The organism is Oceanobacillus arenosus, assembly GCF_003369575.1.
GTDB lineage: Bacteria > Bacillota > Bacilli > Bacillales > Amphibacillaceae > Oceanobacillus > Oceanobacillus arenosus.
This window is the reverse complement of record NZ_PIOC01000027.1, coordinates 57,672-115,342: the sequence shown is the minus strand read 5'-3', so window position 1 is coordinate 115,342 and position 57,671 is coordinate 57,672. Positions and strand designations below refer to the sequence as shown.

Here is a 57,671-nt window from a genome sequence, read left to right as displayed (position 1 = left end):
GGGCTTGCGGATCATTTGGCTACGAATCAAGTTACATTATATTGTGGTTTTGACCCAACAGCTGATAGTTTGCATATTGGTCATTTAGTTCCGTTAACCATGCTAAAACGCTTCCAAAAAGCAGGACATAAACCAATTGCACTTGTTGGTGGTGGAACAGGAATGATTGGTGATCCTAGTGGCCGCTCATCGGAAAGATCATTAAATACGGCAGATACGGTCCAAGGTTTTGTGGATAAAATCCAACAGCAAATTGGCAAATTAGTTGCAAAAGGTCAAGGGGAGAACCCGGTTGTTTCTAGAAATAATTTTGAGTGGTTGGGAAATACGACCGTAATCGATTTTCTTCGTGATACAGGGAAGCATTTTAGCATCAATTACATGCTTGCAAAGGACTCTGTTGCCTCTCGTATTGAGAACGGGATTTCCTTTACCGAATTTAGCTATATGCTCTTGCAATCACTCGATTTCTTGAATTTAAATGAATCAGAAAATTGTACCTTGCAAATTGGTGGTAGTGACCAGTGGGGCAATATTACAGCAGGGATGGAATTAATTCGCCGTTCACGTGAAAATCAAGATGAGGAAATAAAAGTATTCGGACTTACGGTGCCATTGATCACGAAGGCAGATGGCACGAAATTCGGAAAATCTGCTGGTGGGGCGATTTGGCTTGATGCTGACAAAACAACACCATATGAATTTTACCAATTCTGGATTAATACCGATGACCGTGATGTGATTAAGTTTATCAACTACTTTACGTTCTTAGATGATGAAGAAATTCATGCGTTACAAGAGGAAGTTGACAACCATCCGGAAAATCGCGTTGCACAAAAACGATTGGCTGAAGAAATGGTTAAGGTGGTTCATAGTGAAGAAGCACTTATTCAAGCACAAAAAATTTCCGACGCGTTATTTAGTGGTGACTTGAAAAAGCTTTCGGGAAGCGATATTGCGCAAGGGTTTAAAGATGTACCAACATTTGAGGCGAAGAAAGAAGATATTGGCTTAGTTGATCTGCTAGTAAATGCAAAAATTTCACCATCGAAAAGACAGGCGAGAGAAGATATTCAAAATGGTGCCATCTACATTAATGGGGAAAGACTGCAGGAAGTAAGCTATGTTGTAACAGCAGATGATCGTATCGAGGATACATTTACGATCGTTCGTCGTGGGAAGAAGAAATATTCATTGGTTAACTTTCAGTAAGAAAAGGGCATGGATGAGTTGATGAGACTTGTCCGTGCTTTTTTATTGAACGGTTAAACCTGCTGCTATAAGAAAGTTGTTGAAAGTAAAAAAACCTTAGAAACATAAAGTCTCTAAGGTTTTTAAAATGAATAGCTTTAAAATTAACGAGAGTAAAACTCAACGATAAATTGTTCGTTAATTTCTGCTGGAAGTTCAGAACGTTCAGGTAAACGAGTGAAAGTTCCTTCTAATTTCTCAGCATCAAATGTTGTATATTCAGGAACAAAGTTGTTTACTTCGATTGCTTCCTTAATGATGTCAAGATTTCTAGATTTCTCGCGAACACTAATTACTTGACCAGGGCTTACTAGGTATGATGGAATATCAACACGTGATCCATCAACTAAAATATGACCGTGGTTTACTAATTGACGTGCTTGTGGGCGAGTACGAGCAAGACCTAGACGGTAAACAAGGTTATCTAAACGTGATTCAAGTAAGATCATGAAGTTCTCACCATGAATCCCTTTTTGTTTACCAGCTTTGTCAAACAAGTTACGGAATTGACGTTCGTTAAGTCCGTAAATGAAGCGAAGTTTTTGCTTCTCTTGTAATTGCATACCGTATTCTGATTGTTTCTTTCTTTGGTTCGGTCCATGTTGACCAGGAGCGTAAGGGCGTTTATCTAATTCCTTACCAGTTCCAGTTAATGAAATGCCAAGACGACGTGATTTTTTCCAGATTGATCCAGTATAACGTGACATAGGACATTTCCTCCTTTATATTTTATTTTGTATAAAAATAAAATGACCGTATTCTTTACGTTGTCCATTATGTTTTCATGTACCATCGCTCCAGCAGCAAAGAGTTACACGATACACCTCTAGAAGAGGAACAAAATGGGTTCAAGCGTCGAACACACTAGGCTACCTTATTAATTTACACAACGACTAGTATATAATTTATTCGGGTTAATGTCAAGAAATAATCTTGCATATTTTTTTATGATTATTTGTTAAAACGTTGGTGCAATTATTAGGTAGGGAAAAGTTTATATAAAGTGCGAACTAGTTTAATGTTATAAGGGTTCTTGGGCCAGTCGCTCCAGAAATACACTTCGCTTTCCGCGGGGAGCTGGTGAGCCTCTTTGTGCTAACGCACTTCAGAGTCTCACCTAGGCTCTTCTTCCCGCAGGAGTCTTCGTGTATTTCTTGCGCTGGGATTGTAAAATAAACATATAAAAGAGTAAATTGCCACTGACAATCGACGTTAATTGAAGTGAAAAAATGAAAGTCACGTGTGAACAGCAACTGCTGCCTAGAACTGAAATCAAAATTGTCACTTGTCCAAAGTTTATTTGAAAACACCTTTATATAAATGCCGACAAACAATTTGGGGAATTCCTGATTAATTCAATTTCTTTGACAAATTAGTCCAGGCCCTGTGCTAGATTAAAAGCTATTGTTAGACATCCTTTGCTTCCAATGTGTAAAAAATTTACAATTCATTTTCTGGTAAAATATAGGAAAATATGACTAGTTAATGTATAATTGGTTACATAAGTGAATTTAAGTAACGTGCGGGTGGTTATCTTATGAAGACAAAAGAAGCGTATTCCATAAAATTCCAACAATTATATTTTGATTTATTAGTTGAATTTGCGAATTCTGTTATGGATGTCGAACAGATTTTTCAAACGGCAATTGGGCAACTGAAGCATCTAATTGATAGTTCTTATTGTGCAGTTTATGTGTATCATCCGGGGGTCCAACAGTTCCGTTTAGCGCATTATCAAGCTGATAAGGCACTATTCCAACCGTTAGAAATCGTGGGAAGAAATAACCATTATGATGAACATATGGTATTGCAGTATGTCCCACTGGGTATGGAAGTGAAAATTATTCCACTAAAACCGATTGGAGATGTGGAGATCTTATTCGTCTTTTCCGTAGATCAGGAACATCAGCCATTTACGGAAACAGAGGTTATTTCTTGTATGAAGGAAACGGAAAAGTTTTTATCAATCATTATTCCATTGATAAATAATAAACAAAACAACGATAATCATGAATTTCTATATGAACTAAGTACACGGCTATTCGCAAAAAATATCCAAACAGAAATATTAACAGAAGTTGTTGATGCATTGAAAGTCCGTTATCCAGACTATGAGTTTTATTTACTATTATCCCAAGACAGTGATGCTGGTGGATTGCCGATTAAAATGATAGAGTACACGGATGATCAAGCAGATAATAAGAGCACACGAGCATTCCTTACCGGTGAATTGCAGATTGAGATCCAGGAAGAAGAAGGGATCGCAAGTATTTACGCACCACTTGTTGGAAATCAAGCAATCTATGGTGTGCTGCAAATAATGACTTCCATTTCCACATACTTTTCTAGGAAAAGCCTCTTGTTTCTGACAGAATTTGCTAATTTAACTGGAATTGCAATTGAAAGGACAACCTTATATCAAAATTCAAAGGAACAGGTTTCATCCTTATCATTTGTGAATGAATTTTCGAGGAGATTAAATTCGAAACTGGAAATCGATGAAATAACAAGGCTTGTAAAGCAGGAAATTATCAATCTTTGCAGTGCAAGTGAGGTTGGTTTTATCTATTTTGATGCAGAGAATCAATTGGGTAGTAATGTGCTGGCAGAAAGTACGGCATATTTCAGTACCGAAGCGGGAAAACAGTTTGTCAAACCATTAATGGACAAGGCAGCATCTGAGCGAGAGGCGATCTTTAGTGGGAATTTTGCCAGTAGCATTGCATCACAGTATCATTCCGTTATGGCAATTCCGATTGATCATACAGAATATTCAAATGGACTTGTAGTAATCTTGCATGAGGACAGATACCATTTTACATTTGAAAGCTTCAAATTAATGCAGGCATTAATCCAGCATACCTCACTAGCAATCACGAATTCGCTATTAAGAGAGCGGTTAGAGCGAACGGTTATTACCGATTATCTAACGGGGCTATATTCAAGAAATTATTTAGAAGAAAGTATTGAAACGTCATTTAAAGCGGATAAAAGAGGGGTATTGCTGCTCTTTGATATTGATAATTTTAAACAGATTAATGATACGTACGGACACCATGCAGGAGATCAGGTGATTATTCAGGTCTCGGATACGATGAGACAATATGTAGACATTGCATATGGTCATGTTCCAGCAAGATGGGGTGGTGAAGAATTGTCTATCTATTTGCCGAATGCTATGATAGAGGAAGGAATCGAAATTGCAACGCATATTCGTGAAAAGGTGGAGGCAACTTCAAAACCGGATGTGACGGTTTCGTGTGGCGTTTCATCCTGGAAGCAGGGTGATCAAGATACAACGATTAATTTATTTCTGCGAACAGACAGGGCGCTATATCAAGCAAAGCGTTTAGGAAAGAATCGGGTAGAAAAAAACTAGCAGCTTTATTGTCGGCTGCTAGTTTTCGTTAACTCAAAGATATTTTTCTAGTGTCCTTACGAATTTCTCGAGGTATACTTCATCAACCTCATCGAAGCGGTTGATATTTGGGCTATCAATGTCAAGCACACCATATATTTCGTCATTAACGAATACGGGAACCACTATTTCCGAGTTGCTGGCACTGTCACAGGCTATGTGTCCTGGGAATTGATGCACATCGGCAATTCGCTGGGTTTTACTTGTCTTTACCGCTGTACCACATACTCCTTTTCCATAAGGGATTCGGATACATGCTGGTAGACCTTGGAATGGTCCGAGCACTAATTCGTCCTCTTTCCACAGATAGAAGCCAACCCAGTTAACCTCGGTTAAAAATTGATTTAATAATGCAGATGCATTTGAGAGGATTGCAATCTTATCTGTCTCACCTTCTGTAAGAGCAGCTAATTGCTTGATCAGTAATTCATAGTCTTTTTCTCTATTGCCGGCCTTTGCCGTTGTTTCAATCATAAATATTCCCCTTTCCATTATCATTATTTGATCATATTCGACATCTAAAATAATATTTGTCGAGAACAATTTGCAGGATAATTATATCCTTTGTCGTATTTTTAAAAATAAGGAGTTGATTAACATGCAAAAGAATCCAGCAAAACAAAAAGTAATTGATGCAGCTTCTTCCCTCTTTTTTCAAAAAGGCTTCCAAGCTACAACGGTTCGTGATATAGCTGAAAAAGCTGCCGTTAACGTATCATCGATTAGTTATTATTTTAATAGTAAGCAAGGTCTTCTCGAATATGCAGTGACAAATTATTATGAAGAATACTTGAAAACGATTGAGGAACAACTGGAATTACTCGATACATTCACACCACTTGAAATTTTACATGAATTGACTTTAACCATTATACAATACAAACAAATGAATCATCAATTAACCTGTTTTATCCAGCGGGAGTTATCGTTTGACTCCGTGTTTGTTCGGGAAATGGCGGTTACCTATTTAGCGAAAGAGAACCATTATATTCAAAAGGCATTCAATGGAGCGCTAGAAAGTCATGTGAAGCATGATATGAAGGAATATTTATTCTTACAGTATAAAGGGATGCTAATTACCCCATATATTTTACATAATGATTGGAAGGATCAAATCATTGGCGAATATTCCCATCAAATATTTGTAAAGAAGTATGTCTTAACGATCCAGAAATGGATTGATTTTATCGTTGAAAATGAAGGGGAAACGATAGGAAAACAGGGAAATCGATATCAAAGTGCAAAAATCTAGCGAATCATGAATTAATTTGTTAAAACATTAACCAAAATAATACATTCCATGGTATCATAGTTAATATATTTAAGGAAATAGGATTGAATTTTAAAATAAAAAAAGAAATATCCTCTTGTTTGGAATTCGGTTGGGAGGCACTGTATGGTTGTTTACTTCATTGGGGCTATTTTAGTCATCATCGTATTATTAATCATTGGACTAATCTTAAGAAAACGGATTTATGATGGAATTGACAGGCTAGAAGAATGGAAGCTCGATATTTTGGGGCGTAATATCGCTGCACAAATTAGTCAAATCAAGAACTTAAATCTATCTGGCGAAACCCAGGACCGGTTTGAAACGTGGAGAGATCGCTGGGAGTTTATTGTTACAAAGGAATTGCCAGATATTGAGGAACTACTACTGGATACTGAGGAAGCCGCGGATCGATTCCGTGTTTCAAAAGCGAATAAGACAATGGCAACAATTGAAACAACATTGGAATCAATTGAGAAAGATATTGAGCAGATGTTGAAAGAGTTGGATGAGCTTCTGGAATCAGAGGAAACGAGTAGGCTGGAAGTGGAGGAGCTTGAGCCAAGTATCAAGTCGTTACGTAAAGTTTTTTCTCGTAATCGACTACAGTATGGTAGAGCAGAGATTCACTTCGAAAAATTGATGGACGAACTGGACGAGTCCTTTGCGAAATACCATGAGCTCGTTGATGCTGGAAACTACCTTGAGGCAAGAAGGCTTGTTGAGCAAATACAGCATGATAAAGAAACATTAGAAACACAGCTAGAAGAATTCCCTGCAATCTACAAAAAATGCAGACATGAATTACCATCGCAATTAGATAATTTATTAGCTGGTGTCAAAGAAATGAAGCAAGATGGCTACCATATCGAACATCTAGCATTTGAAAAAGAGATCCGTACATATCATGAAAGACTTAACGATTTACTGCAATTACTTAATAATGGTGACACAGACGATGCTGTTGGGATGATTGAAGAAATCGATGAGCGAATGAAAGAAATGTATCAGCTTCTTGAAAAGGAAGCAATCGCGAAAAATTACTTAGGAACCAAGCTACCAAGCTTCGAACATACCCTTGAGGACATTACCGAGAAGTATGATACGACAAAAGAAGAAGTTGAGAAGCTGCGGAAAGCTTATTATTTTGAAGATGGTGATATGGAAAAATATTTAACAATAGGTAAGAATATTACTTCCTTGCATGAGCGATTATTGGTGATAAAAGAGGAAATGGATGATGTAAATGTAGGACATTCTGACCTCAGGGAACAAATCGAGAACGGCTTCGATAAACTGGAGGAACTTGCAGTAAGACATGAAGCATTTAAAGAGAGCATTGCGAATTTGCGCAAAGATGAGCTTGAAGCAAGAGAAAATCTGGAAACGATGCGTAATCAATTACAGACATTAAATCGTAAGCTGAAAAAGAGCAATATTCCAGGGGTACCGAATTTTATTTGGAATAGTATGGAGAATACGGCAAATAAAAATCAACAGGTAATTGTCAGCTTGGAGAGGCAGCCACTCGATATGGGGGTTGTTCAGCATGCATTACTTGACGCACAAACATCTCTTGAGCAAACAATCGAACAAACGGATATGATGCTTGAACAAGCGTATTTAACGGAGCAGGTGATTCAATATGCGAATCGATACCGCAGTAGGAATCCAATATTGGCTGCAAAATTAATCGAGTCGGAGCGTTTGTTTAAAGTGTATGAATATGAGCTTGCACTGGAAACGGCAGCAAAGGCAATTGAAGAAGTTGAACCGGGTGCATTAAAACGCATCGAAGACAATCAAACAATGGTGATTCATTAATTTTTTTAAAATAAAGGGCTGTCGCTAAGAATGGGATTTGTTTCCAATCGTAGTGATCAGCCCTAGCTTTTGGTAGTTGAGAAAAAAGGGAGGAATGACGATGATTTACTTAGATAATAGTGCAACAACAAAGCCAGATGAAGCGGTATTGGCAAGTTTTGACCAAGTTTCCAAGCAGTTTTATGCGAATCCTTCCTCGATACACCAGTTTGGCGGGACAGCGGAGAAGCTATTACATACAGCAAAGAAACAAGCTGCGGAACTTTTGCATGTTAGTAGAAATGAAGTTGTCTTTACCTCTGGCGGAACAGAAGGAAATAATATCGCAATTAAAGGAATCGCCCTCGAACATCAAGGGCGGGGAAAGCATATTATTACATCGGAAATTGAACATCCATCAGTCGATGAAGCATGTCGAGCATTAGACAGATTAGGATTTACGGTTACCTATTTACCAGTGGATGAAAATGGTGTAATATCATTAGATGATTTAAAAAATGCAATCCGTGAAGATACGATTTTAATTAGTATCATGCATGTAAATAATGAAACAGGTGCCATTCAGCCAGTTGAAGAGATCGGAAGAATCGCGAAGCAGCATCCGAAGCTGTTTTTCCATGTCGACGATGTGCAAGGGTTTGGCAAGGTGCCACTTGATTTACCGGATAGTGGGATTGATTTATGTACGATTTCTGGCCATAAAATCCATGGACTTAAAGGTACAGGGGTTTTATATGTGAACAAGCATACAAAGCTATTTCCGTTATTCCATGGGGGAGAGCAGGAGCAGGCAATTCGTTCCGGTACAGAAAATTTAGCGGGAATTGTTTCGTTAGTAAAAGCAATGCGCCTAATAAAAGACCGCGAGAAAACAGAAGTAAATAATTTGTACGACATGAAACAGTATCTTTTCGAAGCACTCGAAGCAATTGACGGTGTTCATGTAAATTCGCCAAAGAATGGCGCACCACATATTATCAATATTTCCGTCCCTGGAATTAAACCAGAAGTAATCATTCATATGCTCGGGGAGAAGGGGATTTATATTTCGACTAAATCTGCATGTTCTTCCAAACAAAAGGACGAAAGCAGGATTCTTGTTGCATGTGGATTTGATAACGGGAGAGCAACATCTGCGCTCCGAATTAGCTTGGCATATGATAATACAAAGGAAGAGTTGGCGACGTTCGTTGAAGCACTAACGCTTGCTATTACACAATTTAGAAAAGTTATGGAGTAGATATTTATGCAATATGATCATATATTAATTCGCTACGGCGAAATGGCATTAAAAGGAAAAAACATCAAGCAATTTATCATTAAGTTGCAAGAAAATCTGCAACAAAAAATCAAAGAATTCCCGAATGTAAAGGTAACACGTACGCAAGGGAGAATGTTCGTATTGCTAAATGGGCATGACCCAGAGCCAGTCATGGAGAAATGTAAAAAGGTTTTCGGAATTCAAAGTTTAAGTTTAGCAATTAAAGTCGATAATGATATAGAGCAAATCAAAGAGGCGGCACTATTCGCGTTACAGAATGCAAAAGATGTAAAAACATTTAAGGTGGCTGTAAAGCGAGTCAATAAAGATTTTCCAATTCATACGTATGAATTGAATCAGATATTAGGTGGACATTTATTAACCAATACGGACGGGATTACGGTAGATGTGCACCATCCTGATGTAGAAGTTAAAGTCGAAATCAGATTCGAAGCAACGTATATTACATCCAAAGCTGTTCCAGGATTAGGTGGTCTTCCAGTAGGGACATCAGGGAAATCATTATTACTGCTTTCTGGTGGGATTGACAGCCCTGTTGCTGGGTTCCTAGCAATGAAGCGTGGGGTGCATTTAGAAGCAATCCATTTCCATTCACCGCCATATACGAGTGAACGTGCGAAGCAAAAGGTAATCGACTTATCGAAGCAATTGACGAAATATGGCAAATCAATCAAGATTCATATTGTGCCATTTACAAAGCTACAACAGGAAATTTTCAGAGAAATGCCGGAAAGCTATGCGATGACGATTATGCGTCGGATGATGTTCCGAATCGCGGAGCAGGTTTGCCGTAATGAGTCGATTTTATCGTTAACGACTGGAGAAAATCTTGGACAAGTAGCGAGCCAGACGATGGAAAGCATGCATGCGATTAATGATGTGACAAATTATCCAATTATCCGTCCATTAATCACGATGGATAAACAAGAGGTTATCGATATTTCAAAGCAAATTGGTACGTATGAAACATCAATCCTACCTTATGAAGATTGCTGTACGATTTTTGTTCCAAAAGCGCCGAAGACGAAGCCAAAACTTGATAAGGTTTCCTATTATGAATCAACACATGATTTTACCAAGTCAATTGAAGAAGCAATTGATGGGATTGAAACGATTGTTGCGCATGATCGTAAAGATGTGGAAGAAGGATTTAGCGGGCTATTCTAAGGTGTAGCTAGCAGCTGGAAAAAATATGGTAAAATAACAGGAACTACCAATAAATTGGATGCATGTTTACCCTCCAAGTAACACATTCTATAAGTACCAAGGAGGTGAACTAACATGGCAAATAACAATCAATTGGTAGTTCCTGGTGTGCAACAAGCACTAGATCAAATGAAATATGAAATTGCACAAGAGTTTGGTGTTCAACTTGGTCCTGATTCAACTTCTCGTGCTAACGGATCTGTTGGTGGAGAAATCACAAAACGTCTTGTTCAAATGGCTGAACAGCAATTTGGCGGACATCAATAACAATTAATCAATATTATAATATGGCTAGGGCTATTCCTCTATGGAGGGATAGCCCTTTAAAAGGTTATAAGAAAGAGCGTTTGACGCGGTCCCAGAAGGAATTGTGTTTCAATTTCACAGTCTTGATTACTTGGTCATCCATTGTTACGACGATGTTATCAATTCGTTGGATGGAATGTGCTTCGTTGTCCAGGCTGATTATCGGGTGGACATTTCCTTCTTGTTTTAGCTTTAATGTTAACTTGCGGTCTTTATTTAGGATGAAGGAGGACCCTAATGTACGATAATTATTATTGTTCATCGATGCAACCTCAGATACTTGAATACTTGGGATAAGTGGATCAACGACTGCACCATTGGCAGATTTATTATAACCTGTACTTCCAGTTGGTGTAGAAACGACCAAACCATCGCCGCGGAATGTCTCAAATAGCTCGTCATCAATATATACGTCCATCACAATGGTTTTTACAATCGTTGACTGCACAGCTACCTCGTTTAAAGAATGGAATTTCGTTCCATCATTAATTTGTACGGTAATAATTGGGAAACGACGTACCTCTAATTCGGTTTTTAATACTGAATCAAGCAGATCATCAAAGCTACCTAAATTAAAATCGCAATAGAATGATGATTCGTCCTCTCTAGCCAAACCAGCATATATAGCATCTTGACGGAATCCAGTTTTTCTTACCGCTTGAAGGAACATCCCGTCGCCACCGATACTTACGATAATATTTGCCTTTTTTGCATTGTCTACTACCTCAAATCCATGCTCCTCGGCAAGGGAAAATAGCGGTTTCAAATTTTCTATTGTTTCATTATCATTGTGAAAATAAAAGTACATTTTATTTCTAGTTGTCATTTTTCATCCCTCCAATTTGTAACAATACCATTATCGTATCATTAAATGACGAATTGCTCTAATAATTTGTAGAATTTACAGGTTTAAATATACAAGTGAAGAGCAAAAATAGGGAGTGTGTAGAAGCTAGAATGGAGGAATTGACTTGTATATCAGCCTAATCATTATACTCAGTGTTCTAATTCTCTTGATACTGCTTCTATTGTTTTCAAGGGTCTATATTCGCTTGCAATATACATTGAACAATAAGCACCAGCAATTATTGCTGCGCATGACGATATTAAAGATACGTTTTTATAAGAAGAATATCGACATTTCTGGGATGCCCGTGGATGTAGAAACAGTCGATTTTAAGACATTTCCAGATGAAATGAAACACTTCATCAAGAATGTGAAAGATAGCAAGGAAAAGATAGACCATATATTAAAGCAGGTAACCATTCATCGTTTCTATTGGTCAACAACAGGTGGTACGGGTGATGCCTTCCTAAACGGCATCGCGAGTGGTGCAATCTGGGCGCTAAAAGGGATGATGACCGGCTATATTGCAGAGAATGGGAACCTTGCATGTCGACCACGTATTGAGGTACTACCAACCTTCCAGACTGCAGAATTTATGACAAGTATCGACTGCATTATTTCTTTACGGCTTGGACAAGCTATACATACACTTCTTCGTTTTCTAAAAAGTGATCTGCAATAATATAAGGAGGAATTGCGAACGATGGAAGAGCATCCAATTCAAGGATTAATGACAACAGCAATGGAAAATTTGAAAAATATGATTGAAGTAAATACGATAATTGGTGATGCTGTCGAGTCACCAGATGGAACTTTGATTATCCCTGTTTCTAAGCTCGGTTTTGGGTTTGCTGCTGGGGGTAGTGAGTTCAATGGAAGTAATTCACAGGGAGATTCTGAAGCTACATTGCCATTTGGTGGTGGAAGTGGTGGTGGTGTTTCGATTACACCAGTTGCCTTTCTAATTGTAGGGCAGCATGGGGTTAAGATGATTCATTTGGATCAAAGTACCCACTTATATGAAAAAATGATTGATTTTGCTCCACAAGTAATGGAGAAGGTACAGCAAATGATGCAGGACACAAATGATTCCAAACAGAAGGAAAGTAGGGAGAGTAAAAAGCAAAAGCCTTCGCTAGATTTTGATATTTGATTCCATCCCTTTTATTGGACATCCATCTATAAACGATTCATAATGTAGTGGAAGGACAATATGAAGTGGAGGAGTTTATAAATGGCTAATATTACATTTGGCGGTGAATCCGTTACATTACCAGCAGTAGAAATTAAAGTAGGGGATCAAGCACCAGATTTTCGCGTTTTATCAAATGGTCTTGAAGAGGTTTCATTAGCTAATTATGATGGCAAGGTGAAATTAATTTCTTCCGTACCATCACTTGACACTGGCGTTTGTTCTCAAGAAACAAAACGCTTCAATGAGGAAGCAGATAAACTAGACAATGTACAAGTTCTTACAATTAGTATGGATTTGCCATTTGCACAAGGACGCTGGTGTGCTGCAGAAGGCGTGAAAAACTTAGATACATTATCCGATCATCGTGATGCATCTTTCGGTGAGGCTTATGGTGTGTTAATGGCTGAATATCGACTACTTGCAAGAGCAATCTTCGTCGTTGATTCTAGCAATAAGGTTACATATGTGGAATATGTCCCTGAAGTAAAAACCCATCCGAATTACGAAGCAGCACTTGCGGCAGCAAAAGAAGCGAAGTAAGAAACAAATAATAAAACCCAATTGGAAATCTCTCTCTGTTATATGAGAGAGATTTTTATTGGTGAAATAGTTTTATTTTATTAGGATAAACCTTTTACTATCCGTTGCTCATTTGGTACAATAGTAAAGTTGAAGGAAGGGCGAATGGAGGTTATGGTAATGGATAAATCAAATGTTGAACCACTTTTTGAATGGTTGGATCATACCACTGAACTAATTCAGCAGCATAATGATGAGCCATATTTAGATAGTTTGGCTGTTACAATGGAAACCTTGTTTTTTAATGATACAGCAGTAGAAATGGATGAAATACTATCCAGAAAGTTAAAAACGGAATTAGCAAAAATCGATCTATCCTCATATGCAACAATCGATATTCGTAAAGCTATCCAATTAGCAATCCTCAAAGGTATGAAGGATTCGACCCAGCAACAGCATTTAATGACACCAGAAACGGTGGCGTTAATCATCGGCTACCTTGCTGATCAGCTTATGAAAGGGAAAGATAGCGTTCGTTTATTCGACCCAGCAAGTGGTACGGGAAACTTAATTACCACCGTACTTGAGCAGCTTAAGCATGATGTTGTAGCATTTGCTAGTGAAGTTGATTCGACTTTAATTCAATTATCTTTACTGAATGCCAATTTGCAGAAGAAACAAATTGAATTCTTCCATCAGGATAGTTTACGACCATTCTTACTAGATCCGGTTGATTTGGTTGTTGCCGATTTACCGGTTGGTTATTATCCAGACGATGTTCGGGCAAATGATTTTGAATTAAAGGCGGACACGGCTCATTCTTATGCCCATCATTTATTTATTGAGCAAGGTCTGAATTATACGAAGGAAGCAGGCTATTTGATTCTCGTCATACCAGACTTCTTGTTCGACAGTGATCAATCGGACAAGCTTCACCGTTATCTTCAAGCACATGCTCATATTGTCGGGGTTATTCGTTTACCTGAGAGTGCATTTAAGTCAAAAGCGAATGTGAAAAGCATTCTAATTTTGCAGAAGAAGGGCGAGCATACGGAGACACCAAAACAGCCGTTGCTTGTGCAAATGCCAGCCTTTAAGAATGCAAATGGAATGGCAGATATTCTTGGACAGATGAATGCATGGTTTCAAACATATCAAAAATAATATATCATTTTTTTAGGAGTTGTCATCAATGCGTAATGTGTTAGCAATTAATGCTGGTAGTTCTTCGTTAAAATTCCAATTGATTGAAATGCCAGAGGAAACAGTAAAAGCAATCGGTTTAGTAGAAAGAATCGGATTAACTGATTCTGTTTTCAAGATTGAAGCGGGTGGGAAGAAAGAGAAAGTAGTTGGCGATATTCCAGATCATGCGGTTGCAGTTAAGAAATTATTAGATGCCCTCATCTCAACTGGGGTTGTAGCATCATTTGATGAAATCGATGCAGTTGGCCACCGTGTAGTTCATGGTGGAGAATACTTCGATGATTCCGTATTAATTACAGATGATGTCATTGAAAAAATTGTAGAAACATCGGAATTAGCACCATTGCATAACCCAGCAAACTTGACTGGTATTTATGCATTCCAAGAAATCCTACCAAACGTGCCAATGGTGGCTGTTTTTGATACAGCATTCCATCAAACAATGCCAAAAACATCTTACTTATATAGCTTGCCTAAGGAGTATTATGATAAATTTGGCATTCGTAAATATGGTTTCCATGGTACATCACATAAATATGTATCCGAACGTGCTGCAGATTTAATGGGAGTTCCACTTGAAAAATTACGATTAATTTCTTGCCATATCGGTAATGGGGCAAGTATCACTGCAATTGAAGGTGGAAAATCACTCGATACATCAATGGGCTTCACACCACTTGCAGGGGTAACAATGGGAACACGATCAGGCGATCTTGACCCGGCATTAATCCCATATATTATGGAAAAAACTGGGAAGACAGCAGAAGAAGTAATCGGTGTGTTTAATAAGGAAAGTGGAATGCTTGCACTTTCAGGCTTCTCTAGTGATCTACGTGATATTCAAGAACAAGTCGATACGAATCCACGTGCAGAGTTGGCATTAGATGTATTTGCAGAAAGAATCCATAAATACATCGGATCTTATGCAGCGAAAATGTCTGGTGTGGATGCTATTATCTTTACAGCAGGTGTTGGCGAAAACAGTTCTATTGTAAGGGAAAAGATCTTAACTGGTCTAGAATTTATGGGTGTATACTGGGATCCGAAATTAAATGAAACTCGTGGCGACGAACGTTTCATCAACTATCCGCATTCACCTGTGAAAGTTTTAATCATTCCAACCAATGAAGAAATTGTCATTGCTAGAGATACGGTACGTTTAGCTAAATAAAGCAGTTAGAGCGCTTCATGTATATGGAGCGCTTTAAGTTTAAAAAAATAGTGGAGGTATTACCATGGCAACGCCAATCAAAATTACGCATACATTCCATGCACCTCGTGACCTTGTGTTTCAGGCATTTACCGAATCAGAACATTTACAGAACTGGTGGGGACCAAAAGGATGGAAGTTTAATGTTTCTAAATCTGATATCCATTCGGGCGGAACGTTTCATTACAGCCAGAAACCTGCTGATGGCGATATAATGTGGGTTAAATTTGAATACAGTGAAATTATTGCACCGGAAAAAATCGTTTACACCAATATCTTTTCTGATGAGGAAGGGAACGCTTTGCGAGCACCTTTTGATGCAAATTGGCCTTTGGAAACCTTGAATACCATTTCATTCAATGAGGACGGTGGAAAAACAATCCTTACAATGTTTGTGAATCCAGTAACTACGACTGTTGAAGAGACTCAGACCATAGAGGCTTCACAAGCAATCATTCAAGAAGGATTTACCGGAACCTTTGAACAATTAGACGAATACTTATTAACAATATAAACTGGTTGATATCAACGCTTGATTGGACTTTAATAAAACCGATAAGCTGCCAGCTTAGTTCTTAGAAAACTTCATTTAATAAACAGCATTAATGATTACGTCTATCGTACAACCAACACGTCGCATTCTGCGTATCTTGTGATGCTTTCGGAAACACTTCCGATTAAAAAACGTTCGACAGCATTCATACCTGTTGCACCGCAGATGATAAGGTCGGCTTTAAAATTTTTGGCAATGGTTTTTGCGATTTTTACTTTCGGGGATCCATATTCAATGCAACGGACTAAATCGGTAACACCTGCATCCTTTGCATTCTCCGCATACGATTCAAGTAATTCTTTCGCATAGGTTTCTGCACGCTCCGCAAGTGAGCGATCATAGGCTTCAGCAGTTGCAAACGTACGGGAATCAACGACATGTGCAAGTACTAATCGCGCATTATTTCGTTTTGCGATGTCTAATGATTTTTTGAATGCTATTTCTGCGGCTTCTGATCCATCTACGGCTACTACGATATTATGATATTCCATGATTATTCCTCCCCTTTCACTTCTATTATATACCCTTTATGGAAGCGCTTCAAACAAAAATGGAAGAAATAGTAACCCATTTTTTTCGGATATGAGGACAAACTACATGTACGGAGGTGGGTCACTTGTCAAAAAAAGAAGGAAAACAAGCAAGTAATTATGAATTAGATCCTGAAGGTGTGGCAGCTGTTCAAAACCAATTATTTGAAAGCTATCAAAGTGGTGTTGTAGAAGACCAGCTAACAAATAATCGTGGGATCCATAAATTCAATAATATGAAAAAATAAAAGTGAATGAAATAATAAAATCGGCGTGTCGGTTAGTTCGACACGCCAATTTTATTATTTTTTTAAATGTCTTGTCTGGATCATGTTCCACTTCAGACTTTATTTAATGATTTGTAATTCTTTTGGATATGCGGTAAGTACTTCAGGTCCTTTTTCTGTTGTGAAAATCATATCCTCGATGCGAACGCCACCAGTATTTGGAATATAAATTCCTGGTTCAATTGTAAAGCACATGCCCTCAACTAATCCGATTTCATTATTACTGTGCATTGATGGATACTCATGTGTTTCAATACCAAGACCATGACCAATTCGGTGTGTGAAGTATTCGCCAAAGCCCGCCTGCTCAATTGTCGTTCTTGCAGCTTTATCGATGTTGCCAACTGCTGTACCCAATTGGGAAATGTTAATTGCATTTTGTTCTGCTGCAAGGACGGTTTCGTAAATCTTCTTCTGTTCATCTGTAATGGACTTAAAAGCAACCGTTCTTGTAATATCGGAGCAGTAGCCTTCAAATATAACGCCTAAATCGAATAATACTAGATCCCCAGCAGTGACCTTCTTATTCGAAGGATTACCATGTGGGGATGCTGTTTTGGTGCCAGAAAGTGCCATCGTTGTGAAGGACATTTCCCGTACGCCTTGTTTTTTCAGCTCGTATTCGATTTTCGCAACCAATTCTAATTCGGTGATACCTTCTGCAATTGCCTTTACCCCTGTTTCGACACCGAAATCAGCTAGACTTGCTGCCTGCTTCAATAATGCATATTCTTTCTTCGTCTTGATGACACGCAGGTTTGCCATGATTTCCTTCGCATCAAATATTTCCGCAATCGGTAAGATTCGCTTGATTGCATTGTATCTTTCTAATGTTATATGATCTTGTTCGATTGCAATGGAGGCAGGGGCGCCACCGTTTTTCTCTAAATGGTTGCGCAGTAATTCCCATGGATCCTCGTGATCATAGTAACCGATCACTTCGTTTGTCCAGCCAGCATTCTTTGCATCTTCTACTTCCATTTTTGGAAGGATAAGAACGGGATCTAATTTATTGCTAATGTATACGCCGATTACACGCTCATGTGGATCCGTATAATAATTACTTAAGTAATAAAAGTTTGCCTTCGACGTGACGAGCACACTTTCCATTTCTTGTTTGTTAATTTCTGTTAATAAGCTATCCATTCGAGTAGTCAACGATTTCACCTCTATGTTAGAATATAACTAGTATAACAAATGTAAGGTGTATTAATCAAAAACGTTTATTTTTAAGGTTGTTTTCTAAAAGGTTTAGACTGCGATTATTCATCCTAAATTGCGAACTAAGCAGGCGTAAAGTTGATTTTTACTACGAATAGTCTTATAACATAGAATGATGGCTTTAATTAGTACGTTTGGAGCTCAAATATCATGGGGTTTTGCACAAACCCAGCGGAGAAAATACACGGAGACTCCCGCGGAAAGCGCAGTGTATTTTCGGAGCGAATGGCTAAGAGCACTTATCACTTTAGCCTTGTTCGCAGTTTCTCTAAACAACAATTTCTATGAAATGAGTAATTTTTTATATTTTTTTTGAAACCTATTGAATTTTTAATCGTATAACTAATATAACGTCGAAATGAACTAGAGGTGTATCGATGGGTTTTTTCTCAAAGCTTTTTTCAAACAAGGATCAAAATCAGCCTGCAGCTGAAAAGAGAACCGTGCTTAATATGAAAGTAGGCGATATCATCACCTATGAATTTCAGGATTTCGAGGTTGTGGGTAAGATTACACTCCGGGATGGTAGCTATGAATGGTATGATTATCAGCTGCTTGGGGAAGAGAAGACGCTCTGGCTGTCTGTGGAAATGGATGATGAGCTTGAACTGGCAATGTATCATAAGGTAAAATTCCAAGTGTCTGAGCCATATCCGAAGAAATTGACGTATGACAATAAGACGTATTACTTGGAGGAAGAGGGCGTTGCCAGGGTAATCGGGGAGGGTCGAAGTACAAATGTACATGGAATGGAAACCCATTATGCCGATTATGAGGATGATTCAGAGGAGAACTTCCTCGGATTAGAATCATGGGACACCGAGATTGAAGTAAGTACGGGATATGCGATTGAGTCCTATGAGCTCAAGATTATCGCAGGATCCAACTAAAGATGGATATTATATAAAGGAGGAATATACATGTTTAAATTTTTTAAACGAGTAAAAACAGTTGTGGGTTCTGAATTGAATGCAATGCTTGACAAGGCGGAGGATCCGGTGAAAATGCTGGACCAGTACATGCGTGACATGGGAGAAGACATTCGTGAGGTAGAAGCAGCCGTTGCGAAACAAATTGCGAATGAGAAGATGCTGAAGCGTAAAGCAAATGATGCGCTTGCATTAGTGCAGAAAAGACAAGAACAGGCAGAAAAAGCAGTTGAAGCCGGAAATGATGACTTAGCTCGCCGTGCACTGCAAGATAAGAAGGATCATGATGCAACAGCAATCGCCTTAAATGAATCATGGGAAAGAGCGAAAGCAGACGCAGATTTACTTCGTGACCGATTAGATGAAATGAAGAAAGAATACCAAGAAATGAACTTAAAACGCGACACACTTAAAGCACGTGCAGAATCTGCACAAGTTCGTACGAAAATCAATCGGACGATGTCATCGATTGGTGATGATGCTGCAAAACGTGGATTCGAGCGTATGGAAGAGAAAGTAATGCGTTTTGAAGCGGAAGCAGAAACAAGTGAAGACCTGTCTCAAGCGAGCCGCTCATTAGATGATGAATTTGAAGATTTAATTAAAAATGATGTGGACGATGAATTAGCTGCATTGAAACAAAAAATGGGTAAAGAATAAGCAGGGAGAAGTCCAAGCATAGGGGAGCAGTACATTACTGCTCCCCTATGTTCTTATGAGGGGGGATTAAGTTGTTCAAGAGAGGCTGTATGCTTAGTGGATTTATTTTATTTAGCTTATTTTTAACTGCCTGCACATCCCCTATAGACGGTACGGATCGTGGAATCCAACAAGAGATTACGATAACTGCTGCGGATATCCCCGTTGAATCAGATAAACAAGTAATTGAGGATTCAATTGCTGCAAGCCCGAGTAACCAAATCGATGCGATTATCGAATCAAACTTTCCACTTGTTGATGTAGTAACAGATGAGTCGACATCAGCGCAAATCTATGCGACAAAGGAATTTAGATTAGAGGAGCTTGCAACCGTTATAACATCAAAGGTGGAACCGGACGAGGCGAGTGAGGTTATTGATCAGCAGCAGATCTTTATTTATCCAGATTATTTTGTAACGCTGAAGCCTAGTGTAGACGATGAGACCGTATTGCTGATTGAAGTTGCTACGGAGCAATATGCGGAACGAAATTATTCGCCGAGCTTTTTACAAACGTATTTCGGAATTCGTTTGCTCGAAAGTCTTTTTGGAAATAATTGGGGATCATTTCGAAATGAACCAAGATCCGGAACGAATTCAAGCTATGGTACACCAAATCGCGGGAATACGACATTTAGGGGCGGCGGTCCGAACGCAGGAAAGTAAAAGGAGGGATTATCGATGGAACCATATATCGCAACGGTTGCATATTTTTTCATTTCGATTGTGATTATTTTAATTGGGGTTGTTATTTTTGAACTTTTAACGAGAAAGTATAAGGATATGGAAGAAGTGCATAACGGAAACGCAGCGGTTGCCTTATCAATTGCAGGGAAAATTATCGGCATTAGTATTATTCTTGCCTTTGCAATCTATCACAGCAATTACATTTATGAAACGGTAATATGGGGCGTGTTTGGGGTTATATTACAAATGATTGCCTATATGCTCGTTAACTTAGTGATAAGAAGATTTACCGTTGAAGAAGAACTGAAGAAGAATAATATTGCAGTTGGGATTATTTCGTTTAGTGTATCCATTGGGATTGCATTTGTCATTGGAGCGTCGATTACATAATATTACGTTATGGCGGTTGAGCACAGCTCAGCCGTTATTTTATCCCGAATTAACTGGCTGTAAGACCCCCACTTCAAAAAAATTGAGGAAAATCAAGAATTGTAAGTGGGGGATCAACAGAAAGTCAAAATCCCGATTCTGTTCAACTAACATTCAGTGGGGGATGAAGAAAACCCCCACTGAATAAAGTTTCACTTTATTTCGAGTGGTTGGTGAGGTGTGAAAGGTGAATCTGGAAGCAGCAAGAAAGAGTTCGATTATTTATTGGTCATCTGGCATTGTCTCAATTTGCGGGATTATCTTTGAGGTTTTGTTTGGTGCTTTAGGATCGTACATATTAGGCGATGGGGTCAAACAGTATACATTGACGATTTCGCTATTTTTAACGGGAATGGGAATTGGTGCAAGTCTTAGTGAAAAGGTGATGAAGAATTTAATCCTCTCCTTTATTTGGGTTGAGTTTGGGGTTGGGTTAATTGGCGGATTTTCCAGCTTTACCATGTTTGGAATTACCGCATTTGCGCCAGCGGGTACGGATGCATTTTATTTATATTTCATTACGATTTTAGTTGGTGCATTAACTGGTTTTGAACTGCCAATTCTGATTCGGAAGGCAAATGAAGTTGGCGTGAAATTGAATAAAAGTACGGCTAGGGTCCTGTTTTCCGATTATGCCGGTGGTTTAATTGGTGGATTGTTATTCGTATTCTTACTTCGTCCACAGTTCGGCATGGTGAAATCGGCGTTTCTTGTCGGCTGTATCAATGTTCTCGTGGCACTCGTCGTTCTATGGCTGTTCCGAAATGAAATTTGTAATTTCTGGGTACATGCTGTTTGTGGCATGCTTATTCTGATTGCCCTACTCGTAGGTCTGCTATTCGGAGAGGCTGCAGCGTTTAACTTTGAACAAAAGCTATACCAGGATCCGATTTTACATATGGAGGAAACGAATTACCAAAAAATCATTCTCACGCAGGGGGCAGACGATGATCTCCGGCTCTATTTAAATGGCTCCCTGCAATTTAGCTCGCAAGATGAATATCGCTACCATGAGGTGCTCGTCCATCCGACAATTGCATACGCAGAGAATCCGGAGAATGTGCTGATTCTTGGTGGCGGTGATGGGATTGCAGCGAAGGAAGTGCTGAAATATGAGGAAGTACAGAAGATTACATTGGTTGACCTTGATCCAGCAATGACGGAGCTTGCGAATACGAATGAAAGATTACTCAAATTGAATGAAGGTTCATTAAGCAATGATAAGGTGATCATTCACAATTTGGATGCCTTTCAGTTTTTAGAGGAGAACGAGGAATGGTATGATGTGATCCTAATTGATTTGCCCGACCCGAACGATGAGAGTTTAAACAAGCTATACACGAAGGAATTTTATTCACTCGTTCGCAATCATTTAGTGCCTGGTGGTGCGGCAATGATACAGGCGACGAGTCCGTTATTTGCTACAGAAGTGTATTGGACAATTTCGGAATCCGTCGCATCAACTGGATTATACACTGAAAACCTTCATGTCGACGTGCCGAGCTTTGGAAACTGGGGATTCGTTATGGCAAGTCGTGAGAAAATTGATCTTCAAACGGTCGATATCACGGTGCCTAGCCGATTTTTAACAACGGAAATGCTTCCGAGCTTAGCAACGTTTGGGAGGGATGAGGATGCAAGGATCGTGGATGATAAAGGAAATGCTGTAACACTAAAACCGAACACATTAATTGATCCGCATCTAATTCAATTGTATGAAAATGCATGGAAAAACTACTAAAAGGGTAAAGGTATTGGTAGATTCTTTGTCGAATCATTATATAGAATAGCATATAGAATGGGAGAGGTTATTTGTGAAAGTATCTTATCATGGACATTCGGTTGTAAAGGTGGAAACTGGGACACATACGATATTAATTGATCCGTTTATTTCAGGAAATCCAGCATGTGACTTAGATGCAAGTACGATTAAGGCGGATGTGATTTTATTGACACATGGGCATAATGATCATGTAGGGGATACCTTTGACATTGCGAAGCGGAATGATGCACTTGTTGTTGCACCTAATGAGCTTGCGAATTACTTAGGATCAAAAGGATTAAACGTCCATCCGATGCATATCGGTGGTTTCCATCATTTTGATTTCGGTCGGGTGAAATTTACCCAGGCCTTCCATGGCTCTTCCTATGTCGAAGAAGACGGGACTGTCATCTATGGCGGTATGCCTGGTGGAATCCTGCTTACCATTGACGGAAAGACGATTTATCATGTAGGTGATACAGCCCTATTTACAGATTTGAAAATGTATGGTGAGATGAACGAGATCGATATAGCATTTATCCCAATCGGCGATAATTTTACAATGGGAGCCGACGATGCGCTTGTTGCTGCAGATTGGCTTAATGCGAAGATTGTTGTGCCGATTCATTATAATACATTCCCAGTTATTGAGCAGGATCCGGATACCTTTGCAAGTCAAGTAAGAACGGGTGAAGGACTGGCAATGAAGATTGGCGATAGCCTGGAGCTGTAAGGAGAGATGACGCGAGCGATATGGCTCGCGTTTTTTCATCGCTTAGGAAATACTGATAAATTTGGAAATGTGCGGATATATTCTAAAAGTACGCTGATATTCGACAAACAAGCGGCAAGAGAAAGTCGAATCTAGTAAAATACAACTAACAAATAATAATGTTTCCTTTTTTTTCATTCGTTGCTATAATTTTAATTGCGCTACTTTTTACCTATATTCGTCATACATATGAAGGGAAGCGATGAAAATCGAAGTCTTGTTTATTCTATTATTTTTCTTATTTGGCATCACTTTTGGCTCATTTTACAATGTTGTCGGCTTACGTTCCCCAAAAAATGAAACCTTTGTCAACGACCGTTCGTACTGTCCCTCATGTAAACATCAGCTCTCATGGTATGAGCTTATTCCTGTCTTTTCCTTCTTTATTCAAGGTGGAAAATGCGGCCATTGTAAATCGAAAATATCCAATATTTATCCAACAATCGAATTACTTACTGGTTTTCTATTTGCATTTAGCTTTTGGAAAATTGGCTTCGAATGGGAAGTGATCACAGCGCTGTTACTTATTTCAATGCTGATGATTATTCTCGTTTCAGATATAAAATACATGGTCATCCAGAATAAGGTATTGGTCTTCTTCCTGCCATTATTGATAATAATGCGGGTGGTTCAACCGCTCGAACCATGGTGGTCGCCAATAGTTGGCGCTATTGTAATTGCTGTCATTCTTGCAATCATTATCCTTGTTAGTCGTGGTGGAATGGGTGCTGGTGATATGAAATTATTTGCTGTGCTCGGAATTGTCCTCGGTGTGGAAAAAGTGCTGCTGGCTTTCTTCCTTTCCTGTTTACTTGGTGCGGTAATTGGGATGCTGCTAATGTTATTTAATATCATTAAACGCAGACAGCCTGTACCGTTCGGACCTTATATTGTGTTTGCAGCATTGATCGCATATTTTTATGGTGACTCGATGATTGATTGGTATTTGGGTTTTATTATTTAAAGGTTATTTCTAGTATTTTCGTATTATGAAAGATGGGCAAGGGCTGAGAAAGGTATTCATACAGAAATTACGACAATTGCAGCTATAGCGTATAAACGGAAGTTTACATAAAATCAATATTTGAGTAATAAGCCGTTAGTATTCATTTTGAAAACGGTTCAAAAATAAAGGGATATTTAGACTCGAAAACTAGTTGACACATTTTTTTTCAGTTGTTACTATTTAACTAGTTAAATGAACAGTGAAGTGTTGAAGTACGATTACATGTGGGCACCTATATCGTATGAAGCTAGTGGTGCAACCGACCTTTCATAGAATGCTATATATGCAGATATGTAAGGTTTTTTCATTGTAATCAAATAATTAAAAGTTCGCACATTAACTCGAATGATGACAGCTGAAAAGGAAGTTATCTACTATGAAATTATTGAAAAACCCTATAATGACAATTGTGCTTTTCATTCTGATATTTGGGCTATTGCCAAATTCAGTTGTCGAAGCGATGGGAAAAGTTTCCAAAGGATCCTCGATTGCTGGTGTAAACTTGGAAGGCGCTACACTTGAGGAAGCAAAACAGCTGCTCGAGTCGAGAATAGAGGACTGGCAAGGTGGTGAGCCAATTCTTGCAGTGAGTGAGTATGAGACGATTTCGATACCAAGGACAATGTTCCAATTTGATATTGATGCCTCATTAACAAAGCTAAATGAACGAATGAAACGGCATTGGTCAACTTTTTTTATGAAACAAAAGAACGTAAAGCTTCCACTGGAGGTTACGACTCAAAGTAATGTGATTGACTGGCCGGAATATGTGGACGTGGAGGAAACCGTCGCAAATGCAAACTTGATCGCAGGAAACTTAGAAGAAACGAATGTAACGATTAAATACATAGATGGAGCCACTATTGAGCAGGCTGAAATTGCGGATATTTCCTATCGAATACCAGATGTGTCTGATGCTGCAGTTAAATACTTAGTGGAGGAACTGGATGGATTAACGGTGAAAGCTGAAAGTTCGTTCTCCTTCTTAGATACAATTTCTTTGCCGAATGGAATGGACAATGGCGAGGTTGAAATGAGCTTTGTTGCCTCCGGATTATATGCGCTCGCATTGCAGACGAATATTGAAATCATCGAACGTCATCAGCAGGAAAAAGTAACGAGCTATGCTAAAGCAGGAATGGATGTTGCGGTTGACAGGAAAGCGGAGAAAAATTTATTGCTATACAACCCGAATGCCTATGAATATACCGTCAATGCAAGCATTGAGGGTGAGCAGATGAAAATGTCGATCCATTCCTTCCTGGATAATGTTACATATTCTAATACGCTTGAAAATAATGTCGAAGTCGAGCCAAGGACATTATATCGTTATAACCCTGATTTAGCATTCGGAGAAGAGGAAGTTGTGCAGCAAGGCGTGGCAGGTGTACAAATCGAGGTGTACCGGGTGCAAAATGCAGAGGATGGAAATGTCCTTGAACGCGAATTAGTGAGTCGGGATTTTTATTTTCCAACACCGGAAATTATCGAAGTTTCGACACAAGAAGCGATTCCAGAAGAAGAGCTGGCGCCAGTTACAGAAGACCCTGTCGAAGAAACGACACCAGCATTGCCGGAATTAAATCTTGGTTCACTAGTGGACATACTTCCAAGTACAAGCACGGGTCCGGAATGTGAAGCAGATCCGTCCCAATGTGATAGACTAGATGAGGATCCAAGCGAGTTTCTGCTAGCATGTATGTTGAAGCATGAAACAGGAGCTGCAACCGCAGAAACAGAAGAGGCTGTAGCTGAGGATGAGACGAACAACCCATACTGTGATTTGATGTATCTGTATTTGTTCCTAAGTTTATTCGGAAATGAATCCATACAAGCGCAAACAGAGGATACGGACATTCCTTTAGATAATGAAGAAATTTCAGCAGGATCAGCAAACGATGAAGAGGTGAGGTAGACCATGGCGCGTAAACGATTAGGGGATTTACTTGTTGAGTCGGGATTGATCACAGGGGAACAATTGGCAGAAACGCTAGCAGATAAAAGTGCCGATGAGAAATTAGGGGATACACTCCTAAGAGAAGGGTATATCACGGAGCAGCAGCTAATCGAAGTACTGGAATTCCAGCTAGGTATTCCTCATATTAATGTCGCACAATATCCGGTCGAACAAGAAACGATCCAGCTCGTACCAAAAGAGTTAGCAAAACGCCATTTGCTCCTGCCGATTCGTGTGGATGGCAATAAATTATTTGTCGCGATGGCAGACCCGATGGATTACTTTGCGATGGAAGAACTAAGGATGGCAACGGGCTATCAAATTATGCCAGGGATTGCGACGAAGGATGCACTCTACCGCATGGTGACGAAATATTATGACCTCCAAGAATCAATCGATGAGGTAATGGATGATTATTCACCAGAGGAGAGCATCGATGAAACGGGAATTACCGATGAAGATTCACCGATTGTAAAGCTTGTTAACCAAATCATTACCAATGCAGTGGCACAACGGGCGAGTGATATTCACCTGGACCCACAAGAAGTGGAGCTTACCGTTCGATATCGTGTGGATGGTGTTCTAAAAACTGAACGAGCATTGCCGAAATACATGCAGAATGTGTTAATCGCACGAATTAAGATTATGGGGAATTTGAATATCACGGAAAATCGGATTCCCCAGGATGGCCGAATTAAAATAGATATCAATAATCGACCAATCGACATACGAATTTCATCCCTTCCATCTGTATACGGTGAAAAAATCGTTATGCGGATTCTTGATTTAGGAAGTTCTCTGGATCAATTGGATAAATTAGGATTAACACCAGATAACTTGGCGAAATTCACAAAAATGATTGAAAAGCCGAATGGGATTGTGCTCATTACGGGACCAACTGGATCAGGAAAATCATCTACCCTTTATGCTGCACTGAACCGTTTAAACTCAGAGGAAGTCAATATTATTACAATTGAGGACCCTGTTGAATACCGTCTGCGCGGCATTAATCAGGTACAAGTGAAAGAAGAAGTGGGCATGACATTTGCAAGTGGGCTCCGGTCGATTTTACGGCAAGACCCGGACATCATTATGATTGGAGAAATTCGTGATTTTGAGACGGCGCAAATTGCGATTCGTGCATCACTTACGGGGCATTTAGTGTTAAGTACACTCCATACGAATAGTGCAATCGCAGCACTAACGCGATTAATTGATATGGGAATCGAGCCATTTCTTATTTCCTCCTCCCTTGCTGGTGTCATTGGACAGCGCCTCGTTCGCCGGGTTTGTCGGGATTGCGGGGAAGATGTTTTGCCAACGGAACGGGAACGGCAGCTTTTCCAGCAAGCCGGAATTGAAGTAGGGACAATCAAACGTGGCAGTGGCTGTCCAAGCTGTAATGGGACGGGCTACCTGGGGAGGCTTGCAATCCATGAAATCCTGCCGATTGATGACGAAATCAATCGATTTGTCATGAATGCAGCGAGCATGGCAGATATTCGCGATCATGTGAAACAAACGGGTATGCCGTTTCTCATTGATGATGGATTATGGAAGGTTGCACAAGGATTAACCACGACAGAAGAAGTTCTCCGTGTGACCCAAGTAGAGTAGGAGGTGTAAATGATGCCCGAGACAATCGAAGAATTATTGGAACAAGCATATGCAAAAGGTGCATCCGATTTACATATTACGGTTGGGTCGAAGCCGATTTTTCGGATAAATGGCGAGCTCATCCCACAGGGGGAAACCATTCTCACTAATGAGGATACAGAGAATATGGCCAAGGCAATTATTAAAGATGCTGATTGGGATAGATTCATCGACATCGGCGAACTCGATTTTTCTTATATGATTGAAAATGTATCACGATTTCGTGTCAACACATATCATCAGCGCCAAAAGATTGGCATCGTTGCCCGGGTGATTCCGAGTCAAATTCCAAGCATCGAGCAATTAGGCATGCCGTTAATTTTAAAGGATTTAGCGAAAAAGCCACAAGGACTGATTCTTGTTACTGGTCCAACAGGTTCAGGTAAATCAACAACCTTAGCAGCAATGATAGATTACATTAACCAATCCAGTGCGAAACATGTGATTACGCTGGAGGATCCGATTGAATATGAGCATCAACATCTGAAATCAATCGTCAATCAACGCGAGGTTGGCATCGATACCGGAAGCTTTGCCAATGGATTGCGTGCGGCATTGCGGCAGGATCCAGATATTATTTTAGTTGGGGAAATGCGTGATTATGAAACAATTTCCACTGCAATAACAGCTGCTGAAACGGGGCATCTCGTGTTTGCAACATTGCATACGAGCAGTGCGGCACAAACGATTGACCGGATTATCGATGTGTTCCCGCCATTCCAGCAGCCGCAAATTCGTATCCAGCTTGCTTCTGTCCTTGAAGGGATCATCTCCCAGCGATTACTGCGGAGAGCGGATGGAAGTGGCAGAATTGCTGCAACAGAGATTTTAATTAATCTGCCATCTGTTGCCAATTTAATACGCAATGAGAAGGTTGACCAGATAACAAACATATTGCAAACGAGTCGTGCAGCAGGGATGCACACATTAGAAATGTCTGTGAAGGAACTGCTTGACAGCGGAATTTTAACATTTGGCGATGCAAGTGTTTATCTTTCAAATGCAGGTGAATATTAATGCCAGTCTATAAATATGTTGGAAGAACGAAGAAGGGAACGATGAAGCGCGGCACGATTGAAAGTGTTTCAAGAAGCCAGGCAATCGCAGCGCTTCGTGAGAAAAGCATTAGCCCTCGTGAAGTAACGGAAACGAAGGCTACGATCTTCAATCGTGATATTTCGATCGGCGGGAGCTCGGTGAAGTCCGAGGATTTTGTAATCTATTGCCGCCAATTCGCTACCTTAATTCGAGCAGGGATTTCGATTGTTCAGGCAACAAATATATTAGCTGCTCAAACCGAAAGTAAAGGATTAAAAAAGGCACTCTTTCAGGTTGAAGTCGAGATTAAAGAAGGGCACTCCTTCTCCGAATCGGTTGGTAAGTTTCCGAAAGTTTTCCCAGCACTGTTTGTCAACATGGTAAGAGCAGGGGAAATGACAGGGAATATCGATGATACATTGGACAGGCTGGCAAGTTATTATGAAAAACAAAATTCGTTGAAAAAGAAGATTGAATCAACAATGGCATATCCAGTCATTCTATCTGTTGTTGTCGTTGCCGTCGTTATCTTTCTAATGCTAACGATTGTCCCGCAATTTACAGCGATGTTTGAGGATATGGGAAGTGAATTACCGGCGATTACACAATTAGTTGTAAACATGAGTAATTTCATTAAATATTCCTGGTGGCTAGGGTTGCTAGTTGTTGTAGTGGGGATTTCTATCTTTCTATTTTTCTATCGAAATAATAAAATATTCCACTACTCAGTTCATATTGCTCTATTTAAAATGCCAGTGTTCGGTAAACTGTTACAAAAGTCGGCGATCGCCCGGATGACAAGGACATTATCATCGCTATTCGCAAGCTCGGTGCCGATTTTACAGGCGCTGACGATTGTGGATAAGGTCGTTGGCAATCCAGTTATAGGTAAAGTTGTCCTTGCATCACGAGATAGCTTAGAGCAGGGGCGACCACTTTCTGAGCCAATTGAAAAGAGCTGGGTTTTCCCGCCACTCGTCGCACAAATGATTGCGATTGGCGAACAAACAGGACAACTTGACTTCATGCTCGCAAAGGTCGCTGATTTCTATGAGGAAGATGTTGACCGGACAGTCGATACTTTAAAGTCGTTGATTGAACCGTTAATGATTATTATTCTTGCGGGTGTTGTAGGATTTATTGTCATAGCGATTATGGTACCGATGTTCTCAATCTATGGTGAGATGTAAGGAATGAAAAGTAAACGGAAAATTTCAGGGAGGTGATGGGGGACAAGGGGAGTACGGACTTTATCTTTTGTTACTAGTGTTTATTATTAATTAAAAAATAGGAGGGTTTAACGATGAAGAAATTTTTACGATTATTGAAAAAAGATGAGCGAGGATTGACATTGGTTGAGTTACTTGCAGTAGTTGTTATTTTGGCGATTGTTGGTGCGATTGCGTTTGTGGCGATTGGGAATGTAATTGATAATTCTAAGAAGGATGCGCATGTGGCAAATGCACAACAGTTGATTTCTGCTGCTAAGTTGTATGAGGCTAGTGTAGGGGAAATTCCCACAAGTGGGCTAGATACTACAACAAAAGTTACAGGGACTGAGGAATTAGTATTTAATACGATTGAAAAATTAACTGATCCATGGAATTCAACGAATACCGATTATAAAGGTACTGTTACTAAAGAAAATAATGTATATAAAGTAACTATTTCTGGGGTGGGCACAAATGACGCCGGAAAATGTGAAATAACCACTGAGTCAGAGGCTAAAATTAATCTAGGAAGAGATACAGTATGTGCTGCTGGTTCACAGGGTTAAAGTATAAAGTATCATTTTTGTTGGCTATAAATGCCAACAAAAATGATACTAAGTTAAATCAATTCCTTCCACGACCCCATCATACCCATGGTGGGCTGGTGAAAAGAATTGCCTATCAATCTTTTAATCTACTTATAAAACCCAAGTCACAGAAAGGTGATTTTACATCATGTTTTCACTTAAAAAGTCTAAAAAGGTAATCAATATCGTCATAGAAGATTATGTCCTTAGGATCGTTGAAACCACTGGACAAGATATTTCTGCCGTAAAATATTTTGCTGAAAAACCACTCCCAGCAGGCATCATTGCTCATGGGAAAATTGCTGATGAAATTCAGTTCTATAATTTTATGAAAGAATTAGTGAAGGAACTTGGCTTGAAAAATCGCCTAGTTCGTTTTTATGTTCCTGATTCTTTAGTTATTATGCGGCAGGTGGAGTTTCCTGCACATTTGAAAAATAAAAAGGAAATAAAAGAATACTTTGAATTAGAAATAGGAAAAACGATTCACCTCCCATTTAAACAACCTGTTTTTGATATCCATTATAGCCCTTTTGAAGCAACAAATCGTAAAGAAGAGATGATCGGAAATTTAAATGAAATGCGCCAAGGAATATTATTCGCAGCACCAGAAGAAGAGATGGCGAAGTATACGGAAATCTTCGTGGACGTGTCGATGAAGCCGGTTGTTGCTGATGTGAAGGCATTGGGTGTTTATCGTTATTTTCAGTTGATGCAGCCGATTGATATAAGCCATAGCTACCTATTTGTTGAGTTAAACGTAACATCGATCCATATTGGTATTTTTCAAAATCATCAGCTGGAATTTTTACGCTATCAGGATTTGGACTTGAAATTAAAGGGATGGAAAGCAAGTAATCCCCCTAATGAAATGATTAGCTGGGAATATGTGGATGATGCAGCAATGATCAAAGGAATTGTCGAGGATCAGATATTGGAATTAGAACGGATTATGAACTTTTACCGTTTTTCCATCCATAAGGGTGAAAAAGGCGTTACAGATATCGTAATTCTCGGCGACCATCCAAATAAACAAGAATTCTATCAAAAAATAAAAAGCCAGATAGACTTGCCAATTACCCTATTAAAAAATCATGAAACAAAAGCTAAAGAAATTAGTAGTATCTATATTCCAGCACTGGGGCTTGCGATAGAAGGGGGAGAACTAGCGGATGAAACCAGAAGTTAATCTCTTACCGAAATACGAGCGATATAATAATGTACCTTTTATTTTATTTATTATAGGTTTAGTCATCTGTTTACTGCTCGCAGGCGCGCTAATCTATTTTTATGTGACGACAAAAGGAGAACTAAATGATGCAGAGGCAAACGTATCTCAATTAACAGATGAAAAAACATTGCTTGAAGCACGGGTGAATGCTTTAAATACAAATGATTCGGCTACATTGGCTAGTGCGATTGATTATGCAGAAAAATTCAAGGTTCCTACATCCAAACTCGTCGATGAATTTATGGAATTGCTACCCGACCATAGTTATTTGAGCTATTTATTATATGATTATGAAACGGTTCAACTTGAAACGCAATTTGAAGTATTGACAAATACTGCCTACTATGTGGATGCATTGACGAATTCACCTTATATGGAAAATGTGGTAGTCGACAAGGTAGAAACATTTGAACATGGATCAGAGGATCCGAATGCGAAAATAGAAAATCAATACGAAATAATTCCACGAAATCATGCCTACTATTCGCTTGATGTCAATAATGAAGCTCTAATAGAAGGGGAGGAAACTGATGAATAGTTTGTTTCAGGAAAATAAAAAATCCTTTCTCCTATTGCTCGGGCTAGTCTTTGTTTTAATAATTGTTGCCTATTTTCTATTCTATCAACCATTGACAAAAGAACTCAAAGCACAGAAAAGTCAGGTGACACAGCTACAATCCGATATTGCATTGTTCAATGTACAACTTGAACATGTGGATAACGATGATTCACTCGATATGGATATTGAAAATGTGAGACTAGCAAATATCATGCCACCGACACCAGAACTTGAAAGCCTTGTGAAAACATTGAATGAGATTGAGCTTATGAGCGGAAGCCGGATTGAGGAATTAAGATTTTCATATGATGGTTCATTACCAGAACGTGTTGTGAATGAGGAAGCAGTAGTAGATTCAGAGAGTGCTGTACCGGAAGAACCGGTAGCAACAGAGGATGTCGAAACAGATTCCAACCCAGAAGTGTCTGGTGAAATAACGCCTGTAATTGCAATGCCAGAGAAACCGGAGAACTTGCATCTAATTACCGTTAGCATGGACATCGCTTCACCTGACTACGAACACTTTCAAATTCTTCTTAAAGAAATCGAAAAACAAGAAAGAATCATGATGGTAAATCGATTAGAATTTGATAAGCCTGCGGAAAGTGTATTGATGATTGGTGACGAGGCAAATGAATCGATTATAGCAACGATTGATATTACAACGTTTTATTTTGATGAAAAGTAAGTGAATGATTTTGATGAAAAATGATATAGAAAAAGTATATATTAAAGTTGTTAAGGGGGGATAGGAACAATGCCTTTTAAAAATAAACTCAAGAATCAGCGGGGAATGACGCTTATAGAGCTACTAGCTGCTATTACCATTTTAGGAGTCGTTTTTATAGGTTTTGTTTCTATTTTCCCGCAAATGACAAAGTTTAATGTTCAAACGGAAGAAAAACTAGGAACTATGAATTTGGCAAGGCTTGAGTTGGTAGAGTTGAAAGAAGGACTAAAAACTCTGAATCCTGCTAACAAAGAGGATTCAAGTTCAAGTGATGAAATCATTACTTATAAATATAATCAGAGTGGTTATCAATATGAAGTTGAATATTACAAAACGCCAGATCTACCTAAGAATGAGCATGCAGGATCAGTAGAGCTGAACAAAATTCATATAAAAGTAAAGAAGGATGAAAAAATGATTAGCGAAACATTTGGATACTTAAAGGATAGTAATTTGCAATGATTTCTATGAATGCATAAGAGGTGAAATGATATATGAAAAATGAAAAAGGTATGACTCTTGTCGAAGTTCTAGCAACGTTAGTCATTGCCTCTTTATTCATGGGAATTATCTACACAGTAGTTATGATGTCAATGGAATATAGCTCTGTGGAAACGACAAAGACACGATTGCAACAGGAAGCAAACTATATTATTACAGAAATTCAGCGAATTCATAGAAAAGGTGACTGTTATGTGCTTTCAATAACAGAAAATGAAGTAGCAATAGCTGAAACGGAAATGGAAAGTTGTCCAGAAACCGATTCCAAAATGAGAGTATTGAGTAGTGAATATAAATACGATTACGATATAGAGCTTGATGAAGATGGTGAAAAAATAGTTTTTGATAAAAAAGAAATCCATCCGAACATAAATAATGTGAAATTGACAAATCTCAGTATTAAAGATGCTGAGAATGCTGATATACATGTTGAAATTTCAACTATCATTTCTAGGTACAAAAATACAGAATAAGTGGAGAGGACTGTTTATGATGACTAAATTTAAGAACGAACAAGGCTACGCACTTTTGGTTGTTGTACTTTTAGTTGTACTCATCATGGGTTTCTTTACTTTTTTTATGAGTGCTTCACTTAGTAATACAAAGCAAGAGCAGCGTGTTGATCAACATAATCTTTCGGTAGTTGCAGCTGAAATGGGTGTTGATTATTATACGAATGCTATTACAAACAAATTTTATGAGCAAAGTAATGGTTTACTTGAATTTGCACAGACAGAAATAGGAAAAATAGAGAGACCGGTAGACTCTGACTATAATAATATTCAATCGAGCGTAAGAGATAAACTAAGTAGTGATCTAAATAATTATGTAAGAAATCAATTAACTAATAGTATAGATCCAATATTTAAAAATAGTATTTTTTCTTTTCGACTGAATAACATAAAGGTAGAATCAAAAGATGAATATAACATTTTTGTGAGTGGCATTGTACATGGAGAAAATACAGTGGATGCTAATCCGAAAATTTTAACATTTGATTTGACCTTTTCTGTGCCTGAATTTAGACCAAATCCTGAAAATAATAGTGGAGGAGGATTAGTAATCCCGGATTTTGATGAATCACAATTTCCAAGACTTAATAAACCTTCTCAAGGTTGCGAGTTTGGCAATAATAAAGTAGAGAAAATTAGTTATAAAGATTGCTTTGTAGAATCAGATTTAGATAGTGATAAACTAACGATAGATAATTCTCATCTATACATTGGTAGAGACATGACTGCTAAAAATGATGTAAATATCGATAGTTCATCGTTAAGTATCATAGGTAATTTAGCGGGAAACAAACAAAATTCTGATGGAATAAATAACTTTAAAATAAATAATAATTCAACATTATACGTAGGTGAGGATTTAGAAGTCAAGAATGATGCGGAATTATCTAATAACTCAATGTTGTATGTTAGAGGAAAATTAGATTCTAAAAATAACTTTACAGTTAGTGGAAATACAAATATTACAGTGGTGGAAAATATGACTGTTAAAAATAATGTAAGTTTAGACAATTCAACGTTAAATATCAAAGGGAATCTAGAAGGTAACAAAAATAATTCAGATGGAATAAATAACCTTAAACTAAATAATAATTCATCATTATTCGTAGGTGGGAATCTAGAAGTTAAAAATAATCCTGAAATACTAGGTAACTCAATATTATTTGTAGGAGGGAATTTGGATTCTAAAAATAACTTTAAAGTTAGTGGAAATTCAAAAGTTTGTATTGTTGGCTCATTTTCTTATAATAATAATTTGGAAATTGAAAGTGGCAGTAATATCTACATATTAGGCAAAACCAAACCTCAATCTGGGGTAACTAAGGTAGATAGTTTAGAAAAACTGAAAAGCTCCTGTAAGATGTCTGTCGAATCCCTGGGTGGTATTGATTCAAATATAACATGGGATAAACCAAATGTTGAAGTGGTATATGAATAGAAGTAATTTGCGCAAAGGAATAAAGCAATTCATATTGTTTTATTCCTTAGACAAGAATGACTCCTCCTTACTTAACTTCTCCAAACCTCCCAAACTCCATCCAAAACCCCATCTCAACCGTCCCCGTTGGCTCATTCCACTGCTTAGAAATAATCACCTCCACATATTCTGCTTTTCAGTTTGTTTGTCATAATAATCCTTCCAGTAAAGTAAGAAAATAACGTTCGCATCTTGCTGAATGTATCCAGATTCACGTAAATCGGACATCATTGGGTGTTTGCTTTGCCGTGATTCTACACTCCTTGATAATTGCGAGATTAATAAAATGGGAATGTTTAATTCTATCGCCAGCAGTTTTAGTTCGAGGGTGATTTCACCTATTGCCTCTCCCTCCTTTGACCTAGAATTAATCCTTCTGCTACTGCAGTAAACTTTTTGTCCCCAATTCTAAACTGAAAAAGGTAGTTGTCCCACCGTTCATACAATGGCTTGCAGCTAAATTTAGTGCGAAGTCGTTTTACCATCAGACAGTCTTGCTGCCAGAATTAGTAAATTCCTCCGTCATGACATCCAGTACCTTGTGCGTGTGAGGTAGTTAGAGTGCTCCTTGTTTGCGTCTAATAACTTATTTTTAAGGTTGTTTATTTAAGAATTGAAATATTGTGTAAAAATGCGAGCTAGGAAACAAGAAGTGTAAATTGGAAGAACACATCCGAATCGAGCGGGAGCACGTCCAAACCGAGTGGAAACACATCCAAATCGAGCGAGAACACATCCAGGTCGAGCAATCGCCATCCTAAGTTAGTTCTCACTTTATATAAATATCAACAATCAATAAGAAATGACTCACCATGAAAATGATATCCAAACGATATCCACATAAACGCCGTTCTTAATCCTCAACAACATTCATAAACTAATACAAAACGAAAGGAGGCACGGCCTATGAAACACTATGCAATTCTTAGGCTGCTACTTGCGGCATTTTTCTTATATTTCGCCTGGCCATTCATTCCGCAGGCAACATCCACTCTAGGGTTTGTTTTTTGGGGGCTATGGTTATTGTTTTTACTGCTAGTTGTTGGTGCGAATTTGGCAACACTTTTACAAATGACGAGACCACCGGTTATGGAACAGGAGGAATTAAGGAGACGGCAATTCAATAATTATTGAGTTTATTGGTTTTCAACTGTATAATAATGGACAAGATTATGATGTAGTACAGTTGAAGGCTGGTGAGAAATTATGGCAACAAAACATGAACAAATCATCCAACATATTTGGTCATTAGAAGTTGGACATAAAATATCGGTACGACAAATTGCGAAAGATTTGAATGTTAGTGATGGGACTGCCTATCGGGCGATTAAAGAAGCGGAGAATCAAGGGCTGGTAAGCTCCATCGATCGTGTCGGCACGATTCGAATTGAACGAAAGAAACGGGAGAACTTCGAGCATTTGACCTATGCGGAAATCGTCAATATTGTTGATGGACAAGTGCTGGGCGGGAAATCTGGGCTTCATAAAACATTAACGAAATTTGTTATCGGTGCGATGGAAATTAAGGCAATGATGCGCTATACGGAGGCCAATTCATTATTAATCGTCGGAAATCGCGATAATGCACACGAAGCGGCATTAAATGCTGGGGCTGCTGTTTTGATTACAGGTGGATTTGATACGAGCGCTGTGATTAAACAGTTGGCAGATGAGAAGGAATTGCCAATTATTTCGACAAGCTATGATACTTTTACCGTTGCCTCCATGATAAATCGGGCAATTTATGATCAGCTAATCAAGAAGGACATTGTCTTTGTTGGTGACATTGCAACAACGTTGGATGATACGTACTATTTGAATTCAAGTGATACAATTCTGCAATGGAATATGTTAAACAAGAAATCGAAGCATAGTCGTTTTCCTGTTGTCGATGAAAAACTTCGTGTTGTCGGCATTGTTTCGGCAAGGGACATCGTTGGCCGGGATGATGATACGCCAGTGACTAAAGTAATGACGAAGAAACCTCTAGTGGTCACAGCGAAAACATCACTTGCCTCTGTTTCACATACAATGATCTGGGAAGGAATTGAGGTTATACCGATTGTCGATCAAGACTCGAAGCTCCAAGGACTTGTTTCAAGGCAGGACGCCTTAAAAGCATTGCAGCAAATGCAGCGACAACCACAGGTCGGGCAAACGATTGATGATCTCATCTCCACGAATCTCGAAGAAGTGAGTGGGGAAGTGGATACGTATCAAACCGAGGTAACGCCGCAAATGACGAATCCATTAGGTACCCTGTCATATGGTGTCTTCACTTCCATCATTTCCACTGCTAGCAGTCGACTATTAATGAAAACGAAAAAGGCAGATCTTGTAATCGAGAATATTACGATTTATTTCAATAAACCAGTTCAAATCGAGAGTATTCTAACGATTAAACCGAAAATTCTAGATGTCGGTCGTGTTTATGCAAAAATCGAAGTCGATGTTTTGATGAAACAAAATATTGTTGGTAAGGGCTTAATTATGGCACAATTGATGAATCGATAAGTGGATATGAAAAAGCTTGCTATCCATAAAATAGCAAGCTTTTTTTAGTCATTCCGTTGCATTCAATCGCTTCCACTCGTTTCGATAATGCTTCACCTCTTTAAAGCCACGATAAAGTTGTAAGCTACCGAAGAAGATAAAGATAATACCGATAATTAAGGAAAAACGAGATAAATAGAATATGTATTGATTTACCCCATAGAAGAAAATGAAGCTGCCAAGACAGATGCGGGACTTCGCATTAAAGTAGCGTTGCGTTAGTCCATCTTTACTCTTGACGATGGCAACCTTATAATATACATAGAGCACAAGGGAGATAATAATAATAATTGGAAAAATAATCATGTAATCGCTCCTAAATTCAGTTAAATCCTACTATTCTTATTGTACCGTTTTTCGCCTGAATTTGCGAGTGTTACTGAAATCTACTACAGGGTCAGGAGCTATCATCATGTCAAAAACTGAAATCATTGAAACAATCAAACAATACGATACAATTATTATTCATCGCCACGTCCGACCAGATCCGGATGCACTTGGTTCACAGGTCGGTTTAAAGGAAATCATTAATGCATCTTTCCCGAATAAATCGGTTTATGTCGTTGGGGAGGAAGAGAAATCTTTAACATTTTTAGCAAAAATGGATGTTATTAAGGATGAACAATATAAGCAAGCACTGGTGATTGTCTGTGACACAGCCAATTCACCGCGGATTGATGATGACCGCTACAATTTAGGGGAGAAGCTAATCAAAATCGACCATCATCCTGTCGTTGACGAATATGGCGACATTCGCTGGGAGAATACCGATGCAAGCTCTGCAAGTGAAATGATTTATGAACTATATGAACATGGGAAAGATTTGGGACTTAAAATGAGTGACGACGCTGCACGACTTTTATATGGCGGGATTGTTGGGGATACAGGTAGATTCATGTTCCCAAGCACAACGAAGAAAACCTTCCAATATGCAGCAGAGCTCGTAACGTATCACTTCGATCGTACGGAACTTTATCAGAATTTATATATGGAAAAAGATTCGCTTTCTAGACTAAAAGGGTATATTCTACAAAACTTTGAGCTCACTCCAGCTGGATCATCGACAATTAAGCTACCAAAGGAAATATTAGAAAAATTTAATGTTTCCCCTAGAGATCCTGGTAAAATCATTAATGTGCTCAGCGATGTCGAAGGGATTAAGGCATGGGCATTTTTTGTTGAAGAAGGGGATACGATTCGCGTCAGCATTCGCTCGAAAGGTCCAGTAATTAACCAACTTGCAGCGAAATACAATGGCGGAGGCCACCCACTCGCATCCGGTGCGCAAGCTGAATCATGGCAAGAGGTAGAAACGATCATTGCAGATTTAGATGCACTATGTAAGGAAGATTAAGCAATCCATAATTGCACTATAAAAGGCGCATGAATATTTCATGCGCCTCAAACTTTAATCCGATAATTTTGCTTTCACAGTTATTTCCACCGTATTTGAATACATTAATTTCGTAATCTCGAAATAATACGTGAAATCATCGACTGTGAATCCTTTATTTTCTATGGTTGATTCTAGTAAATTATCACCTGCCGCAACAGCCTCAATCTTTTCACCGATAATTGAGTAGATGGCAGCCTTTATCATTTCCTCGAGCTGAAAGGTAATTAAACGATCTAATTTTAACTCCTCCCCATTGATAATATTGATTTCAATGGCTTGGACAGTTAGTGACTGATTGGACTTCTCACTTAAATTTTCTTTATCCTTGAGCAATGCTTCATTTTGTGCCTTTACCTTCGTCACCTGTGCCTGCAGCTCGAAATTAGTTGCAATCAACTTTTCATATTGGGAACCATACATATACATGATCACGATATAAGATAGGATTGCACCAATGGCCGCACCAACGAGGAAGCGTTGCCATGAAGGCCTCTTATGATATGGCGGGATATGCATTATTCGACCTCCTCTTGGATCAACCATTCGATTAAGAGGATTGCCGTTTTCACACCACCCATTGCAGATAATATTAATGATGCTTGTTTCAATAAGTCCATTGTCGACCCGTCAAGAAAACCCTTCTCGAAATTAGCAATCGCATCGAAGGTACCACCAATCGCGGCAACAATCGCCCAAATTCTAAGGCGACTAGCGATTCGCCCAATTGCTGTTAGTGGTGCGTTTCCGGTAACGAAATCGCCGATACTGCCAATAATTGATCCACCAATGACGACGCCAAAGGCAATAAAAAAACAGTGGATAACGGAAGCAAAGAAACGTTCCTCCATCGCGATGCACACTCCTCCAAAACTATTCTCCACATTATATGATGCGAATGGACAAGATATGAGTTAAATTTTGCAGACACCGTATGCACGTTCTATATTTATTGCTATAATAGTTATTAGAGAAAAGGCGGGATATGATGTCATATACACATTTACAAGTTAGAAGTGGCTATAGCCTGATGGATAGTACGATTACAATTGATAAATTGGTGAACCATGCCAAAGAACTAGCGTTTCATACGATTGCACTGACAGACGAACATGTCCTCTATGGCGCGATTCCTTTTTATAAAGCATGTGTAAAGGCTGGAATAAAGCCCATTATCGGCATGATTACGAAGGTGATGACTGGTGAAGAGGAGAATGAGGTGGTACTCCTTGCGAAAAATAACCATGGCTACAATGCGCTTGTTAAGCTAAGTACAGAGCTGCAATTGGCACAGAGAAATGCAATTGACTTCACGGAAATGCATGCATTTACGGAAAATCTGATCTGTATATTACCTGCTGCTAATCCGTCCATTGCTGATTTATTGCTTGGCGCTACGTACGATCAAGTGGCAGCATATGTTAACAGGTGGCAAGAGGCTGTCCGGAGTGATGGTTTCTATTTAGGTATCCAAGCAAATGAAAGTGCGGAACTTGTGAGGTCGCTCCAGGCTTTTCATGAACAGTATGATATCCCCGTCGTTGCTGTCAATGATGTTCGCTATTTAGAAGAGAAAGATGCAATTGCCTATGACTGCCTGCAAGCAATCAAGCATGGGAATCGTTGGGGGATGCAGATAGCGGACGCAACTAGCAGAAACAAGCATTTAAGGTCCGCAAGTGAGATGGAAGCACGCTTTGCCGATAATTGGCCGGAAGTGCTCCAGGAAACGGAGAAGATTAGTGCTAAATGCGAGGTTACGTTCGACTTCAATCAGCGCCTATTGCCGTCATTTCCTGTTCCAAATGGCATATCGGCTGATGCGTATTTGGAACAGCTTTGCAAAGAAAATGTGATGAAAAAATATGCTACCCTAACAGATGAAATATCCGAACGATTACAATATGAGCTTGGGATCATCCAATCGATGGGTTTTAGCGATTATTTTTTAATTGTTGCAGATTTTATCCGCTATGCAAAGGAAAATCAGATTTTAGTTGGTCCTGGTCGTGGGTCGTCAGCAGGCTCGCTAGTCGCTTATGTGCTTGGGATTACCGATGTCGATCCAATCCATTATCATTTATTATTTGAGCGATTTTTGAATCCTGAACGACAAACAATGCCGGATATTGATATTGACTTTGCCGACGAGAAGCGAGATATGGTGATAGATTATGTCCGCGAGAAATATAGTGCAGAACATGTTGCCCAAATCATCACGTTCGGTACGTTTGCGGCACGGTCGTTAATCCGCGAGCTGATAAAAACACTGGAGGTCGATGATCAGGAAGCACGCTATATTTTGAAGGAAATTCCCCTACAAACGAAGAAGGGAATCAGTGAAATCATCCAGGATTCAGCTGATTTACGCGATTTTATTAAAGCATCACCGAAGCTGAAGGTATTATTCACTGTTGCAATTAAGCTGGAGGGAATCCCTAGACATGTCTCGACACATGCGGCAGGTGTCGTAATTAGTGAGCAGCCGCTAAGCGAGCATGTCCCGCTGACAATCGGAACAAATGAAACACGCTTAACCCAGTATACGATGACCGATCTTGAATCGCTCGGCTTATTAAAAATCGACTTTCTTGGTTTGCGTAATTTAACCTTGCTTGAAAAAATCGTGAAGTCGATTCAGCTAACCGCAAATAAAAATCTAACCCTTGATTCGATCCCGGCAGATGATGAATCAACCTATGCACTGCTTCGGAAAGGGCAAACGAATGGCATTTTTCAGCTGGAATCCCAAGGGATGAGGGGTGTGCTGAAGGCATTAAAACCGACATCTTTCGAGGATATCGTCGCGGTCAATGCCCTCTATCGCCCAGGTCCGATGGATTTTATCCCGACCTATATTGCGAGAAAACATCATCAGGAACAAGTGACCTACCCACACCCGGATTTGGCGCCAATTTTAGAAAAAACGTACGGTGTCTTGGTTTATCAAGAGCAAATTATGCAAATCGCCAATCGAATTGCTGGGTTTACATTGGGTGAAGCGGACATCCTGCGCCGTGCCGTTAGCAAGAAGAAGCAGGAGGTAATGGATGAACAGAAGGAAGCGTTCGTAAATGGCTGCCTTCACAATGGTTACGAACGAACAGTTGCTGAAGAAATTTTTAGCTGGATTGTGAAATTCGCAAATTATGGGTTCCCACGCAGTCATGCGGTTGCCTATAGTAAAATTTCCTATCAATTAAGCTACTTAAAAACCCATTATCCAGCAAACTTCTTTGCAGAGATACTAAGTGCAGCGCGAAATCAGCAAGATAAAATCAGCATGTATTTGAAGGAATTAAGGGGGCAAGGGCTCACACTGCTGTCACCATCGATCAATCATAGTTACAGCAAATATACGGTGGATCATCAACAGGTACGGATGGGTCTGGCAACGATTAAAGGGGTCGGCAATCAGGCAATCCAGGAAATTATCCGCGTTCGGAAGCAGGCGAAGTTCAAGAATATTTTCGACTTTTGCTTGCGCATCGATTTCAAACAAATCAATCGCCAAACGATAGAAAATCTGATTATTGCAGGGGTATTTGATGAAACCCACGCAAATCGTGCGAGCCTGCTAGCATCGCTTGATCAGGCGATGGAGCAGGGCGAGCTCTTTCGGGAATTCTCGGATCAGCCGAGTCTATTTAAAGATCAGATTGAGTTAGAAGTACATTATGTAGAAATAGAGGATTTCAGTATCGTCAAAAAGCTTGCTGATGAAAAAGAGTTTCTCGGAATGTATATTTCGAGTCATCCATTAAAGGAATATCGATCACGGTTACGTGCAAGTGGGTTTGTTCCGCTAGCAAATGCGGAAACCTTCATTGGCAAGCGAAATATGAAGGCCGCAGTAATTATTCAGCAAATCAAAACCATTCGCACGAAGCGCGGGGAATCGATGGCATTTATTACGTTGAGTGATGAAACGAGTGAGATGGATGGTGTTGTCTTTCCGGATTTGTACCGGGAAACGAGAAGATTTCTCGAGGAGGAAACGCTGATTATGATTAAGGGGAAAATCGAGTCGAGAAATCGTCGGGTCCAGTGGGTACTGGACGAAATCAAGCCATTTGCCGTGGATGAATTAGCAGTGATATCGAGCGAGCGCCTTTTTATTAAACTAGGCGATGAGGAGTCAGTGGAAGCACTGGAACAAATTCAAAAGGTTGCACACCAGTTTCCAGGAAGTGTTGCGATCATTATTTACCAGGAAAATACAAAGCAAACATATCAGCTTGCAGCAGATTACAATATTAATCCGACGCGCGATGCGCTAAATGCCCTTCGAAACTTTTTTGGAAATGCGGATGTTATCCTGCAGAAGTAGAAAATGGAGCGCAACTTTACAGACTTGACGCATCTGATATAATAGAGAAGTTATCGGTGGTCTGACCACCTGTTGATTGCAGCCAGTGATTACCCGCGAACAATTATCATCCATCACTTGGCAGATAATAGTGTCATAACTTCTCACTTTATTTGTACAACAATGCAAAATAATAAAACTCTATTTCTACAATCCATAACCCATCGCTATTAGGGCCTGCGCTTTTGATATGAAATCATTGTTAAATACAGAAAAAATGGTACAATCGAAAGTAGAAATTCCATCCAAATGTGTCTTGCTTTAAATCTAGCGAGTCTAGAAGCAAATTAAATGGGACTAGAAGGAGTGGCAACGAACCATGTCACTATTATCACAACAGAAGGTATATCAAGGTGTACTAAATGAAATCCGCAGCTATATTGAGAAAAATGAGTTAAATGCAGGGGACAAGCTGCCATCGGAGCGCGAGCTTGCGGAGAAGCTGCAAGCAGGCAGATCCTCTGTAAGAGAAGCATTGCGAGCACTGGAACTGCTTGGTATAATTGAAACGAGACATGGTGAGGGTACCTATTTGAGTACATATCGTCCATTCCATATTGTTGAACTTTTATCATCATTTATTTTACAGCAAGGCAATACAAAGGAAGATTTGTTTTTATCAAAGCGGATTATCGAGAAGGAAGCAGCAAAGCTTGCGTTTGATCGCTTTACTGACTCCGATCTTGATGAATTAAAGCAAATCATTGATTCAACGTACGACCATCCAAATGATCGGCATGTTGCATTTTTTAACTTTATCTTTATGAAGACGGAAAACTTATTGTTGACGAGAATTTGGCAATTAATGGAGGAGTTTTCACATACGATAAGGAAGGATTGCTATGATATATCCTTTTATCGTCAGCTAGTAGCGTTATATACCGATCGTCATTATTCATTGATTGAGAATTTATTTTAGTAAGTAACTTTTCTAAGTGGAATAGAAGGGTAATAAGCTTTCAATCTGTAGCTTGCAATAGGAGAATTATTTTGATTCCTCGACTAGTTTAGACAACCTTTTTGTACCGGATAAGCTAGTATTGGAAATACGAGAATGCAGCGTCCTGACATTTAAGGTGTTGCAGTTAAGAGGCTCTTAGAAGGAGGAATTACCTTGGCTAAATTTATGTTTAGCAAGCGTAAGAAATACGCAACAATACCGAGCGAACATAGCAAGGTAGATGTTCCTGAAGGTTTAATGCAAAAATGTGATAAATGTCATAAAATATTTTATCGAAAAGAATTGAAGAAAACGTTAAATGTTTGCCCAAACTGTGGATATCATCATCCATTAGGAGCATGGGAACGAATTGAAAGTTTATTTGATGAAGGTACATTTAAGGAATGGGATCAGAAAATGACAACTGTAAACCCATTAGACTTCCCAGGTTATGATGAAAAGGTTAAGAAGGACATGCAGAAGACAGGATTAAATGAAGGAATCGTGACTGGACATGGTCTGATTAATGGACAAGCAACAGCGTTTGCTGTTATGGACTCCTCTTTCCGAATGGGTAGCATGGGTTCTGTAATTGGTGAAAAAATTGCGAGAGCGATTGAAAATGCGAAAGAAGCATCATTGCCATTTATTATTTTCACTGCCTCTGGTGGCGCAAGAATGCAGGAGGGTGTCTTAAGTCTAATGCAAATGGCAAAGACGTCCGTTGCTATCAAACGCTTCAGCGATAGTGGTGGACTGATGATTTCGATTATGACCCATCCAACAACAGGTGGGGTTTCTGCTAGTTTCGCCTCACTAGGTGATTACAATTTCGCTGAACCAGGTGCATTAATTGGTTTTGCGGGTCGACGAATCATTGAACAAACCATTCGCGAAAAACTACCCGAAGATTTTCAAACTGCAGAATTTCAATTAAAGCACGGACAATTGGATCGAATTGTACCAAGAGAAGAAATGAAAGACCTTCTTACAACGCTACTTGAAATGCATGAGAAGGGTAGGAGTAAGGCATGAAGCATGTATTAGAATTTGAAAAACCAATCATTAACCTAAAAGAGAAAATCGCAGAATTAAAGAAGTTCACTTCTGAAAGTGAGCTTGATTTGACAGAAGAAATTACGACACTAGAAAAACGGTTGGAAGAGTTGGAAGCAGATGTTTATGGGAATTTAAAGCCATGGGATCGGGTACAAATGGCAAGACATCCGGAACGTCCAACAACGATGGACTATGTGGAGCATATATTCACAAGCTTTATCGAGTTTCATGGTGACCGTTATTTCGGTGATGATGAAGCAATCATTGCGGGGATCGCTTATTATCGCGATCAGCCTGTTACCGTTATTGGTCATCAGCGCGGGAAAGATACAAAGGAAAATATCCGCAGAAACTTTGGCATGCCACATCCGGAAGGGTATCGGAAAGCACTCCGTCATATGAAGCAGGCAGAGAAATTTAATCGACCGATTATTTGCTTTATCGATACGAAGGGTGCATACCCTGGCAGGGCAGCAGAAGAACGCGGACAGAGCGAAGCAATTGCCAGAAACCTCATGGAGATGGCAGGACTCACGGTTCCAATTATTTGTATTGTAATTGGTGAAGGTGGAAGTGGTGGTGCACTTGCACTTGGTGTAGGTGACCAACTTCATATGCTTGAGAACTCTACTTATTCTGTAATCTCACCAGAAGGTGCTGCAGCATTACTATGGAAGGATGCTGGACAAGCGAAAAGAGCAGCAGAAACTATGAAAATTACCGCATATGATTTGAAACAATTGCATGTAATTGATCAAATCATTCCTGAAGCAAGAGGCGGAGCACATCGGGACGTAAAGCAACAGGCAGACTATATTGACCAAGTGATCAACCAATCGCTTAAGAAGCTTTCTGCCTATACGAAGGAAGAGCTATTAGAGCGACGTTGGGAGAAATACAAAGTAATTGGTGAATTTGAATAATTGTAAGCTATTCAAGGTTGATAATGCGAGCATTATCAGCCTTTTCTTGCAGCTTTGGAAACTGTAAAATTGGACGCTGTGTATAACTTAATTACCGAGAACAGCCACGTCCAGCGTAAGCGTCCCGTGCTCCTAGCGAGACTTCCCTCACCTCCGTACGATAAGTCAACATCGATTCGCTAGGATTAAGGAAGGCCGACTAAAATCGGGAATTCGCCAACGTCGGCATACCCCTAAAGTGAAGGGGCATGTTTCCTTTATCTCAAAAGGCAAGGAGAAGTTCGACTAAGTTCGCCACGTCCTGTGGCAACGTCGAACCACCTCATCTCCGTACGTCGCTAAACGGGCGCTTACGCTTTTGTTCCGCATTTGTTATTTTTCCATGTGTTTTTGCATAATTCGTTGCTATTTGTCGAATTTTTCATTATCCTAAATATAGTAGGTATTGGAGCATATTACTTGCAAGGCATATCTCGTCACGGATTGAAGTTCCACTTTACGACAAATTATGGTACAGTAAATGAGGTAAAAATAATTTCCGACTAGAGGTGAGAGTGAATGATAAAGAGAATTGGCGTTTTAACAAGCGGTGGAGATGCACCGGGAATGAATGCTGCGATTCGTGCGGTTGTTAGAAAGGCTATTTATCATGACGTAGAGGTATTTGGAATTAAAAATGGCTATCAAGGACTTATGGATGGTAATATTGAATCAATGAATGTTGGCTCTGTTGGTGATATTATTCAACGTGGAGGGACGATTCTCTTCTCTGCACGAAGTGAAAAATTCAAAACAGAAGAAGGCCAAAACTTAGCAATCGAGCAATTAAATAAATACGAAATAGATGGCTTAGTTGTCATTGGTGGCGATGGTAGCTTCCGTGGCGCACAGAAATTAACTTCAAAAGGTTATCCATGTATTGGTGTACCAGGAACAATTGACAATGATATTGCTGGTACAGATTTCACCATTGGTTTTGATACCGCACTTAATACAGTAATCGAAGCAATTGATAAGATTCGCGATACGGCGACATCACATGAACGTACGTATATCATTGAAGTGATGGGAAGAGACGCTGGTGACCTTGCACTATGGGCAGGATTATCTGGTGGAGCAGAAAGCATCATTATCCCAGAAAGAAAAGATGATTTCGACGAAGTGGTTGACCGATTAAATCGCGGTCATGATCGTGGCAAGAAGCATAGTATAATCGTGTTAGCAGAAGGCGTCGGTAGCGGGATTGATTATGGGGAACGTATTCAAGAAGCAACCGGTCTGGAAACACGTGTAACGGTACTTGGTTACATACAACGTGGTGGTTCACCATCCGCACAAGACCGTGTCTTAGCAAGTCGTCTAGGAGCGAAGGCAGTAGAAATCCTACTTGAAGGTAAAGCAGGAAGAATGGTTGGTATTGAAAGTAACCAGCTTGTAGACTATGACATCAATGACATTTTAACGAAGAAACATCAGATTAATAAAGACATGTACCAACTTTCAAAAGAATTATCGATCTAGGAATGCACCATAAGGAGGAAGAAGTAAATGAAAAACACTAAAATTGTATGTACGATTGGACCAGCATCAGAATCTGTAGAAACATTGGAACAGCTAATTGAATCCGGCATGAATGTTGCCCGACTTAATTTCTCACATGGTGACCATGAAGAACATTTAAACCGTATTAATAACATTAGAGAAGCGTCAGAGAAGACAGGTAAGACAGTTGCAATCTTATTGGATACAAAAGGACCTGAAATTAGAACGAATAACTTCAAAGATGGTATTGCAGAACTTGTAGAAGGGAATACCGTTATCATCGCAATGGAAGAAGTGGAAGGTACTGCAGAACGTTTTTCTGTAACATATGAAGGTTTAATCAATGATGTCCACGAAGGTTCTAAAATTCTAATCGATGATGGCTTGATTGAATTAGAAGTTACTGAAATCGATCATGCTGCAGGCAATATTATTACAAAAGCACTAAACACAGGGATTGTTAAGAATAAAAAAGGTGTAAACGTTCCGAATGTATCCGTAAACCTACCAGGGATTACAGATAAAGATAAAAGCGATATTATCTTCGGTATTGAACATCAAGTAGACTTCATTGCAGCATCATTCGTACGACGTGCATCAGATGTACTTGAAATCAGAGAAGTATTGGAGCAACATAACGGCTCATATATCCAAATCATTCCTAAGATTGAAAACCAAGAAGGTGTTGACAATATTGACACAATCTTAGAGGTAAGTGATGGATTGATGGTTGCTCGTGGTGACTTGGGTGTTGAAATCCCTGCAGAAGATGTTCCATTAGTACAAAAGTCATTAATCAAAAAATGTAATACAGTAGGTAAACCTGTTATTACAGCAACACAAATGCTTGATTCAATGCAAAGAAACCCTCGTCCAACAAGAGCAGAAGCATCAGACGTTGCGAATGCGATTTTAGATGGTACAGATGCAATTATGCTTTCTGGTGAAACTGCAGCAGGTAATTATCCAGTTGAATCTGTAAAAACAATGTATAATATTGCATTAAAAGTCGAATCAGCACTTGATCATCATACGATTTTACAAGAGCGTTCAAGAAATGTCGATATGTCCATTACAGAAGCTATCACACAATCTGTTTCACATACGGCACTTAACTTAGATATTACGACCATTATCACACCAACAGAAAGTGGTCATACTGCAAGAATGATTTCTAAATATCGTCCAAAAGCAACCATTCTAGCTGTTACGTATGAAGAATCAGTAAATCGTCAGCTTTCATTAGTATGGGGTGTTCATGCTGTTATGGGCAAAAAAGCAAATTCAACAGATGAAATGTTGGATATTGCAGTTGACTTAGGATTACACGCAGACCTTTGCAATCGTGGAGATCGTGTCATCATTACTGCAGGTGTTCCTGTTGGAGTAAGTGGTACAACAAACTTCATCAAAGTCCATGTAATTGGCGATGTTCTTACAAAAGGACAAGGAATTGGCAGACGTACAGCATATGGAAAAGCTGTATTTGCTAAGAATGCGAAAGAAGCACTTGAGAAAGTAGAAGATGGCGATATTCTTGTTACAAACGGAACAGATCGCGATATGATGGAAGCAATTGAAAAAGCAGGTGGAATTATCACGCAAGAAGGCGGATTAACGTCCCATGCAGCAGTTGTTGGACTAAGCCTAGGTATTCCAGTAATTGTCGGCGTTGAAGATGTATTTGAAACGCTAACAGATGGCCAAGCAATTACAATTGATGGAAGTAAAGGTGACATATACAAAGGTCACGCGAGCGTTCTTTAAGGGAAATAGGCTACAATATATGTAGTTGAAAGGGATAGAAATCGGTGATACAGCCGATTTCTATTTTCATATAGGCTGTTACTAAAAGATTGGGATTGAGGTTACACGTCCTAACCAAAATAGGGTGATGAGAGTTCTTAGGCCAATCGCTGCGGAAAGCGACTGTCCGCAGTGGAGATCAACATTGCGCCTAGTTCATGGTGTATTTAAATAGCAACAGACCATACGAAATGAGCCTATATTTTTTTAGGAAGGAAGATGCTGTTATGCGTTGGTTGATACTTGCTCTACTCGTCATACCAGCTGCTGAGATTGGGGTATTTATCTGGCTAGGGAATATGATTGGTCCATGGTGGGTCATATTCCTAATACTATTCACAGGTATTGCTGGTGTCGCAATTGCAAAGAAGCAAGGAATAGATACATGGAATAGGGCAAGGGTAATGATGAGCCAGGGGCAGCCACCTGGAGAAGCGATGATAGATGGCATTTGTATCTTTATGGGCTCCATTCTTTTGTTTTTACCTGGATTGATATCAGATATCGCCGGAATTATCTTAATACTGCCATTTGCACGACGACCGATTAAACGATGGATCTATTATTATCTCAGACGAAAAATGAAAAACGGGACAATCATTTTCCGGAAATGGTAATCAAGCCGATCCTTTAATAAATGCACCTATCGAATGGAATACACCTGCATGATAAAATGCATGCAGGATGATTAGTATGAGTGGTGCCACTAGGAATCCAGCAACACCCCAAAGCTGAAGGGTAATAAAATACCCTAACAGTGCGACAAGTGGGTGGATTCCCATATTAGAGGATAATACTTTCGGTTCGATTAATTGACGAAAAACGATTGTGACCATATAAATAATTGTAATGCCAATTGTCAGCGAATAATTTGCAGTGAGAAATAAATAAAGCATCCACGGGATAAAAATCATCCCAGTTCCAATAAAGGGAATAATGTCAACAAATGCAGCTAGTAGGGAAATCGTTACCGCATGCTCCACTCCTAATATGAGCAGTCCAATTAATATTAACCCCGATGTCGTCATGACTAAAATAAACTGTGCCTTAATAAATCCGAATAAGGACTCCTTTAAGTGGGTAAGAATTCTTTTCGTTGATGTATTTGCTACTGGGGGCAGTATTGATTTCGATCCCAGTTTGAGCCGCTCCCAGTCATTCGTTATGAGAAAAGTTGCCAAAATGGTAAAAATAAACACCGTAATTGAATTAGGAAAGAAAGAAAGCAGACTTGGAATGCTTGTTAATAGATCCTGTAATAACGCTGCACCAGATGAAGCAAATTCTGCTGCCAGTTTATTTACGTTTTGCTCAATCGCTATCTGCTGTGAAGCATCTAATGTTTGGAAGAAGGAAAGAATCCTTTCATAGATTGGTATGATTGTCTGATTAAATAGTGCTTCCAAATATAATAGAATTGCCTCGAAATATGCAGGAAGTTTTTCCGCTAAAAAGGCTGTCCCATGATAGATTTCAACTACAATAAAATATACAGCGCCAAATAAAAAGAGAGAAATAAAGATTATGGTAAAGAAGGTTGCAAATGCTCTAGGTATCCGAATGATTGACTCAAAAAAGTGGACAATCGGATGAAGCAGGAATGCAAGGAACATCGCAATAAATAACGGATATAAATAAAGAAACGCATATTTGATTAAAAAATAACCACATATTACGATAGCAATGACGATAATAAGGCGTAATAACTGCATGAACAAAGGCTTGTACATAAGAAAATCCTCTCTACAAAAAGATGCTTGTACTATTCTACATATGCTAAAAGATAAGAAAATAGTACGTAATTTGAGAGGAAGATGGATTTTGCAATGATTATTTTTCGCAAATTAAACGGTTTCAATTCACTTTACATTCATAATACTTTATAATTAGATTTGGGGAGACAGTATTTATTTCTATAGGATTGCTAGCCTTTTATTTCGAAATTATTCAAGTGGTGATCATTTGGCTAAGTAGCCTGGAAGTAAATATTGTTTAAATGTATTCTATGAACACGAATACAATATTGAATAGAGGAGAGGGTTTGTTATGACAACAACAACTAGAGGACTAGAAGGGGTTGTAGCAGCCGAGTCATCCATAAGTTCTATTATTGATGATCAACTCACATATGTTGGTTATAGAATTGATGATTTAGCTAATAATTCTAGTTTTGAAGAAGTAGTTTATTTATTATGGAATAAGAAACTACCAAATCAAACGGAATTAGATGCGATGAAAGCGGAACTTGCTACGAGTATGGAACTACCAAATACAATTATCGATCATTTACGTTCCTATGATTTAACAACCGTTCACCCAATGGCTGCATTGCGTACTGCCATTTCACTACTCGGTTTGTATGATAACGAGGCAGATGTGATGGAAGTGGAGGCAAATAAACGGAAGGCAGTCCGTATCCAAGCGCAGATTGCGACAATTGTTGCAGCATTCTCAAGGATTCGCAAAGGACAAGAACCTGTTAAACCACAGAAAAATCTAAGCTTTGCAGAAAACTTTCTGTACATGTTAAACGACGTGGAACCGAAAGATATCGAGAAAGAAGCGATCAATAAAGCACTCGTGCTACATGCGGATCATGAACTAAATGCCTCGACATTTGCGGCAAGGGTTTGTGTTGCAACATTAGCTGATATCTATTCGGGAATCACTGCAGCAATAGGGACATTGAAAGGACCACTTCATGGAGGGGCAAATGAAGCGGTGATGAAGATGCTTACCGAAATTGGAGAAGAGAAAAACGCAATACCATATATCAAGAAGAAGCTGGAAAATAAGGAAAAAATTATGGGCATGGGGCACCGTGTCTATCGTAATGGCGATCCACGTGCGAAGCATTTAAAGGAAATGTCACGCAAATTGACAAAACTAAATGGCCAGGAAAAATGGTATAATATGTCGGTAGCGATCGAGGACTATATTAAAGAACATAAAGGCCTGCCTGCAAACGTTGATTTCTATAGTGCATCTGTATATGATGCATTGGGAATTGATCATGATTTATTTACACCAATCTTCGCAATCAGCCGAACATCGGGCTGGATTGCACATATTCTTGAGCAGTATGAGAATAACCGTCTTATCCGCCCAAGAGCACAATATGTTGGACCATCGACTCAAGTTTATGTGACGATCAAAGATAGAGCGTAAGAGATTTAAAGATTCCATGAGATACATTGCGATACATGGGTAATCTGGATTTCATTGCGACATGACTGTAAAAAATCCAAATGCAATCATTAGAAATGAACGTATATGGGCAAGTGAATAGCAACTCTTTAGCTATTCCTCCCTTAATTATATTAGGAGGTATGACAAAATGACGCAAGGTGAAAAAATAACAGTAGAAAATGGTATATTGAATGTACCAAATAACCCAATTATTCCTTTTATTGAAGGCGATGGAACAGGTCCAGATATTTGGGCATCTGCACAGCGAGTAATCGAAGCAGCAGTTGAAAAAGCTTACAATGGTACAAAGAAAATTGAATGGTTAGAAGTATATGCAGGTCAGAAAGCATTTGATAAAACAGGTGAATGGCTGCCACAAGATACATTAGATAAAATCGATGAATATAAAATTGCAATTAAAGGTCCATTAACAACGCCAATTGGTGGGGGAATCCGTTCTCTTAACGTTGCATTACGTCAAGAATTAGACCTATTTACATGCCTACGTCCCGTTCGTTACTTTGAAGGTGTTCCATCACCAGTAAAACGTCCAGAAGACGTTGACATGGTTATTTTCCGTGAGAATACAGAAGATATTTATGCAGGAATCGAATGGCAACAAGGCTCTGATGAAGTGAAGAAGGTAATTGATTTCCTTCAAAAAGAAATGAATGTAAGCAATATTCGCTTCCCAGAAACATCAGGAATTGGCGTTAAACCAGTATCTGAAGAAGGAACGAAACGCTTGGTACGCTCTGCAATCACATATGCAATAACAGAAGGCCGTAACAGTGTTACTTTAGTACATAAAGGTAACATCATGAAATTTACAGAAGGTGCATTCAAGCAATGGGGTTATGAAGTAGCGGAAGAAGAATTCGCAGATAAAGTCTTCACATGGGCGGAATATGACCGCATTGTTGAGAAAGATGGAAAAGATGCTGCGAACAAGGCACAAGACGATGCATTAGCAGCAGGAAAAATCCTGATTAAAGATTCGATTGCAGATATTTTCCTACAACAAATCTTAACGCGTCCAAATGAATTCGACGTTGTAGCAACGATGAACTTAAATGGTGATTATATTTCTGATGCATTAGCTGCACAGGTTGGTGGAATCGGCATCGCTCCAGGAGCAAACATTAACTATGATACTGGACATGCTATCTTTGAAGCAACACATGGTACAGCACCAAAATACGCTGGTCTTGATAAGGTAAATCCATCATCCGTTATTTTATCAGCTGTTCTTATGCTTGATCACTTAGGCTGGAGAGAAGCAGGTAAATTAATTACAGACTCAATGGATAAAACCATAGCAACCAAAGTCGTAACCTATGATTTTGCACGTCTAATGGACGGCGCTACCGAAGTGAAATGCTCTGAATTCGGTTCAGAATTAATTAAGAACATGGAATAATACAAGCAGTAAGCTATATTATATGAAGAGCGCTCCTATTTTTAAATAGGAGCGTTTTTTTATGGATGTGCAGGGGATTCGGTTTTGGAGTAAAAAACAGCAGAAATAACAACCCTATTTTTACGAGATTAGCAACACAATGAACACTGGAATCAACATATATTTCTATGATTTAAGAACGGTAGTATAATCGATTTGCCTTATTATACAATTTCTTTTTCCTCTGTTCTATTTTCCTAACCTTATTAAAAGTAATTATTGAAAGAATTATGAACAACGCATACCATCCACTGAAATTGTCGTTATTAAAGTCATTTATTAAATTCACACCAACATCCTTCTTCCTAGTTTGTTGAAGTAGAGATAAGTCTAAATGGTTTTTAGTTGATAGGTCTAATTTTCAATTATAATTTCTCCTTCACCTTTTGGTATTTCGAAACCATTTAGGTAGGAAGTTAAAATTTCTTCAGTAATAGGGAACGCATTAGCATCAAAACGTTTGTTTCTTATTTTAAGCCGTTCACGTAAATCATCAGGATGAACTTTTAGATAAATAAGTTTCCATTTGCCGCCGGACTTTTCAATGAGTTGTTTATATTGGTCCCTTCTTACACGATCCCAAAAACTGAAGTCGATTACGACCTGTTGTTTATCGTGAATTAACTTTATTAAATGATTGCGTAATTTTATTTCTGCATCTTTCTTGTATTCCTCAATCCTTTCAATTGGGAAATCAATCCCATAACGACCATTCGTAGCCCATATTTCTTCATCGATAGAAAGACGTACAAAACCTTCTTTTTCTAATTGTTGTGAGAATGTAGTTTTCCCAGAGCCAGCCACGCCACACATCATTACCACTAGAGGGGTGAAATCATCTTGTTCGCGATAAATTAAGTCAAAATTAAACTTTTCAAACATCTGGATACTCCCCCAAATTTTTTGATATGAATTCCATCATAATCCTAAATAAGTTCTGAATCGGATTGTTTTACTCTTGCACCAGTTTGTTCAATAAAGAATCATTCAACCTCGATAACAAAATTATAGGAAGCATCTCCATTAGATACGTTTTCTTCCTGTTAATCCATCCACCATACTCCATAAGAATAGTAGTAAACTCCTTCTTGTAAAGGGGCTGAGAAACGGTTATCTTTAACACTTACTTCAACTTCATCATTTTCACTAATCTGTAATACCTGAACCTGATTCGGTTGCGGTTCATCGTTCATCTCAAGAATTATTTTTTCTCCAGGTTTTACTTTGATTGGTTCTTTTCCTTTTAAAAGTTCTTTTGGTCCAACCGTATCGACACATGTTGATTGACCATTTTTACCCCAGCAATAAGAACCCAATGGCGCTTCATATGATTTATTTCCAACCTCAACCACAGCTTCTGGAGGCTTTTCCCTAACAATTCCATTATTCGAATCTGAATAACCAAAAGGGTAAACCCAACAAATAACAACGGTGAAACTAACCATTTTTTCATTGGTTTTCCTCCACTTCTTTGTAAACACTCTAATTCATATTTAATTCTACTTCTTCAATATCAAATAACACTAAAGACTGCTGCGTTTAAGTACAATCGATCACATTATATATTCATTTTATCATAAAATTCCCCTTTTTCGAAAAAATGGTTATTTAACTTGCGAACTATCTTAAGTCAATAATTGGGTTGATACATGTATGTGACGGTGAATAAACGATATAATAAAGCTACAAGTGTAAAATTTTATTTACAATATCTTATTATTAATATAATATGCATGTTTCATGATAAGATGGGGGTGAGATTTCTTTTTCGCTAGTTGAAGAGAGCATATTATAGGGGGTTTCTTACTTGAGTCAGAGAATACTAATCGTAGATGATGAAAAACCAATTGTTACACTTTTAAATTATAATGTCGAAAAGGCTGGTTTTTCAACAGACATTGCATATGATGGCTTAGAAGCAATCCAAAAAGCGGAGAATAACGAGTATGATTTAATTATTCTCGATTTAATGCTTCCTGAAATGGATGGGATGGAGGTTTGCAAGCATTTGCGGAACAATCGGAATGAGACGCCGATTTTAATGCTTACAGCGAAGGATGATGAGTTTGATAAGGTCCTTGGTCTGGAGCTTGGTGCAGATGATTATTTAACCAAACCATTTAGTCCAAAAGAGGTTGTCGCAAGAATTAAGGCAATCTTACGTAGAACGAAAAAAACGACACAAACGAGTTTTAATAAATTGAAAGTCGGCGATTTAACGATTTTCCCGGAACGATATGAGGCAGAGGTCCATTCCAATGTGATTACGTTCACGAGAAAGGAATTTGAATTGCTGTTTTATTTAGCGAGTAATAAAGGGAAAGTCATTTCGAGAGACCAATTGCTCAGCGGGGTTTGGGATTATGATTTTGTTGGGGATACAAGAATTGTTGACGTACATATTAGCCATTTGCGAGATAAGATTGAGCCAAACTCGAAGAAACCAATCTACATTAAGACCGTTAGAGGGCTTGGCTATAAATTAGAGGATCCTGCCCAATGAACGAGCTGTTTCAGAAGCCGCTGTTCCAATATGTGATTATATTGTTCTTTATTGTGCTCGGAACTGGT

At 39.0% G+C, this 57,671-nt stretch carries 58 protein-coding genes and 1 riboswitch (2 of these 59 cut by a window edge); of the genes, 46 read left to right on the top strand and 12 right to left on the bottom strand.

The genetic code is table 11. The annotated features are described in order from the left end of the window. Positions 1-1,212, top strand: partial view of a tyrosine--tRNA ligase gene (tyrS, locus tag CWR48_RS17185; protein WP_115774555.1) — the 3' portion only. The gene continues 60 nt to the left of window position 1, outside the view; 1,212 of the gene's 1,272 nt are visible here — the last part of the coding sequence; its start codon lies beyond the left edge, outside the window; its stop codon occupies positions 1,210-1,212. A 143-nt stretch (positions 1,213-1,355) separates the two neighbouring features. Here tyrS and rpsD read toward each other — a convergent pair whose 3' ends face one another. Continuing rightward, positions 1,356-1,958, bottom strand: coding sequence for a 30S ribosomal protein S4 (rpsD, locus tag CWR48_RS17180; protein ID WP_115774554.1), 603 nt, complete (start codon positions 1,956-1,958; stop codon positions 1,356-1,358). An 830-nt stretch (positions 1,959-2,788) separates the two neighbouring features. On the opposite strand from rpsD, the gene CWR48_RS17175 reads away from it, so the two are divergent. Continuing rightward, the gene (locus tag CWR48_RS17175) at positions 2,789-4,630 is read left to right on the top strand and encodes a sensor domain-containing diguanylate cyclase (protein ID WP_115774553.1); all 1,842 of its coding nucleotides are present in this window, start codon (positions 2,789-2,791) and stop codon (positions 4,628-4,630) included. Positions 4,631-4,663: 33 nt separating this feature from the next. Here the strand turns inward: CWR48_RS17175 and CWR48_RS17170 are convergent, their stop codons facing one another. Next, entirely contained in the window at positions 4,664-5,143 is a 480-nt protein-coding gene (locus CWR48_RS17170) for a GAF domain-containing protein (RefSeq protein WP_115774552.1), read from the bottom strand. A 124-nt stretch (positions 5,144-5,267) separates the two neighbouring features. On the opposite strand from CWR48_RS17170, the gene refZ reads away from it, so the two are divergent. The 5 genes from refZ (at position 5,268) to CWR48_RS17145 (ending at position 10,518) form a co-directional block, all read left to right on the top strand. Next, entirely contained in the window at positions 5,268-5,921 is a 654-nt protein-coding gene (refZ, locus tag CWR48_RS17165) for a forespore capture DNA-binding protein RefZ (RefSeq protein ID WP_115774551.1), read from the top strand. 144 nt (positions 5,922-6,065) lie between these two features. Beyond that, entirely contained in the window at positions 6,066-7,763 is a 1,698-nt protein-coding gene (gene ezrA / locus CWR48_RS17160; protein WP_115774550.1) for a septation ring formation regulator EzrA, read from the top strand. A gap of 100 nt (positions 7,764-7,863) precedes the next feature. Beyond that, positions 7,864-9,003 (top strand): cysteine desulfurase family protein, encoded by a 1,140-nt coding sequence (locus CWR48_RS17155; protein ID WP_115774549.1) that lies wholly within the window; start codon positions 7,864-7,866, stop codon positions 9,001-9,003. A gap of 6 nt (positions 9,004-9,009) precedes the next feature. After that, positions 9,010-10,212: a tRNA uracil 4-sulfurtransferase ThiI gene (gene thiI / locus CWR48_RS17150; protein WP_115774548.1), complete on the top strand. Its 1,203-nt coding sequence runs from the start codon at positions 9,010-9,012 to the stop codon at positions 10,210-10,212. 114 nt (positions 10,213-10,326) lie between these two features. Further along, entirely contained in the window at positions 10,327-10,518 is a 192-nt protein-coding gene (locus CWR48_RS17145) for an alpha/beta-type small acid-soluble spore protein (protein ID WP_115774547.1), read from the top strand. Between the two features lie 64 nt (positions 10,519-10,582). On the opposite strand, the gene CWR48_RS17140 is transcribed toward CWR48_RS17145, so the two are convergent. Continuing rightward, positions 10,583-11,383, bottom strand: coding sequence for an NAD kinase (locus tag CWR48_RS17140; protein WP_115774546.1), 801 nt, complete (start codon positions 11,381-11,383; stop codon positions 10,583-10,585). Positions 11,384-11,528: 145 nt separating this feature from the next. On the opposite strand from CWR48_RS17140, the gene CWR48_RS17135 reads away from it, so the two are divergent. From CWR48_RS17135 to CWR48_RS17110, 6 genes are all read left to right on the top strand, one after another. After that, positions 11,529-12,086, top strand: coding sequence for a DUF2953 domain-containing protein (locus CWR48_RS17135; RefSeq protein WP_115774545.1), 558 nt, complete (start codon positions 11,529-11,531; stop codon positions 12,084-12,086). A 21-nt stretch (positions 12,087-12,107) separates the two neighbouring features. Beyond that, on the top strand, positions 12,108-12,557 hold the full coding sequence (ytfJ, locus tag CWR48_RS17130) for a GerW family sporulation protein (RefSeq protein ID WP_115774544.1): 450 nt from the start codon (positions 12,108-12,110) through the stop codon (positions 12,555-12,557). 81 nt (positions 12,558-12,638) lie between these two features. Continuing rightward, on the top strand, positions 12,639-13,139 hold the full coding sequence (gene tpx / locus CWR48_RS17125) for a thiol peroxidase (protein ID WP_115774543.1): 501 nt from the start codon (positions 12,639-12,641) through the stop codon (positions 13,137-13,139). A 159-nt stretch (positions 13,140-13,298) separates the two neighbouring features. Beyond that, on the top strand, positions 13,299-14,282 hold the full coding sequence (locus CWR48_RS17120) for a class I SAM-dependent methyltransferase (RefSeq protein ID WP_115774542.1): 984 nt from the start codon (positions 13,299-13,301) through the stop codon (positions 14,280-14,282). A 28-nt stretch (positions 14,283-14,310) separates the two neighbouring features. Next, positions 14,311-15,495, top strand: a complete 1,185-nt coding sequence (locus CWR48_RS17115) for an acetate kinase (protein WP_115774541.1) — start codon at positions 14,311-14,313, stop codon at positions 15,493-15,495. 64 nt (positions 15,496-15,559) lie between these two features. Then, positions 15,560-16,048, top strand: coding sequence for an SRPBCC domain-containing protein (locus CWR48_RS17110; RefSeq protein WP_115774540.1), 489 nt, complete (start codon positions 15,560-15,562; stop codon positions 16,046-16,048). A gap of 101 nt (positions 16,049-16,149) precedes the next feature. Here CWR48_RS17110 and CWR48_RS17105 read toward each other — a convergent pair whose 3' ends face one another. Beyond that, positions 16,150-16,578 (bottom strand): universal stress protein, encoded by a 429-nt coding sequence (locus CWR48_RS17105; protein WP_115774539.1) that lies wholly within the window; start codon positions 16,576-16,578, stop codon positions 16,150-16,152. A gap of 125 nt (positions 16,579-16,703) precedes the next feature. Here CWR48_RS17105 and CWR48_RS20530 point away from each other — a divergent pair, with 125 nt between their 5' ends. Then, complete coding sequence (locus CWR48_RS20530; RefSeq protein ID WP_170140795.1) at positions 16,704-16,865, top strand: hypothetical protein; 162 nt, start codon at positions 16,704-16,706, stop codon at positions 16,863-16,865. A 99-nt stretch (positions 16,866-16,964) separates the two neighbouring features. On the opposite strand, the gene CWR48_RS17100 is transcribed toward CWR48_RS20530, so the two are convergent. Beyond that, positions 16,965-18,062 carry a M24 family metallopeptidase gene (locus tag CWR48_RS17100; protein ID WP_115774538.1) on the bottom strand — a complete coding sequence of 366 codons (1,098 nt, stop codon included), beginning with the start codon at positions 18,060-18,062 and terminating at the stop codon, positions 16,965-16,967. A gap of 440 nt (positions 18,063-18,502) precedes the next feature. Between CWR48_RS17100 and CWR48_RS17095 the strand changes: the two genes are divergently transcribed. The 18 genes from CWR48_RS17095 to CWR48_RS17010 all read left to right on the top strand — a co-directional run bounded on the left by CWR48_RS17095 (position 18,503) and on the right by CWR48_RS17010 (position 35,828). Further along, positions 18,503-19,015, top strand: a complete 513-nt coding sequence (locus CWR48_RS17095; protein ID WP_115774537.1) for a DUF4178 domain-containing protein — start codon at positions 18,503-18,505, stop codon at positions 19,013-19,015. A 30-nt stretch (positions 19,016-19,045) separates the two neighbouring features. Next, complete coding sequence (locus CWR48_RS17090) at positions 19,046-19,714, top strand: PspA/IM30 family protein (protein ID WP_115774536.1); 669 nt, start codon at positions 19,046-19,048, stop codon at positions 19,712-19,714. 71 nt (positions 19,715-19,785) lie between these two features. Next, a complete protein-coding gene (locus CWR48_RS17085; RefSeq protein WP_115774535.1) occupies positions 19,786-20,418 on the top strand; it encodes a DUF4247 domain-containing protein in 633 nt (210 codons plus the stop codon). A gap of 15 nt (positions 20,419-20,433) precedes the next feature. Beyond that, complete coding sequence (locus tag CWR48_RS17080; protein WP_115774534.1) at positions 20,434-20,829, top strand: DUF350 domain-containing protein; 396 nt, start codon at positions 20,434-20,436, stop codon at positions 20,827-20,829. Between the two features lie 226 nt (positions 20,830-21,055). Next, entirely contained in the window at positions 21,056-22,609 is a 1,554-nt protein-coding gene (locus CWR48_RS17075; protein ID WP_115774533.1) for a polyamine aminopropyltransferase, read from the top strand. Between the two features lie 73 nt (positions 22,610-22,682). Beyond that, positions 22,683-23,363 carry a metal-dependent hydrolase gene (locus tag CWR48_RS17070; protein ID WP_115774532.1) on the top strand — a complete coding sequence of 227 codons (681 nt, stop codon included), beginning with the start codon at positions 22,683-22,685 and terminating at the stop codon, positions 23,361-23,363. Between the two features lie 241 nt (positions 23,364-23,604). Next, complete coding sequence (locus tag CWR48_RS17065) at positions 23,605-24,366, top strand: prepilin peptidase (protein WP_342772476.1); 762 nt, start codon at positions 23,605-23,607, stop codon at positions 24,364-24,366. A gap of 233 nt (positions 24,367-24,599) precedes the next feature. Further along, a riboswitch (cyclic di-GMP riboswitch) is annotated at positions 24,600-24,680 on the top strand. Between the two features lie 104 nt (positions 24,681-24,784). Then, positions 24,785-26,323 (top strand): G5 domain-containing protein, encoded by a 1,539-nt coding sequence (locus CWR48_RS17060; protein ID WP_115774531.1) that lies wholly within the window; start codon positions 24,785-24,787, stop codon positions 26,321-26,323. A 3-nt stretch (positions 26,324-26,326) separates the two neighbouring features. Further along, complete coding sequence (locus tag CWR48_RS17055; protein WP_115774530.1) at positions 26,327-27,982, top strand: GspE/PulE family protein; 1,656 nt, start codon at positions 26,327-26,329, stop codon at positions 27,980-27,982. Positions 27,983-27,994: 12 nt separating this feature from the next. After that, positions 27,995-29,038, top strand: coding sequence for a type IV pilus twitching motility protein PilT (locus CWR48_RS17050; RefSeq protein WP_115774529.1), 1,044 nt, complete (start codon positions 27,995-27,997; stop codon positions 29,036-29,038). Next, the gene (locus tag CWR48_RS17045) at positions 29,038-30,249 is read left to right on the top strand and encodes a type II secretion system F family protein (protein WP_115774528.1); all 1,212 of its coding nucleotides are present in this window, start codon (positions 29,038-29,040) and stop codon (positions 30,247-30,249) included. The genes CWR48_RS17050 and CWR48_RS17045 overlap by 1 nt, the downstream gene beginning before the upstream one ends. A gap of 113 nt (positions 30,250-30,362) precedes the next feature. After that, a complete protein-coding gene (locus tag CWR48_RS17040; RefSeq protein WP_115774527.1) occupies positions 30,363-30,836 on the top strand; it encodes a type II secretion system protein in 474 nt (157 codons plus the stop codon). A gap of 169 nt (positions 30,837-31,005) precedes the next feature. After that, a complete protein-coding gene (gene pilM / locus CWR48_RS17035) occupies positions 31,006-32,046 on the top strand; it encodes a type IV pilus biogenesis protein PilM (protein WP_115774526.1) in 1,041 nt (346 codons plus the stop codon). After that, entirely contained in the window at positions 32,030-32,626 is a 597-nt protein-coding gene (locus CWR48_RS17030) for a hypothetical protein (RefSeq protein ID WP_115774525.1), read from the top strand. The genes pilM and CWR48_RS17030 overlap by 17 nt, the downstream gene beginning before the upstream one ends. After that, entirely contained in the window at positions 32,619-33,335 is a 717-nt protein-coding gene (locus tag CWR48_RS17025) for a hypothetical protein (RefSeq protein ID WP_115774524.1), read from the top strand. Before CWR48_RS17030 ends, CWR48_RS17025 begins: the two co-directional genes overlap by 8 nt. 69 nt (positions 33,336-33,404) lie before the next feature. Then, positions 33,405-33,839: a type IV pilus modification PilV family protein gene (locus CWR48_RS17020; protein WP_115774523.1), complete on the top strand. Its 435-nt coding sequence runs from the start codon at positions 33,405-33,407 to the stop codon at positions 33,837-33,839. Positions 33,840-33,871: 32 nt separating this feature from the next. After that, the gene (locus tag CWR48_RS17015) at positions 33,872-34,351 is read left to right on the top strand and encodes a PilW family protein (RefSeq protein WP_115774522.1); all 480 of its coding nucleotides are present in this window, start codon (positions 33,872-33,874) and stop codon (positions 34,349-34,351) included. 16 nt (positions 34,352-34,367) lie between these two features. Next, the gene (locus CWR48_RS17010; RefSeq protein ID WP_115774521.1) at positions 34,368-35,828 is read left to right on the top strand and encodes a hypothetical protein; all 1,461 of its coding nucleotides are present in this window, start codon (positions 34,368-34,370) and stop codon (positions 35,826-35,828) included. A 153-nt stretch (positions 35,829-35,981) separates the two neighbouring features. Here CWR48_RS17010 and CWR48_RS20905 read toward each other — a convergent pair whose 3' ends face one another. Then, positions 35,982-36,239 carry a DnaB-like helicase C-terminal domain-containing protein gene (locus CWR48_RS20905; RefSeq protein WP_425453918.1) on the bottom strand — a complete coding sequence of 86 codons (258 nt, stop codon included), beginning with the start codon at positions 36,237-36,239 and terminating at the stop codon, positions 35,982-35,984. A gap of 534 nt (positions 36,240-36,773) precedes the next feature. On the opposite strand from CWR48_RS20905, the gene CWR48_RS17000 reads away from it, so the two are divergent. After that, the gene (locus CWR48_RS17000; protein WP_115774520.1) at positions 36,774-37,001 is read left to right on the top strand and encodes a hypothetical protein; all 228 of its coding nucleotides are present in this window, start codon (positions 36,774-36,776) and stop codon (positions 36,999-37,001) included. A 72-nt stretch (positions 37,002-37,073) separates the two neighbouring features. Further along, positions 37,074-38,381 carry a DRTGG domain-containing protein gene (locus CWR48_RS16995; protein WP_115774519.1) on the top strand — a complete coding sequence of 436 codons (1,308 nt, stop codon included), beginning with the start codon at positions 37,074-37,076 and terminating at the stop codon, positions 38,379-38,381. 48 nt (positions 38,382-38,429) lie between these two features. On the opposite strand, the gene CWR48_RS16990 is transcribed toward CWR48_RS16995, so the two are convergent. Next, complete coding sequence (locus CWR48_RS16990) at positions 38,430-38,726, bottom strand: YtpI family protein (RefSeq protein ID WP_115774518.1); 297 nt, start codon at positions 38,724-38,726, stop codon at positions 38,430-38,432. 106 nt (positions 38,727-38,832) lie between these two features. Here CWR48_RS16990 and CWR48_RS16985 point away from each other — a divergent pair, with 106 nt between their 5' ends. Next, positions 38,833-39,774 carry a DHH family phosphoesterase gene (locus CWR48_RS16985; protein WP_115774517.1) on the top strand — a complete coding sequence of 314 codons (942 nt, stop codon included), beginning with the start codon at positions 38,833-38,835 and terminating at the stop codon, positions 39,772-39,774. A gap of 54 nt (positions 39,775-39,828) precedes the next feature. On the opposite strand, the gene ytrI is transcribed toward CWR48_RS16985, so the two are convergent. Next, positions 39,829-40,332: a sporulation membrane protein YtrI gene (gene ytrI / locus CWR48_RS16980; RefSeq protein ID WP_115774516.1), complete on the bottom strand. Its 504-nt coding sequence runs from the start codon at positions 40,330-40,332 to the stop codon at positions 39,829-39,831. Next, the gene (gene ytrH / locus CWR48_RS16975; RefSeq protein WP_115774515.1) at positions 40,332-40,664 is read right to left on the bottom strand and encodes a sporulation membrane protein YtrH; all 333 of its coding nucleotides are present in this window, start codon (positions 40,662-40,664) and stop codon (positions 40,332-40,334) included. The genes ytrI and ytrH overlap by 1 nt, the downstream gene beginning before the upstream one ends. Positions 40,665-40,798: 134 nt before the next feature. Between ytrH and dnaE the strand changes: the two genes are divergently transcribed. The 7 genes from dnaE to CWR48_RS16940 all read left to right on the top strand — a co-directional run bounded on the left by dnaE (position 40,799) and on the right by CWR48_RS16940 (position 51,069). Next, complete coding sequence (gene dnaE / locus CWR48_RS16970) at positions 40,799-44,143, top strand: DNA polymerase III subunit alpha (protein WP_342772475.1); 3,345 nt, start codon at positions 40,799-40,801, stop codon at positions 44,141-44,143. A gap of 358 nt (positions 44,144-44,501) precedes the next feature. Further along, entirely contained in the window at positions 44,502-45,101 is a 600-nt protein-coding gene (locus tag CWR48_RS16965; RefSeq protein WP_115774513.1) for a FadR/GntR family transcriptional regulator, read from the top strand. A 195-nt stretch (positions 45,102-45,296) separates the two neighbouring features. Next, a complete protein-coding gene (gene accD, locus CWR48_RS16960) occupies positions 45,297-46,157 on the top strand; it encodes an acetyl-CoA carboxylase, carboxyltransferase subunit beta (RefSeq protein WP_115774512.1) in 861 nt (286 codons plus the stop codon). Further along, positions 46,154-47,104, top strand: a complete 951-nt coding sequence (gene accA, locus CWR48_RS16955; protein ID WP_115774511.1) for an acetyl-CoA carboxylase carboxyl transferase subunit alpha — start codon at positions 46,154-46,156, stop codon at positions 47,102-47,104. The genes accD and accA overlap by 4 nt, the downstream gene beginning before the upstream one ends. Positions 47,105-47,665: 561 nt before the next feature. Continuing rightward, on the top strand, positions 47,666-48,625 hold the full coding sequence (pfkA, locus tag CWR48_RS16950) for a 6-phosphofructokinase (RefSeq protein WP_115774625.1): 960 nt from the start codon (positions 47,666-47,668) through the stop codon (positions 48,623-48,625). 27 nt (positions 48,626-48,652) lie between these two features. Beyond that, a complete protein-coding gene (gene pyk / locus CWR48_RS16945; RefSeq protein WP_115774510.1) occupies positions 48,653-50,413 on the top strand; it encodes a pyruvate kinase in 1,761 nt (586 codons plus the stop codon). A gap of 266 nt (positions 50,414-50,679) precedes the next feature. After that, on the top strand, positions 50,680-51,069 hold the full coding sequence (locus tag CWR48_RS16940) for an FxsA family protein (protein WP_115774509.1): 390 nt from the start codon (positions 50,680-50,682) through the stop codon (positions 51,067-51,069). Here the strand turns inward: CWR48_RS16940 and ytvI are convergent, their stop codons facing one another. Then, the gene (gene ytvI / locus CWR48_RS16935; protein WP_115774508.1) at positions 51,070-52,182 is read right to left on the bottom strand and encodes a sporulation integral membrane protein YtvI; all 1,113 of its coding nucleotides are present in this window, start codon (positions 52,180-52,182) and stop codon (positions 51,070-51,072) included. A 316-nt stretch (positions 52,183-52,498) separates the two neighbouring features. Here ytvI and citZ point away from each other — a divergent pair, with 316 nt between their 5' ends. Both citZ and icd read left to right on the top strand, forming a co-directional pair. Further along, positions 52,499-53,620 carry a citrate synthase gene (gene citZ / locus CWR48_RS16930; protein WP_115774507.1) on the top strand — a complete coding sequence of 374 codons (1,122 nt, stop codon included), beginning with the start codon at positions 52,499-52,501 and terminating at the stop codon, positions 53,618-53,620. A 169-nt stretch (positions 53,621-53,789) separates the two neighbouring features. Further along, entirely contained in the window at positions 53,790-55,061 is a 1,272-nt protein-coding gene (gene icd, locus CWR48_RS16925) for an NADP-dependent isocitrate dehydrogenase (RefSeq protein ID WP_115774506.1), read from the top strand. A gap of 393 nt (positions 55,062-55,454) precedes the next feature. On the opposite strand, the gene CWR48_RS16920 is transcribed toward icd, so the two are convergent. Together CWR48_RS16920 and CWR48_RS16915 are read right to left on the bottom strand one after the other, a co-directional pair. Next, positions 55,455-55,982, bottom strand: coding sequence for a P-loop nucleotide/nucleoside kinase family protein (locus tag CWR48_RS16920; protein WP_115774505.1), 528 nt, complete (start codon positions 55,980-55,982; stop codon positions 55,455-55,457). A gap of 161 nt (positions 55,983-56,143) precedes the next feature. Beyond that, positions 56,144-56,545 (bottom strand): hypothetical protein, encoded by a 402-nt coding sequence (locus CWR48_RS16915; RefSeq protein WP_245976846.1) that lies wholly within the window; start codon positions 56,543-56,545, stop codon positions 56,144-56,146. A gap of 362 nt (positions 56,546-56,907) precedes the next feature. On the opposite strand from CWR48_RS16915, the gene CWR48_RS16910 reads away from it, so the two are divergent. Beyond that, positions 56,908-57,603, top strand: coding sequence for a response regulator transcription factor (locus tag CWR48_RS16910; protein ID WP_115774504.1), 696 nt, complete (start codon positions 56,908-56,910; stop codon positions 57,601-57,603). Further along, positions 57,600-57,671, top strand: partial view of a two-component system histidine kinase PnpS gene (gene pnpS / locus CWR48_RS16905; RefSeq protein WP_115774503.1) — the beginning only. It continues 1,293 nt past the right edge of the window; only the first 72 of its 1,365 coding nucleotides appear in the window; its start codon is at positions 57,600-57,602; its stop codon lies beyond the right edge, outside the window. The genes CWR48_RS16910 and pnpS overlap by 4 nt, the downstream gene beginning before the upstream one ends.

Coding starts and splice junctions, on each gene's coding strand:
- pyk (WP_115774510.1), top strand. CDS start 48,653: ATGAAAAACACTAAAATTGTATGTACGATTGGACCAGCATCAGAATCT.
- CWR48_RS17115 (WP_115774541.1), top strand. CDS start 14,311: ATGCGTAATGTGTTAGCAATTAATGCTGGTAGTTCTTCGTTAAAATTC.
- CWR48_RS17020 (WP_115774523.1), top strand. CDS start 33,405: ATGCCTTTTAAAAATAAACTCAAGAATCAGCGGGGAATGACGCTTATA.
- ytvI (WP_115774508.1), bottom strand. CDS start 52,182: ATGTACAAGCCTTTGTTCATGCAGTTATTACGCCTTATTATCGTCATT.
- CWR48_RS17095 (WP_115774537.1), top strand. CDS start 18,503: ATGGGTTTTTTCTCAAAGCTTTTTTCAAACAAGGATCAAAATCAGCCT.
- citZ (WP_115774507.1), top strand. CDS start 52,499: ATGACAACAACAACTAGAGGACTAGAAGGGGTTGTAGCAGCCGAGTCA.
- CWR48_RS17055 (WP_115774530.1), top strand. CDS start 26,327: ATGGCGCGTAAACGATTAGGGGATTTACTTGTTGAGTCGGGATTGATC.
- CWR48_RS17110 (WP_115774540.1), top strand. CDS start 15,560: ATGGCAACGCCAATCAAAATTACGCATACATTCCATGCACCTCGTGAC.
- CWR48_RS16990 (WP_115774518.1), bottom strand. CDS start 38,726: ATGATTATTTTTCCAATTATTATTATTATCTCCCTTGTGCTCTATGTA.
- CWR48_RS17030 (WP_115774525.1), top strand. CDS start 32,030: ATGAAACCAGAAGTTAATCTCTTACCGAAATACGAGCGATATAATAAT.
- CWR48_RS17015 (WP_115774522.1), top strand. CDS start 33,872: ATGAAAAATGAAAAAGGTATGACTCTTGTCGAAGTTCTAGCAACGTTA.
- CWR48_RS17010 (WP_115774521.1), top strand. CDS start 34,368: ATGATGACTAAATTTAAGAACGAACAAGGCTACGCACTTTTGGTTGTT.
- CWR48_RS16965 (WP_115774513.1), top strand. CDS start 44,502: ATGTCACTATTATCACAACAGAAGGTATATCAAGGTGTACTAAATGAA.
- CWR48_RS17050 (WP_115774529.1), top strand. CDS start 27,995: ATGCCCGAGACAATCGAAGAATTATTGGAACAAGCATATGCAAAAGGT.
- CWR48_RS16915 (WP_245976846.1), bottom strand. CDS start 56,545: ATGGTTAGTTTCACCGTTGTTATTTGTTGGGTTTACCCTTTTGGTTAT.
- CWR48_RS17105 (WP_115774539.1), bottom strand. CDS start 16,578: ATGGAATATCATAATATCGTAGTAGCCGTAGATGGATCAGAAGCCGCA.
- CWR48_RS17025 (WP_115774524.1), top strand. CDS start 32,619: ATGAATAGTTTGTTTCAGGAAAATAAAAAATCCTTTCTCCTATTGCTC.
- thiI (WP_115774548.1), top strand. CDS start 9,010: ATGCAATATGATCATATATTAATTCGCTACGGCGAAATGGCATTAAAA.
- rpsD (WP_115774554.1), bottom strand. CDS start 1,958: ATGTCACGTTATACTGGATCAATCTGGAAAAAATCACGTCGTCTTGGC.
- CWR48_RS17175 (WP_115774553.1), top strand. CDS start 2,789: ATGAAGACAAAAGAAGCGTATTCCATAAAATTCCAACAATTATATTTT.
- ytrI (WP_115774516.1), bottom strand. CDS start 40,332: ATGCATATCCCGCCATATCATAAGAGGCCTTCATGGCAACGCTTCCTC.
- pilM (WP_115774526.1), top strand. CDS start 31,006: ATGTTTTCACTTAAAAAGTCTAAAAAGGTAATCAATATCGTCATAGAA.
- CWR48_RS17120 (WP_115774542.1), top strand. CDS start 13,299: ATGGATAAATCAAATGTTGAACCACTTTTTGAATGGTTGGATCATACC.
- CWR48_RS17000 (WP_115774520.1), top strand. CDS start 36,774: ATGAAACACTATGCAATTCTTAGGCTGCTACTTGCGGCATTTTTCTTA.
- ezrA (WP_115774550.1), top strand. CDS start 6,066: ATGGTTGTTTACTTCATTGGGGCTATTTTAGTCATCATCGTATTATTA.
- ytfJ (WP_115774544.1), top strand. CDS start 12,108: ATGGAAGAGCATCCAATTCAAGGATTAATGACAACAGCAATGGAAAAT.
- refZ (WP_115774551.1), top strand. CDS start 5,268: ATGCAAAAGAATCCAGCAAAACAAAAAGTAATTGATGCAGCTTCTTCC.
- tpx (WP_115774543.1), top strand. CDS start 12,639: ATGGCTAATATTACATTTGGCGGTGAATCCGTTACATTACCAGCAGTA.
- CWR48_RS16940 (WP_115774509.1), top strand. CDS start 50,680: ATGCGTTGGTTGATACTTGCTCTACTCGTCATACCAGCTGCTGAGATT.
- CWR48_RS17080 (WP_115774534.1), top strand. CDS start 20,434: ATGGAACCATATATCGCAACGGTTGCATATTTTTTCATTTCGATTGTG.
- CWR48_RS17060 (WP_115774531.1), top strand. CDS start 24,785: ATGAAATTATTGAAAAACCCTATAATGACAATTGTGCTTTTCATTCTG.
- CWR48_RS17145 (WP_115774547.1), top strand. CDS start 10,327: ATGGCAAATAACAATCAATTGGTAGTTCCTGGTGTGCAACAAGCACTA.
- icd (WP_115774506.1), top strand. CDS start 53,790: ATGACGCAAGGTGAAAAAATAACAGTAGAAAATGGTATATTGAATGTA.
- ytrH (WP_115774515.1), bottom strand. CDS start 40,664: ATGGAGGAACGTTTCTTTGCTTCCGTTATCCACTGTTTTTTTATTGCC.
- dnaE (WP_342772475.1), top strand. CDS start 40,799: ATGATGTCATATACACATTTACAAGTTAGAAGTGGCTATAGCCTGATG.
- CWR48_RS16920 (WP_115774505.1), bottom strand. CDS start 55,982: ATGTTTGAAAAGTTTAATTTTGACTTAATTTATCGCGAACAAGATGAT.
- CWR48_RS17065 (WP_342772476.1), top strand. CDS start 23,605: ATGAAAATCGAAGTCTTGTTTATTCTATTATTTTTCTTATTTGGCATC.
- CWR48_RS17140 (WP_115774546.1), bottom strand. CDS start 11,383: ATGACAACTAGAAATAAAATGTACTTTTATTTTCACAATGATAATGAA.
- CWR48_RS17045 (WP_115774528.1), top strand. CDS start 29,038: ATGCCAGTCTATAAATATGTTGGAAGAACGAAGAAGGGAACGATGAAG.
- accA (WP_115774511.1), top strand. CDS start 46,154: ATGAAGCATGTATTAGAATTTGAAAAACCAATCATTAACCTAAAAGAG.
- CWR48_RS16995 (WP_115774519.1), top strand. CDS start 37,074: ATGGCAACAAAACATGAACAAATCATCCAACATATTTGGTCATTAGAA.
- CWR48_RS17155 (WP_115774549.1), top strand. CDS start 7,864: ATGATTTACTTAGATAATAGTGCAACAACAAAGCCAGATGAAGCGGTA.
- CWR48_RS17170 (WP_115774552.1), bottom strand. CDS start 5,143: ATGATTGAAACAACGGCAAAGGCCGGCAATAGAGAAAAAGACTATGAA.
- CWR48_RS17040 (WP_115774527.1), top strand. CDS start 30,363: ATGAAGAAATTTTTACGATTATTGAAAAAAGATGAGCGAGGATTGACA.
- CWR48_RS16985 (WP_115774517.1), top strand. CDS start 38,833: ATGTCAAAAACTGAAATCATTGAAACAATCAAACAATACGATACAATT.
- CWR48_RS17090 (WP_115774536.1), top strand. CDS start 19,046: ATGTTTAAATTTTTTAAACGAGTAAAAACAGTTGTGGGTTCTGAATTG.